This is a genomic window from Pedobacter sp. AK013 (genome assembly GCF_014205835.1).
Classification (GTDB): Bacteria; Bacteroidota; Bacteroidia; order Sphingobacteriales; family Sphingobacteriaceae; genus Pedobacter.
Window position 1 is genome coordinate 1 of record NZ_JACHCQ010000030.1, and the last position, 57,671, is coordinate 57,671.

Consider the following 57,671-nt stretch of genomic DNA (forward strand, 5'->3'; position numbering starts at 1 on the left):
TCGGAGGGAAAGGAACTAGATACGCATCATCCGGTAATCAAATTGGTGGCCAGTTTGGCCCGAAACAGAGGGGTCACTTTCATTGAAATACACACATTGAATTGCCAATTCATCTGTTGCCGTACTTACATCAACATCTTCAATGCCTTCAACAATAATCGTGTCTGTATCTAGGTCTAATTCCAATAATTTAGAAATGGCATAATCGAACTGATAGAAATATCCCTTTATTGTGTCTATAGCAGTTCTATCTGTCATTTTATTGTAAGGTTGAATTTTCACTAATTATTCGGAAATCAATTGTGAACAAAAGAGGTTTTTAATATAGATTAGGCGGGGTAAGTTAAGATTGAGCATAACGATTTATTTAGTTTTACTAATGTATAAAGAAAAAAATAATTGCAAATACGGGAAGCCGTAAATACTCATAGTTAAGTATGCATACTGAAATGCGTATGGAATACTGGTTGTTTCAGTAAAGCTGGCACAACAATGAACAATATGTTTACTAATGATACCTACCCACCATTCTTTTCAACCTATTTCCTAATCCATTCACTTTTCTTAGTTTTGAGCTTAAATAATCGAAATAAATACAAAGCAGCATGAATCATTGGTTAGTCAAATCAGAGCCTTTTAAATACAGTTGGGAAAGATTTAATGCAGATGGCCGTACCTTTTGGGATGGCGTGCGTAATTACCAGGCCCGTAATAACCTCAAAGCGATGAAAGAGGGCGATTTGGTGCTTTTTTACCACAGCAACGAAGGTAAAAATGTAGTGGGTATTGCCAAAGTAGTAAAAGAATTTTACCAGGACCCCACTACTGATGATGCGAATTGGGTGGTGGTTGATCTGGCTCCTGTAGAAACGTTGAAGAACCCGGTTTCATTAGAGCAGATTAAAGCTGAGCCGAGTTTGGCCGATATTTCATTGGTGAGGCAGGGGCGTTTATCGGTAATGCCGCTTAAAGCTGCTGAGTTTGATAAGATTTTGGAAATGGGGGCTTAGTCCGAAGTCTTTAGTCGATTTACGAATTTGAATTCAGTTAACCGATTTAAACAATTAATTAATTGTTTAAAAACATTAGTAACGTACAATTAATGTCTTTTGCCATACGCCACGATCTTGCCTCGGCTCACCGCCGCCGAAGGGCTCTTTCTTTTTGGTGTCAAAAAGAACAAAACCGAGGCATTGCCGAGCTCATTAATACAAATGAAAATAATAGAAAACCATTAATAAAACACCGGCTGAAAATTTTTCTTTTGAAGCCAGTTGTTAGGCCAGAACAGTGCAGCCCGAAAAATTTGTTAGGCCGGATTTAAGTAGAACGTAGATACAGTGCTTTGGCCTAGCTGGGTGGAAGTTCAAACGGTACACAAAGCTGATTCATAGCACAAGCCTCCATTTGAAATGTATTAAAAGCATTTCGACTCTGCTCGGTGTGATGGAAATGTTAAATATTAAAATATTGTAGTAAATTTAACTGTCTCTTAATACCTCAACATGAAAACCATCTGTTTTACGCTCCTCTTTTTTCTTTCCTTTACTTTGGCAAATGCTCAGGGTATAAAACCTTACATGGCCATTCTTAAAACCGTAAATGGTAAATACAAAGGGATTTTATACAAAGTAGATTCGGTAAATGCGATCCTGAATCATGACGGCGAATTTATTAAGGTTCCCATCAATGAAATTAAAACCGTACAGATTAGGACGATTAAAAAAGGTTATAAAGGGATAGACCTGGTTAAGATAGGTACAGCGCATCCCGAGCAATACAAAGTAGACGCCCGTGGCAAATTGGTCGATAAATGGGGTAAAGAAGCACCCAGTTTGGAAGAGGAAGCCGGAACTGCGTTTTATTCTGTCATTTTTACTGCACTTGCCAATGCCGTTGCCTTGCCCATCCATGCCATTAATCCGAATCTGGCACGTTTTAACTTTAATAAAATAGATCAAAATAAGTTAAACGAACTCAGTTATTATTCTATTTACTACCAGGCTAATCCAAATGTGCTCGCCGAACTGCAGCAGCTAAAAAGTATTTCAGCTACATTTAAACCTTAGGTGTTTAGAGTAGGCTTGGGAGTAGATTAACCGATTTATAAAATCGTGCTGATTTTAAAGATTGCTTTTTCATAAAGTTCTATCATGTGGCTACAAATATTTTTTTTCGCTCTCTGCCGCGGGGCATGGTCGTTTTTCGCAAATCATGTTGTTTTTATTTGTGCTCAAGAATGCTGGCGCATTTTGGAGCGCCAAAGTACCCAAAGCGCTCTGTCAATCCAACAAGGTGGCTTCTCACTAGCCCACGCACATCAAAAAAACAGCAGCACTTTGTTTAATCAGGTATTGTTATGTTTTATTTGGTCTGATTGAGCCCTGCGGGGTTTGTGTTCAATTCATTTATAGCTTTGAATTATCTTCTATGAACACAAAACCACTGCGTTTCAGGTTTGGTGGTGCTATTTGTCCTGTATTACACCTGTTTTTTGATCCTTCTGCCACTTGGGATTGACGGCGTCCTTCGGGGAGGACCGTGTTTTATTAAAGTCAGTTAGCAAAATGCCTAAAATATTCTTAAAAAAGATTTGTCCACACAATAGATTCTAATCGGGTTGATGTACAAAGTTTTGTGCCTTGAAAACAAACCGTTGTTCAATAAACCTGACAGCAGCGGGCATTCCGATTCTTCATCGGAATAAAGCGAATGGCAGGGCTACAGTACCTATGAAATACTGACATTCATTTCCAAAAAAAAAACTTCTCAATTAACCGGTTAACCAGTTTATACAATTAACCAAATAAACTACTCAATCACACTAATTCTCTTGCTCAAGGTTATTCCAAGCGTCATTACAATACTCGATCCCAGTACAACCAGAAACAGGAACGGCGTACCCACTTCGGGTATTTTTAAGGAAGCTGGCAGGTTAAAATAAAGTAAAATACTGATCAGTCCGCGGGGGGCGATGTATAAAATCGGGCCTAGGTTATCCTTTTTAAATATTTTAAGGAAGAGCATCCTGATGAGGTATATCGTGATCAGGATGAAAAAGCCATTGGCCAATACAATCTTGTTGTTCAGTTCGCCGATGTTCATCGTAAAACCGAAAATAACAAAAAAGAATGTCCGCAAAATAAAAGCACTTTCTGCCGATAATTGGTAAAGCTGCGATAAATCGGCCGTTAAATTCTTGTATAAAAAAATACTCCTGAACCAAACGTTCTGGATGGTATCTGCATTGTTCAGGAATAAACCTGTACTCAGGATCAGTACGAGCGAAGAGAGGTGGTAAGATTGACCAATGGCATAAACCAGGATGAGTATGGCTATAATCAGGAAAAATTTAATGTGGTGTACCAGCCTGCCCATAATGTACAACAGTACCACACAGGCAATGGCCGATAGTAAAAGAATGAGGAAGGTGCTTAGCCCCAAACCGATAAAGGCAGATGTAGTGATCGAGTGATTGGTAATAGCAAAATTGAAAATGATGATCCCCAGGATATCAGAGAAAGACGATTCGTAGATGACAAACTCTTTATCTTTATCATTTAAAGCTGCTGCCGATGGAATAGCAATGGCCGAACTAATTACACTAAATGGAATGGCATTGGCAATACAGGTATATAAATCGTGGTGCGAAATCTGGTAAATGATGGTGGTAATTACGCTGATGGTACCCAGTAAAATGGTTAAGGCCGATAAAAAAGCACCTTTAATGACCCTGTTTTTATGTTGATCATATTTAAGTTCGAGCGAGCCCTCAAAAACAATCAAAATTAAACCCACTGTACCTAAAGTAGGGAGTATGGATAGAAAATTAAAAGTCTGTATTTTAAGATAATCGACCAGGAAACGTAAACCGATACCTAAAAGCAATAGCAATAAAACCGACGGTACTTTGGTTTTACTGGCCACTAAATCAAACAGATAAGAGAAAATTACTAATCCGCTTAAAATAATAAGAATGGTATAAGTTGTCATATTTTTCAGCGTAAGGTAAACACTAAAGTAAAACAATCAAACCAAGCTGAAAGGAAATTGTTGAAAAAAAATTACGCTTTAAAGAAAAGTGCCTTGAGTTCGCTGGCCTCATCAGGGTTCATTTTTCCGCCTAAAACCAGGCGTAATTGCCTACGGCGTAAGGCCCCCTCAAACAAATCGATTTCTTCTGGCGTTTCTGGGATAAGTTCGGGCACGGGAATGGTGCGTGCGCTCTGATCAACCGCAACAAAGGTATAATAGGCCTCATTACTTTTTTGGCGTGCACCGCTAGGGATATTCTCTGCCCATACATCTAAACGGACTTCTACAGAGGTATTAAAAGCCCGGGTAACTTTGGCTTCGATGGTAATTACATCACCTAATTTAATGGGTTGTTTAAAGGAAACATTATCAACCGAAGCGGTAACCACAATACGGTTGCAGTGTTTCTGAGCCGAAATTGCCGCTGCAATATCCATCCAATGAAGCAGGCGTCCGCCCATCAGGTTATTTAAGGTATTGGTATCGTTGGGTAATACCAATTCGTTCATGATGGTAAAACTTTCTTTGGCAAATTTCTTTTTTAAACTCATTTGATGGCAAAAGTAAGTAAAATGTAGTTAAAATGGTATTACAAATAGATGCTGGCGGATGGAAAGGATGTTTTTTCTGCGGTGATCAGCGAAATCAACGGGGAAAAGCATGTTAACCTAAACTCGATAATTATTTAATGAAAAACAGTTTCTAAACACCTCGGGCTAGGCCAATTCTTCATGCTGAATTCATTTTACAAGTAGAAATAGTGTTTTCAATTGCCTTGTAGCTACTACGTGGTCAGCATCTTACATAGCAGGAAAGACCCTGAAATAAATTTACTTCGTAGCTTTCCGCTTCGCTACAGGTCAGGGTGACGACCGCTTTAAAATTAATATAGAACTCAGTTTGTTAAGGTTGTTCCCGCAGATCATACAGATTTTCGCAGATTGATGATTTGCTTTTCGACGGAGATCAGCGGGAAATAGATTTGGGAGCGTGTTATTAAAAACAATTCATCTTTTATCATGTTATCCATACAAAAAAATCGAATTTAATGCAGAACCAGACCCTGATCCAATTTTTCCATTGGTATTATAACGAAGAACAAAATTTGTGGACCAAAGTAGCTGCCGAAGCGAGTCATTTAAAAGAAATTGGAATAACTGCTGTCTGGCTGCCTCCAGCCTATAAATCTAACAATGCCGCCTATGATGTCGGTTATGCCGTTTACGACCTTTTTGATCTGGGCGAATTCGACCAGAAAGGAAGTGTAAATACTAAACACGGATCTAAAGATGAATATATCAAAGCCATTGAAGCACTGCACGAGAATGGAATTGGAGCCTTGGCCGATGCCGTTTTTAACCATAAAGCTGGGGGCGATGAACTGGAGAAAATAGCCGTGAGAACGGTAAACCCTGATGATAGAACTGAATTTACCAGTGATGTTTTCGAAATAGAAGCCTGGACCAAGTTTACCTTTCCTGGCCGAAAGGGTAAATATTCTGAATTTATATGGAACCATGAGTGCTTTAGTGGGGTAGATTGGGCGGAAGACCTTAAAAAAACAGCCATTTATTCCATTCAAAACTACCTGGGCGAAGGTTTTGAAGAGGTTCCATCTACTGAATTGGGCAATTACGATTACCTGATGTTTAACGATATCGATTACCGCAATAGGGCTGTAATTGAAGAGTTAAAATATTGGGGCGAATGGATAGTCGAAACCACCAAGGTAGACGGTTTTCGGTTAGATGCCGTTAAACACATCAATCCCGATTTTATTGTAGAATGGATTGATCACCTGAACCAAAAATTTAACCGCGAATTTTTTATCGTGGCAGAAGACTGGAATGTGGTGGATAGAGAGGGACAATTGAAATACATTGAAATTACCGGCGGCAGGACGCAAATATTCGATTCGCTTTTGCACCATAATTTTTTCCTGGCCAGTAAAAACGAGGATTTTGATATGCGGACGATTTTTGATGGAACATTGGTACAGGTGAAGCCCGATCTGGCGGTAACTTTCGTTGATAATCATGATTCGCAACCTTTGCAGGCATTGGAATCTTATGTTGATTTTTGGTTCAGACCTTTAGCCTATGCTATGATCTTGTTGCGCGTACAGGGCATTCCATGTTTGTTCTTTCCTGATCTGTATGGAGGGATTTATGATGATAAAGACAAAGAAGGCGATGAGGTACATGTTGAGCTGGTGGCCATCCCAGTAGTAGAAACCATAAGTAAAATCCGTACAGCCTTAGCCTATGGCGAGCAACGCGATTATTTTGACCATGGCATTTGCGTAGGATGGACCCGCGCTGGTGACGAGGAACATGAAAACAGCGGTTTGGCGGTGTTGTTAAGTACAGGAGAAGAGGGTTATAAAGAAATGGAAATCGGTAAACACTTTGCCGGAAAAACTTTTGTTGATGCTTTAGGCTATCGTCAGCAGGAAGTTGTGATTGATGAAAATGGCTGGGCGGAGTTTCATTGCAATGCCGGAAGTGTATCGGTTTGGGTGTTGAAGGTAGAATAGGATTGGCACGTAGAATCGTCATTTCGACCGTAGTGGAGAAATCTTTGAGCCTTATTAGCAAATTAAAAGATCTCTCCATTTCGCTGTGCTTCAGTCGAGATGACGGAGCTTTATTTGAATATTACTACAAAAAGTTATCCTCCGCCCGATAAGCAGAAATAACAGCCAGTTCGCCTTCTTTGCCACCTTTCGAATTGCCGTGCTCCATACCCATAACACCTTTATAGCCTTTAGTATACAAGTGTTTGAACAGGTTTTTATAATTGATTTCTCCGGTTGTAGGTTCTTTCCTGCCCGGATTATCGCCAATCTGGATGTAGGCGATTTCGTCCCAACAGCGGTCGATGGTTTTGATTAAATCTCCTTCTGTACGTTGCATGTGGTAAATATCATAAAGAATTTTACACGAAGGACTTTTAACCGCTTTGCAAACAGCGTAGGTTTCATTTGTTTTTTGCAGGAAGAGTTCAGGCGTATCGCTCAGGGTTTCCAAAACCATAATCAAACCGTGGGGTTCAAAAATTTCGGCACCCGCACGCATGGCATCAATTACATTGGCAAACTGGTTGCCATAAGGCAGGTTACGTTCATAAAACCCGGGCACTACGGTAAGCCATTTGGCGTTACAGCGCTTTGCAGCTTCGACTGATTTTTTGCAGGTTTCGATAAATTTATCTTTAAATTCCTTTTTGCCCGTAGTTAAAGAAGTTTTCCAGTTATCGCCACCATCTACTACAAAAACGCCCATGCGCATACCCAGTTTTGCCAACAGGTTTCCGATTTTTTCCTGCTCTTCAACAGGGCGGCCCAGGTAGCCGTTATCTTCTATTGAACGGAAACCTTTATCGTATATAAACTGGATCTGATCTAAAAAACTTTTGCCTGCATGATTTTGGAACATGCCCTGGTGCGGGGCATAATCGAGGTTAAAAGTTTTATCGCTTAATGCGGTATTGGTTTTTTCGGTAGCAAGAACATGGGTAAAACCTCCCCCTGCGGTTACAGCACCAGCAGTAAGGAGACTATTTCTTATAAATTCACTTCTTTTCATTGGTGAGGTTCTAGATTATTGGTGTGTAATTAATTTTTTAAATCCGGTGGTTAAGGTATCGGCTATTTTGCCATCTTTTTGGTGGTACACAAAATAAGCTTCGAGGTTTTTTCTGCTTTCTACAAAGGCAATAGCATCTTTAAGATGCATGGCCATTAAAGCATTGTCGTAACCATCGGCGGTAATGGCATCGTTCGCATAAACCGTAACGCTGATCATCTCATTATCTAAAGGATAGCCCGTTTTAGGATCAATCAGGTGTGAAATCTTTTTCTTTCCGCTCTGGTGAAATTTCCGGTAATTGCCTGAAGTGGTGATGGCGCCTGAATTTATGGCGGCGATATGCCTGATTACCGGAATTCCATCTTTATCGGGGCCTTCAATGCCAATCTTCATGGCTTCTCCATTGGGTTTTGGCCCTGATATCCGAATTTCACCTCCCAGTTCGGCAACATACTGCTTAATCCCTTTTTTCTCAAGATAAGCGGCAATTAAATCGACACTGTAACCTTGTGCAATACCATTTAAATCGATTTGCACACAAGGTTTTTGTTTGCTCAATACACCATTCTTAAGTTTTAGGTTTTTCATGCCTACACAGGCCAATATTGATTTAATAACCGCCGGACTGGGTTCTTTTTTTGCCTCTTTTGGTCCAAAACCCCAGGCCTGTACCAATGGGGCAACGGTAATATCAAAAATACCTTTGGTATCCTGGTTGATCTCGAAACTCCTTTTAAGTACGTCGTTTATGAAACGATCGGTTTTAATTTCTTTTCCGGCAGCATTAAATTGATTTATCAATGATCCCTTCTTGTAAAGCGACATCGATAAATCAATTTCGTTTAAAAGACTATCTATGCCTGCCTTAGTTGCTAAACTATCAGTGGCATAGTACATGATGGCATAATCGGTTCCCTGTGCAAGACCATTGATTTTATATTGCCTCACTTCTTTTTTTAAGGAAAAAGCAAAAATCAGCGGTAAAATGAAAAGCAAAAACCTATAACGCATCCATTTAGTTTAAATCACCTTTGTTTGTCCGGGCCTGGCTACAGGGTATAATCCATTTTCGTCAGGCATTAATTTTGGGTTAGCATCCCATGCAAAACGTTCGGGCATTAAGCTAATGTTGGAAGCCAAGGCCTCGTCCCATTTAATGGTTTGACCGGAATAAGTAGCAAAACGGCCAATAATTGACGAAAATGTACTTGTTGCGGCATAATCTACATTACTGAATCTATATTCTCCCTTAGAAACCGCATCGAACAGCTCGTCGTGTTCTGTCTGGTACGGGTTTGCATTTCCTTTGGTATTGTGGTTATATAATTCTTTGCCGCTGTAATCTTTCATGATGGCCTGGTTGCCGGCTGAAAGATAAATCTTGCCTTTTGTACCTTGAAAAGATTCATCCACACGGTTACTGATACCTTCAAAATGCCTGCACTGGCTATGGATTACCGCACCATCGGCATAAGTGAGTTCGATAGAGTGGTTATCATAAATCTCGCCATAATCTTTTCCTGTTCTCCAGGCGCGGCTGCCCGTTCCCTGTACCGAAACCGGATGCCCGTTTTTGATCCAGTTAGCAATATCGATATTGTGTACATGCTGCTCTACAATATGATCGCCGCATAACCAGTTGAAATAATACCAGTTTCTCATCTGGTACTCCATTTCAGTCTGGTTTGGTTTACGCGGACGTACCCAAACGCCACCGCTGTTCCAGTATACCTGGCCTGCCATGATATCGCCAATGGCACCATCGTTAATGCGTTTCATCGCTTCGCGATAGTTGGCCTGGTAGCGGCGCTGTAAACCTACTACCACGTTTAATTTTTTCTTTTTAGCTTCTTCGGCTGCGGCCAATACCTTTCTAATACCCGGTGCATCTACAGCAACAGGTTTTTCCATGAAAATTTGTTTATTCTGTTTAACCGCTTCTTCGAAATGAATAGGACGGAAGCCCGGAGGCGTGGTTAACAGCACTACATCGGCTAATGGAATGGCTTTTAAATAAGCATCGAAGCCTACAAACTGACGTTCTTTCGGAACATCCATCTTTGCAGCAAATTTTGAACTTAAGGACTGGTAACTGCTATCTAAACGGTCTTGAAAAGCATCGGCCATAGCAACCAGTTTGATATTAAATTTAGTGCTGAGTGCCTGAAAAGCTGCTCCTGTACCACGATCGCCACAGCCTATTAAGGCTATTTTAATGGTATCCGATCCTGATGCATATGCTCCGGCCAACGGAATACTGCTTAACATGGCCCCGCCGGCCAGCATGGCTGTTGCTTTTAAAAAATCGCGACGATCTTGTTGGTTAATTGGTTTTCTCATGTGTTTAAGTTTTATTTTGGTTAGGGTTGTGTTTTTTAAAAGTCTTTTATGGGCTGCTTATCGTAATACGCATCTATTTCTGCTTTTGAAGGTGTTTTTACAGGACGTACCAGCCGCATGCCTACAAAAGGAGCTTCAGGGAACCACCAGTTACTTTTCGGAATCTGTGGATCCAGTTGTTTCCAGGATGGATCAGAAGCTAATCTAGCCGTCGAGGTTAAATTATTTGCTGTTTCATCGTAAGAACCTCCACGAACAACATTTGGGTAAAGCTTTTCGGGTTTGGCAACAGGGTTTTCAGTGATTTTATCTTTGCCCTGGCTGTAAAAATCAGCAATGTACTGGTCGTAAGTCCATTCGCTAACATTCCCGTGCATATCGTACAAACCCCAGGCATTCGGTTTTTTTAATCCTACCTGATGGGTTTTATTATCGCTGTTATCTTTATACCAGGCGTAATCGCCTAATTTAGCGGCATCGTCACCGAAAGAATAATTGCTTTCGGTACCTGCTTTACAGGCGTACTCCCATTCTGCCTCTGTTGGTAAGCGATAAAAAACACCTGTACGTACATAAAGCCATTTGCAAAACTGGATGGCATTATATTGGGTCATGGCTATGGCGGGCTGGTGCTCTTTGTCCATGCCAAAAGTCATATCGAGATAGGGTTTTGTGGGTCTGGTAACGGCATCTACTTCAGCCGGAATGGCACCTGTACTGGCTTGTTTTTCATAATCGCGATAGAGGAAGGGTTCAAAAATATCCCAGGTTACCTCATGTTTTCCCATCCAGAAAGCATCGAGTTTAACCTCATGAACAGGTTGCTCATCTGGTTTTCCGTTTTTACTTCCCATTTTGAATTTGCCTGCCGGTATTGCCTGCATATCGAATTTTAATTTGGTCCCGTTAATGGATTGTGTGTACGAATCGCTGGGTTTTTGTGCTAAAATCTGTGCACTTGGATAGGCTATTAATGCTACGGCAATTAACTTTTTAAACATAATTTTTGGTTAGATACACCTAATTCTCTAGTGTGTTTATTTGGTTGCTTTCTGAAGCACTAAAGTAAATAACCACATTTAAAACAAAGAAAACTTATGTAACAATAAAGGTAAGAAATGTAACATTAAAAGTCAAATTGACAATTAAAGCTATCGTCATCCTGAACTTGTTTCAGGATCTAATTGGCGAAGATCTTTTAAATCGATCTTACTTATAAATAATTGTCTAAGCGTATTATAGCTAAAAGGTCCTTTGCCACATAAGGAATATAAGGTCATTTAAGCTTATATTCCTTATGCATCTTATATCGTTTGTTTTGTATTTTGACGCATCATCATTGCAAGCTGACTTACCTTCTGTCTAAAACTTTATTGCTTAAATTGGTATAACCAATTAAGGTATCCCAGCGCGCACCCGGACGGCGGTAATAAACGAAAATCTGATAGCTGTTTTCGGTCTGGAAGAATGCACCCTCGAAAGGTTTGGTTTCCATTAGCTTGGTATCTTTGTTAAACCAGGCAAACTCATAGTCGTAGAGGCCTTGTTTAAGGATCACATTGCCGTAAAACTGTTTCCTGTTGGCGTCGTAAATCAGCTTGTTTTCATTGCCCATGGTGTAATTGTTAAACCGGCCAACCACATAAGCATCGCCGTTAGCGCTGGGAGCAGGAGCATTTAAGGTAAACAAAACGCTCATGTACTCTGCCTCTGTCTTGTCGTCCCGTCCGTCGGTATTGCGGATAAAAAAGTTTCCGTTTTCATCAAACTGGTTGGCAAACGCACCTGAAGTTCTGGGGGCATCCTGAAAAAGTATCACATTTACCGATTCGTTATCGCGGTATATGCCTTTAACATTATCGGCTTTGTACCTTAAACTCCGGGTATCGAATTTTCTGAATTCATTATCTCCCCAGAAATCATTCGTATTCAGATCGTTATAAACCAGTTGGTTTGGTCTTACAAATGCTGGTTTAGTATTTACCTGGATTGTATTGGCATTGAAATTTTGCATCACCACTGCTTTTATATCCTGGTAGGGGTTTGGGATGGGAAATGTATGGTTAATGGTAAAGTTGATTTTTTGTTTGTAGTTCCTGTTCTCAACCTGCATGGAATTGGTAATTTCTGCAGCAATGGCCACCTGATTGTCGAGCACGTAAAAACGCTGTGAAATAACAGGCCTGTTTTTATCACCATCCAGATATACTTTTAACACATAATTGCCACCGATTTTGGGTTGGATCTGCGTATTGGGCAGCGTGATTTCGTAATGTGTATATTTTCGGGTAGTATTGGATGAATACCGATAGTTGAGGATACGGTCGTCGTTAAAACTACCCAAATAATCAATGCTCGAAATTTTAGAAGTTTCCCATTCTGCAGTACAATGTTCAATGGTATACCAGTAGTTTTGGGTGCCCGCAAGTAAATCATCAAAAGAAAAAGTAATGGTTTCAGGCGAATTGAGCATCATTACCGGTATACTTTGCTCTTTATTGCTGTTATAACAAAGTACAGTTTTAATATTTGGAAGATAAATTTTATTCTCGTTAGTAAACGTTTTGTCGTTTTGCGCAAAGGCCAGGGTTGAGATGAAAAATAAAAACGGAATTAATATTTTCTGCATGGCTAAAAGTAAAGTTTTATTGGGAAGGGACAAAACCGAATTATTTGTGGTGTCAGATATTACTATCTGACACAAAAATATTTTTGTTTGAAAATAAGCCACGGAAACACGGATTAACACGGAAGATTTTTCGATGCATCGTTATTTCTGTGCATGCGGGAATCTTAAAACGCTTGCATTAAGGTTCGTTCCCAATCAAGTTGGGAATGACGATCTCTCTCAGAATATGTAGGTGTGTCTGATACCTATCTGGCAGCTAGGTTACCGTCATTTCGAGGGGTAATTTATCTTATAAAAATCAATATGAGTGACGTACAATTGTTTCTTTTCCATACACCAGGGGCTTGCCTCGGCTCGCCGCCGCCGAAGGGCTCTTTCTTTTTGGCATCAAAAAGAAACAAAAAATGCCGGCTGAAAATTTTTCTTTTGAAGGTAGTTGTGCGGACAGAACAGTGCAGCCCGAAAAATTTGTTAGGCCGGATTTAAGTAGAACGGGGATATAGTGCTATGGCCCAACTGGATGGAAATCCTAAAGTCGTTAAAATGTTGATTAATAATGATTTGAAAGATAACGTCAATGGTGGCGGACTGCAACGAAGTCGAGAACCTGAAGGCTCAGCGAAGCTAAATCTAACTCGAGATAGGTCTCTCCATTCCACTGCGTTCCAGCGGAGATGACGGGACGAAGAATTTAACTACTTCCGTGCTAATCCGTGTTTCTGCGCTTCCGTGGCAACAAAAAAAGCCACAGATTTCTGTGGCTTTAATGTGCTTTAATAGGGGGCAAAATTAGCCCTCCAATTCCATAATTTCGGCAGCTAAACTTTCCCATTTATTTTGGTTATTGTCTAACTCCTGTTTTGCAGCTAAATAACGTTTATTGGCTTCGGCCAGTTTATCGGCTTTAGCGTAAACATGCTCATCAGCCAGTTCTGCTTCTATAGATTTAACGTTCTGCTCTAGCTCTGTAATCAGCTTTTCTGTTTTTTGCAGTTCATCGTTCAGCTTTTTTAACTGGCTAGCTGTATTGGGCGTAACTACTTTTGGCTGTTCCTTTTGTTTTTCTGGCATTTTAACCGGAATAGGTTTAGCCACAGGAATTATCCTTTTGCTGTTCCATTCTTCATATTCTGCATAGGTGCCAGGGTATTCTTTAATTTTTCCACTTTCGATAAACCAGATTTTGTTGGCCACATTATCTAAGAAATACCTATCGTGAGATACGGCAATAAAAGTACCTTCAAATTGCTGCAATGCTTGAATCAGGATGTTTACCGATTGGATATCCAAGTGGTTGGTAGGCTCATCCAGGATCAAGAAATTTGAATCTGTTGTTAAAGATTTAGCCAGGGCCACACGTGATTTTTCTCCTCCCGAAAGCACTTTGATCTTTTTGAAAACATCATCACCGGTAAAAAGGAAGCAACCTAAAATACTCCTTAATTCCGTGTCGCTATGTTTTGGTGCAAATGCCTGTAATTCTTCTAAAATTGAGTTTTCTAAATGCAGTGATTCCAATTGGTGCTGCGCAAAGAAAGTGGTGGTAACATTATGACCAGTTTCGCAGAAACCTTCAAATTTTTCGGCTCCGGCAATCATTCTCAATAAAGTAGATTTACCTTTACCATTTGCCCCGATCAAGGCAATTTTATCGCCTTTTTCGATCACAGCCTCGGCATCATCCAAAATATGCACATTTGGATAACTCTTATTGGCATGTTCTATACGCACCACATGCCTGCCTGATGGTTTAGAGAATTTGAAAGCAAAATTTACAGTTGGGTTATCATCATCAACATCATCAATCCGTTCCATCTTGTCTAAAGCTTTCATCCGCGATTGGGCCATTTTAGCCTTGCTCGCCTTCGCTTTAAAACGCTCAATTAAACGTTCTTCCTGCTTAATTTTGGCTTGTTGGTTTTTAAATTCACCCTTTTGGATTTCGCCACGTAAAGCTTTTTCTTCAACATAGAAGCTATAGTTACCTGCATATACGGTTAACTTGCCCTTGCGCGATTCTACCGTACGGTTTACAATTTTATCTAAGAAATACCTATCATGAGATACAATTACAATGGCACCTTCAAAACTCATTAAATAGTTTTCTAACCATTTAATGGAAGGTAAATCCATGTGGTTGGTCGGCTCATCCAGTAATAAGATATCTGGTGTTTGTAATAAAATCTTCGCCAGCATTACACGCATCCGCCAACCCCCTGAGAAGGTATTTAACGGGCGCAGTTGGTCTGCTGTACTGAAACCTAAACCAGCTAAAATTTCGTTTGCTCTATATTCGATGTTATAGCCATCTAAAGCTTCAAATTCTTGCTGTTTATCACTTAATTTGAATAAAACCTCTTCGCTATAATCTGTTTCGATTTTTTTTAGCAGCTCTTCAATCTCATCGTGCAATTGGTTTTGGCGTTCGAAAGCCTCCATGGCCACATGCAAAATGCTATGGTGCGAATCGTAAGAAAGTAAATCCTGGTTTAAGTAACCGATTTTAAGGTCTTTTGACATGGAAACGGTACCCGAAGTTGGGGCATACTCTCCTACAATTATCTTTAAAAGTGTTGATTTTCCTGTTCCGTTGGCGCCAATTAAACCAGCTCTGTCACCAGGTTTAATGTGCCAGTTTGCGTCATCGTATAAGGCCCTTGAGCCAATCAGGAAAGTTAAATTATTTATTGAAATCATTTCGGCTGCAAAAGTACGAAATTTAAAGGCTTTTTTTAGGTCGAAAATCAAATAGGATAAGCCAGTGGTTTTGCTTTAGCTTTTTGGAAAAGCAATACTGCAACCTTTTAATGCTTATCTTTTATTAATGGAGCTATTTATTTTCTCCTGTTTCTTCCAGTTTACCTTCTTTATTCCTTTTCAGTTTCACAATTGGTTTTTCCTGTGTACCTGTTATGCTCAGCGGGATGCCAAATAAACCAAATGGAGGGAGGCCTAAGCGGCCGCTTAAGTTTAACCTGCCATCGAAGCTTACCTGACCTTCGAAACGTGGCCTGAAACCCGCTACTTTCATTTTGGTTTGTTCGATGGTAATGATATTGTTTTTAATGGTCGATTTTATTTGAACATCGGATAAATCTGGATTGGTTAAACTGTCTCTTTTTGTTGCTTTACTCACAGCGTTCATCATTTTGAAGCCCATTAAGCTTACTTTTTTCAAGCTAAGTATACCTCCTCCTTTCAGCGATGGATATACCGGAAACATTTCAGCATTCAATTTACCTGAGAGTTGATAATCTAAACCAACAACACCTTTTACTTTTGATGCCGAGCTGGCCATTTCTCTAAATAGTTTAATTTCTTTGTAAGCGCGTGCAATATCAAATTCTTTAGCAGTAAGATGGAAATCGAATAAGCCAGTTTTGGTACTGGTGCTCTTGTAATTCGCATCCATAGCTACCTGTGCACCCGCAATATTGAAACCGGTTTGTTGTAAGGTTAAAGCCCCATTGTTGATGCGCATGGTGCCTTTCGCGTTTTTGATATGGAGGCCATTATATTTTACTTCGGCAGCATTGGCCGAAAAAATAACGTTCAGGTTATCGGGAATTAAGATTACACCACTTGAAGGGGCTGAAGTTGCTGTGCCACCATCTGCATAAACCATAAATTCGTCAGCCAAAATTTGCTTACTGCTAAGTTTAAAATTCCCTTCCAGTTTAGCTTTATCATTTAAAGCATAATTAATTACATTGTTCAGACTTCCGTTCAGTTTAAAGTCAGACTGCCCATAGGTGGCGTTAAATTCATCAAAATTCATCTTGTCCTGACGGAAAGAAAATACACCGTTTTTGATTAAAAAGCTTTTGGGGAATAAATCAGACCGGATATTAAGGTTTTTAATACTAATGGTGCCATTGTTTTGCAGTTTGTTATATCTGCCAGCCAATGCATCGCTCTGTGCACCTTTAAATAAAACATCTGCTAAGATAACTCCATTAACCTGGTAGCCTTTTACTGCAAACAGTTTATACATTTTACCAATATCTATTGTGCCCTTTGATGAAACACTATAAGCAATATTTTCGAAATTATGCACATCGGCCTTCAGCATAAAAGGCTGCCCCGCCATTTGGAATGAAATGGGTTTAATATTCAGTTTAGTGTTTTTTAAAGTCCCGTTGTTGTTAATCAGGTCGGCATCAATTTTAATCTGCTCTAAAGGTTGATCGAAATTTGGAGTTTTAATCCTGCCGTTATTTAGCTTAATGCTGGCAGTGGTAACTGGGAAAAGTTTTTTTATTTTATTGTAGGGACCTTTACTTTGCAGGTCGATATTCATGATGCCGCTTAACTCGTAACCTTTAACCGGATAAATGTTTTTGATATCGGCAAAGTTAATCAACGATTTCAACTGAATATCTAGCGGCATATTCTCTGCCGTTTGAATTTTGGCAAAGCCCCTGATGTAGTTATTCAACGCCTGGATATCGATATTTTCGATAGCCAGTTTAGTGCTTTTATAATCGCCATCGGTATTGGAACCGTTAATGTTAAAGTTAATTTTATCAATAGCGGCAGGTAGGGCAGGGTACTTAAAATAACCATCCGCCAGACTAGCTTTTAACGAAAATTTAGGGACAGTGGCAATAACAGTATCTACCTGCCTAATGCCCGAGTATTGTACCTTTTTGGTGTATTTGCCATGGGCCTTGAGGTTAATGTTTAAGCGGCCTTTCAGTTTCAGATTGTCCATATTTACCACTTTGGCCCATTTGGCTAAATCGATATTGGAACGGGTATCGGTGTAAATTTCGGGTGCCGATAAACCTTTTATTTTGGTAACAGAGGCTACATAGTCTTTTCCGATGTTGAAGTAAAGGCTGTCCATATTAATCAGTAGACTATCCTTATTCAAGCCCGGAAGTTTTGTTTTTAAGTTTAAAAACAGGTTGCTGATCGGCTCTGGAGCGTTTGGATTAGAAATTGATCCATCCCTTACTTTCATGTTAAAGGAGAGTGTAGGCATACTGTGTGTGGCAGCAATGTATTTTCCTATTAACGAAGCATCAATCTCTGCATAACCTTTTACCTTTGTTTTTTCCAGTTTATCAGCAATTTCTGAAGGTAGCGCAGTAAAAATATTCTGTAGATCTGTCTCTTTTGCCTTGGTTCTGAAATCGATATCGTAACCATCCTTTAAAAAGGAAAAATGCCCTACAAAACGGATTGGGAGCGAATTGATCTTTAAATTGTTCTCATCGAAAATTAGATTAAGTGAGTTGGTATTTACTTTTGTGATCAGATTGGCATTTATTTTTTTCTTGATTAAATAGGGTGTATTGGCATAATAAACATCCATTTCATTGATAGAAAGATTGCTTTTTAAGTCAAATATTGCGTTGCTGAGGTCGCCTTTTCCGCTATAGTTAAGCCCCTTGGTCCTGATGAGCATAGGAATTGAATGGTCGCTATAAGTAAGGTTGCTGTTGTTGATGAAAATCCCTTCAATCTTTATGGCAGTATTACTTTTGCTTGTATTCTGCGTATTTTCCTTTTTGCTTTCGTAAACATTATAATTTGCATGACCTTTTTCATCGCTAAGGATATTAATGCGGGCATCGTCTAAGTAGAACTGATCAATTTTAACCTGTTTAGAGAATAAAGAGAGCAGGTTTATGCCCAACGCTAATTTTTTGGTATAAATAAGCGTATCCTGTTGAAAAGGAGCCGAGCCTTTTAGTAAAAACTCGTTTAAATTTAAAGTTAGTGAAGGGAAATGATTGAAAAAGGAAATGTTGGTGCTTTCAAACTTTACTTCGCCTTTTATGTTTTTATTAATAAGCTGTGTAATTTCCTTGGTAATGGTCTGCGGAATTACATATGGAATAACAATTAGGAGGGCTATTAAGGAAACGATCGTAATCGCGGATATTTTTAAGAACTTTTTCAATATTTTAGTTTAAGTGCAGAATTTGGCGCAAAGATAATCTTTAGATGAATTAGGAATAAAAATTTAACATTTTTGTATTATAAAACATATTTATATCTTTGTTCTGTAATTAAAATTGTTACAGTATGAATAATAGTCATTTTTCCATTTCGCTTCACATTCTTACACTCCTCGATCAGGTGAAAGGGCAGCTATTGAATTCAGAATATATTGCTGGAAGTATTAACTGCAATCCTGTTCTGGTGAGAAAGGAATTGGCCAACCTGCATAAGCATGGTTTTGTACAAAGTAAGGAAGGAAAGGGGGGCGGCTCTACATTGGCGAAAAACGCTGCCGATATTAATTTGGGCGATGTATATAGGGCCGTTAAACAAAAAAGCCTTTTAGGCGAAAGTAGAAATGAGCCTAATCCTGATTGTCCTGTAGGGAAACAGATCACTAAACACTTAACTGATTTATATCATGAAGCCGAAGCCGCTTTGGTTAAAAATCTATCATCCAAAACATTGAAAGATTTTAGCGCAGGTTTTAAATAAAAAAATTTAAATATAACTGTAATTAAAAATATTACAATTTAAACAAATAAATACATTTAAAAATTAAATAACATGAAAGTAGCATTAATAGGAGCCTCTGGATTTGTAGGCAAAGCCATTTTAAACGAATTAGTAAGTCGTGGAAATGAAGTCATCGCCATTGCGCGCGATATCACTAAAATTGAAAATAACAGTGATCGGGTAGCTGTAGATGTTTTAGATACTGAAAAATTAGCAGCGGCTTTAGCAGGTGCCGATGCCGTAGTAAGCGCTTTTAATGCAGGTTGGACCAACCCAAATTTATATAACGATACAGTAGTGGGAGCAAAAGCCATTCAGGCTGCGGTAAAAGCATCGGGCGTTAAACGTTATATTTTTATTGGTGGAGCAGGTACTTTGCAGATTGATGGTCACCAAATTGTAGATGGACCGAACTTCCCTGCCGAATACAAGCCAGGTGCAACTGCAGTAAGAGATTATTTTAATACGCTAAAACAAGAGAAGGAACTAGACTGGTTGTTTTTTAGTCCGGCTATTGAGATGCATCAAGGCATCACCACTGGCCGTACCGGGAAATACCGTTTGGGCAAAACAAGTCCGGTTTTTAACGAAGAAGGCCGTTCTATTTTATCAGTTGAGGATTTAGCGATTGTAATTGCCGATGAGCTGGAAAATAACGTACATCATCAGGAGCAGTTTACAGCGGCTTATTAGGGAAGTAGAATGGAGCAGTTAGATGCTCATTAGTGCATTGGCCATCGGTCGGTAGTAACTGATAACTGATAACTGCTCCATTTTCCTTTTTCCTATTAAGTTCTTATCTTCGTGGCATGTATCGCATTATTAAACCAATATTCTTCAAATTTGACCCTGAGAACGTACATTATTTTGTAGTAAAGCGGTTAAAGTGGTTTAATGATAAGTTTCCGCTGGGTAAAACCATTATCCGTAGCAGCTTTGATGTGCATATTAAAGGTTTAGAACGTGAGGTTTTTGGTGTAAAATTCAGAAATCCTGTTGGTTTGGCCGCCGGATTTGATAAAAACGGTGAATATGTAGAGCCACTTAGTAATTTAGGCTTCGGCTTTATTGAAGTGGGTACGGTAACGCCAATGCCACAGCCGGGAAATGATAAACCCCGGATGTTCCGCTTACCTAATGACGAAGCCTTAATCAACCGAATGGGCTTTAACAATAAAGGGGTGGATGTAATGGCCGAACGTTTGCGCCTGTTAAAAGATAAACATCCAGATATTGTGGTGGGTGGAAATATCGGTAAAAACAAGGCTACGCCAAATGAAGATGCAGTACGCGACTATATTAAATGTTTTGACCGTCTTTTTGATGTGGTAGATTATTTTGTGGTAAATGTAAGTTCCCCAAATACGCCAGGCTTACGCGAGCTACAAGAAAAAGAACCCCTAAAGAAAATTCTGAATACCTTGCAGCAGCGCAATCTTAAAAATGATATTTCACGGCCGATTTTGTTAAAAATTGCCCCTGATTTAACTGATGCGCAATTAGATGATATTATTGAAATTGTGGCAGAAACAAAAATTGCAGGCATTATTGCTACCAATACTACCATCAGCAGGGAAAACCTGGCTGCAGAGCAGAATTTAAAGGCAGAAACCGGTGGATTGAGCGGAAAACCTGTAAAAGAACGTTCAACCGAGGTAATCCGTTATCTTTCAGAAAAATCAAATAAAGCTTTCCCGATCATTGGGGTAGGAGGTATTCATTCGGCTAAAGATGCACAAGAGAAACTGGATGCTGGCGCCAGTCTGGTTCAGTTGTATACGGGTTTTATTTACGAAGGACCAGGCTTGATCAAAAATATCTGCAAAGCATTAGTTAACGTTAAAGAATTAAGCTAAGGCGCTTGCAAGCATAATCTTAAGATTCAATACAGCCTTAAGGAAGCCATTATTTTTGTCTGCTTACCATTTCATTAATCCATATTGGTGCAAATGGAGAAGTACAGCCTTTAGAAACGGGATAATTGCGGTAAATGCCAAGTTTTTCGCCGATGGCCAGGGCGCTTTCCCTATAATCAGGATGGTTAATGCCAATCTGGGCCAATGCAGTGTTCATTGTCCATTGAATTTCTGGTGCTGCTTTAGGCATTTCTTTTTCAATCCGATCAAGTATTGCCGGGATGTCTATTCCTTCAGGTGCTCTGGTTATACGTCCGCTGGTTAAGCTCCAGCCTGCGCGGGCCAGCATGATATTTTCCGAATTCATCCACTTTTCCCGGAATTGTTCATTATCAGGGTATTCTTTAACGATGTAATTGTAAAACCAATCAGCAGCCCAGGTAAAATTTTCTGAAGCTACCATGTTTTCAATCTGTGCTGCAGATAGTGCTTTTGGTTTAAGGATTAAGATAGCTAGCAGTCGGGCATCTATATTTTCGGTTTCCCAAAGTTGAAGTGCAAGTTCATGATCGGTTTTGATCTTTTTGGCTATCGCCCTGATGTCGCCCATTTTAACACCAAAAATGTTTGCTCTTGCACCATTTTTAATGTGCATGGCACGGACTTTCTCTTCGCCGAGCGATTCTAGTTTTGAAAGGGTTTCTGTAAGATTCATGGTTTATACCGTTCACTGTTTTCAAATTTAAAGATTATCCGGATTTTTTCGGCCATAAAAAAAGCATCCTTTGATCAGAAGGATGCTTTAAATCTTTAAGAAGAATTTCTAAAAACTATTTTGCCAAAGTAGCTAAAACAGCATTGTTTTTAGCTAATTGATCGTTTTTCGGTTGTGCAGAGCGGCTTCCCAACTCGATGTTAGTTGCTCTCTTTAAAAATGCTACCTCTTGGTGAGCTGTATTTTTATTTCTTCTGTCTTTTCTTTTTAATCTGGTAACTGCCATGGTAATAACCTTTTAATTATTTTATTTGTACAAATGGAGGTCGAGAGCGGATTCGAACCGCTGTAGAAGGTTTTGCAGACCTCTGCCTAGCCACTCGGCCACTCGACCCTTAAATTCAAGGCTGCAAAAATAGCAATTATTAGTTAGCCCGCAAATAATATCTCAATTTAATTTCGAACTCGCACTAACTCAGCACAAAAGATTGCGGCACTTACGGCCACGTTTAACGATTCGGCTTCCCCAATTCTCGGAATGGTTACCGGTTTATTTATTTTTTTGATTACTTCTGCCGATATTCCCTTCCCTTCATTCCCTAAAATCACTAATCCTTCAGCTCCCCATTGCGTTTTGTAAATCGATTCGCCATCTAACAAGGCTCCAAATACAGGGATGGTATTTTTTTCTAATAACGCTGGTAAATCTGTTTCATAAATATTTACCCGTGCTAAAGAGCCCATTGTGGCCTGTACGGTTTTTGGATTGAATACTTCTACACAGTCGGTAGAGCAAATAATGTTTTTAAAACCAAACCAATCTGCTGTTCTAATGATGGTGCCCATATTACCAGGATCCTGAACGCCATCTAAAACCAAAGTGAACTGATTTTTTAGCTCTTTTAAAGTTAATTCTTTATTTTTTGGGATATGAATGAGCGCTAAAAAGCCTTGTGGTGTTTGTAGCGTACTAATCTTGTCTAATTCAGCGTTCTTTACTTCAAATAAGTTTATATTTGCAGGCAATTTGGGTAACAAATTGTATTGTTCGCTGTTGTAAAATATAGTATGGATCTGGTAGCTTGATTGGAAAAATTCTTTTATGGATTTTATACCTTCAACAATAAATAAACCATGTTCTTTACGGTATTTTTTTTGATGTAACGATTTTATAAAACTAATCTGTGATTTTGAAAGCATACCAAAACTCAATAAATATTAAACTGAAAAGCACTGCAATATTACTATTTATTATTGTTTTAATTCAGGCCTGCTCATCAACCAAGTATATTCCAGACTATCAATCGATAGTGAAAAAGGTAACTATTGATAGTATAGATGCTAAATTTGAAGAACAGGCTTATAATTATGTTCAGAAAGATATCAGGCCGGCTTCTAAATTGAGTATTCAGGTGCCATTATATAATTTGTTCAATACCAAAGATGGCAGGTATAAAACCAGCGATATTAAGCCGTTTGGTACGCCACCGGCCATTTTAGATAGCACACTGGTCGAAATTTCCAGAACACAGATACAGAAGTTTTTAAAAAGTAAGGGTTACCGCCAGGCCGAAGTAACTTCTGCCATAAAGATTGCAGATAAAAAGGCCGAAATTGTATTTAGTGCAAAACCTGGGCCCGCTTATTTTATTGAGAAACTTTCAGAATCGATACCAAATGTAAATATTAAAAACCTTTACGAATCGAATAAGGCTAAAATAACCCATTTACATAAAGGAATGCAGTACGATGAAGACTCATTAACGTATGAAAGGGAGCAGATTTACCGCATTATGAAAGAAAACGGATATTTTTATTTCTTAAGGCCATATGTAAATTTCGACGTTTATGGTGCAGAACCTACTTCTAAAACCAATAAAATTGATCTTAACCTAAATGTAACCGACCCTAACGATGGCGAACATAAGCAGTTCAATATTGGATATACCCATATGATTATTGCGCCTAACCCTGATGGTTTTCCTGATTCGGTGCGTTATAAGCTCAGTAAAGACACGGTTAATGGCGTCATATTCACCGATTTTTCCAAACGTTACCGCCGAAACCCAATTCTAAGATATGATTTTCTGAAGCAAGGCGAACTTTATGATATCCGGAATGAAAACCTCACTTACGATCGATTATATGAACTCAATATTTTTAAGAATGTAAAGATCGATTACTTTAGAAGAGACAGTACCTCAAATAAAATAAATGCGGTAATACAGCTTATTCCGCAAAAGGTAATGACTAACCGCGTGGAAGGAGAGGTGCCGTTTAATGGGGGTACAGTAGGGTTTACTATCGGAAATACCTATACCAACAACAATATTTTCAGAGGAGCAGAACGATTTGAACTTCAGGTAAAAGGTGGTTTGCAATCAAGAATAGGCAATGGGGCTAAACCTTTTAGTGATATTTATCAGCGCGATTTTTCAATCAGTACAAGCATTACAGTACCTAGGTTGATGATTCCTTTCTACAATCCGGTTTTGGGGGGGAATGGAATGCCGCATACTACTTTTTCAAGCAGTTATATTTATGCTTTGCAGAAAGATGTATCAGTAAGAAGGATTTTTATCAATTCCATTACTTACGATTGGTTTGAAACCAAATCTAAGCTACACTCCTTTACACCATTGAATTTCGAATACCGTTTTGGTAATTTAGATCCTAATGTTGATGCTCAAACCGTATTGAATAACCTTTATTACTCCACATTATTAGGTCGTAAAGATTTAACCCTGGGGATGAAATATACTTATACTTTAAATGCAAATAAGCTAAATGAATACCGATCTTTTGTTTACTTAAGGGCGGGAATGGATATTGCGGGTAATATGTTGCAGGGCATCTCTAAATTAACAGGTGCCAAAAAAGATACTATAAACAATGCAGCAAAGATATTGGGTTTACCTTTTAACCAATATATGCGCCCCGAGGTTGATATCAGATGGTACAAACACTTAGGTGGGGAGCGGCAGTTTGTTGCGCGTTTAAACGCAGGTGTGGCCTACGCCTATGGAAATTCGGTAGTAACGGGTATACCTTTCGAGAAGCAATTTTTTGCTGGGGGATCAAGCGGCGTAAGAGCCTGGCAGGCCAGAACCATTGGGCCTGGCAATTATGATAGGGGGCTTTTAAGGAGCGATACCCTGAGGAAAGCATTTTACGGACTTGATCAGCTTGGAACCATGCGTATCGAAACCAACTTCGAATACCGTTTTACAGTAGCCAAAAAGTTTTTTGGGGCAACATTGAAAGGAGCCGCCTTTGTTGATGCTGGTAATGTATGGAATCTCCGTAAAGGCGAATCAATTCTGCTTGCCACTCCTACACTTGATGAGCAAACCGTGTTTAAGTTAAACAGATTTGTACAACAGCTGGCTATTGGTACGGGTGTAGGCCTTAGATATGACGTACAATACTTTGTATTTCGGTTCGATGTGGGTTTAAAGCTTAAAGACCCTCAGTTTACAGGCTCAAATCAATGGGTTATCGGTAAGTTTTTATCAGGGGCAAGAGATTTTAAAAATAGTTATAACGCCACACATGGACCTGATACCTATCGCTTCCTTCAATATAACTTTGGCATAGGTATGCCATTTTAATTAACCAAAAAGACTTAAAACTTTAGGCTTTGTACCGGGATCTTTAAAATGGAATTCTTTAAAGGGCTGCCATCTTTTATCCGTATGCTTGTAAACGGAAAAGGATGAAACCTGAAACTCCCGCTTAAATTTCCTGTCTTTAAATTCAGCAGAAATCTGTTTGAAAACGGGCGGTTTTACATCCCGGAACGCCAAGGTTAAATGTGGATTGAATTTTTCTTTTTTTTCTATCAATTTCAAAGGTTGTAATGCTTTGGTTATCTGTTTTTCTAGGCGCATTAGTCCCTCATTTTGTTCAACATCAAGATAAAAGGTATGCTCTGGAAATGAATTAAAATTTCTGAGCACCTGTGTAAAGGGCAGACTGAAAGATGCATCTGCTAAAGCTTTAAAAAAACTTTTTTCTATATCGAATGCAGCTAGTTTTACTGGAGGGTATAGGGTGATGTGCGCCGGGCGTTTTAATGATTCGTACACCTTAAATTTATCCGAAATGTATGTTCTGATCTCGTCTATATCTTCTACAATAGAAATAGGAGGCACTAAGCACACTAAAAATAGATTTTCCATAAAGTAAATTTACTAAAAATATTAGTAATTTAAAAATGAATTATAGGAATTGTTGATGTTGCTGTCAGTTGAAGCCCAGATTTCCTTTTTGGAAAGCAGTTGCAGAAGCTATTAGCTGGCAGCTGTCCCGCTCCCGCTTCTGCCAATGAAATATCGGCATCTCGCTTTGATCGAGTTTAAGGGGGTAGACAGTACTGTTATCAGTGATGAAATAAACCGACCGCTGTGGTTCGCGTCTACACGAAACAATTTATTTTTGCCACGGAGGCTCGGAAAATACAGAGAAATTTGTTAATTAACTATATTAAAGATTTCTCCACTGCGGTCGAAATGACGGACCTATGTAAAATAAACCCGACCGACAGTGTTACCCCGATTTAAATGTAATTTGACTTATTGAATATTTATCGGGGTTAAGCAAAGGGCGGGACTGGTATAACCGAAGCACCACAGGAATTGCTTTTCTAAAAAAAAAATAATAAAATGCTGTCATTGCGCGGAACGAAGTATCTTAAAGCAATCGCCAGGATTTTCTTATTTATGTTGCGAAGCGCAATCCATTGTAGTAAGATTGCTTGGTTGTCCCTCTTCGTAATAACGATTTTAATTAGGAAAATCAGACAAGGTTTTTCAAGCCATCAAAAATACTTTCGAAAAATGTAGATAGGTTTAAGCCATTGCTGTGATTAAAATATACAAATACCAGAAAAACAATTACCACAAATATGATCAGTTTTCGGAAGGCAAAAGCAATAATAATCAGTATGATCGGAATGATGAAAAGCCATAAACTATTTATTGCATATGGGCTTAAATCGGTATCTTTTTTGTACACATACACGAGTTTGCTATGGGTACCAGAGTCGTTTTGATGTTTAATATAAACGAAGGTAGATTTATCTATCGGTAGAGGTAGCACGGCTATACCATCATTAAACTTTAGTACCTGTGTAAAACCACTTACACTAAAGGTATAAGTTCCATTTATATTCTCGTTAGGATTGTTTAGCGAATCGGCTGCAATAATGGCCAGTTTATTGTTTTTAAGCAAATTCTCTTTTACCAGAAAATTATTGATTGCTGCGGTTTGTGCAGTGCTGAATAGCCCGATTAAACACAGCGAAAGCAAGAGTAAGATTCTTTTCATTCGATAGAACGTTTATTGTAAATTAAATAACCGATATGCAATAATACACCATTTCTTTTAACAGCATCATTATATAAATTATAGCTCAGGCTAACAGGCCCTAGAGGTGAGTGATAAACCAGACCAGCGGTACCTGCATAACGTAACTTGGTAATGGCCTTTGCATAATTTATATCCTGAAAATTATTCAGCTCAAATTCTTTATGGGGTAAAAATAAATAACCCTCTAATCTAAAGTCTAGATTTTTTTTGACATTATAAATGTTTTTTATTCCACCAGCGGCATAGGTAGTTGCCCTAAATTTATCGAGAAATAGCGAACGGCTATCTTGCAGGGGATAAAAAGCTGGAGCAGTTAAAAGTGTTGCGTAATAGTTGCTAAATAGGGGCTGGTTAGAAATTACACCTTCAACAATATAACCCAAAGTATATTTTTTAAGGTGTAAAAAATAGTTTTCCTGAGTGAGCTTAATACTGCCCCACTGGTGTAGCCGGCTACTACCCGGAATTTTCACAAAACCTGGGGTGTTGCGGAAAATATTACCCGGATTGTAATTTTCGCGACCTGTAGTGTAATTAAAACTTAACGAAAAACTTTGGCCATTGGTGGCGTATTGTTTTCTGTTCAGCGAGTTTTTTTCGAAGTTTAGCGAGCTTCTGAAACCATTAAATATGGTTTGGTCTAACAAATCGCCTATGGCAAAAGTATTATTCGGGCTGTAACGGTCATTGTTGTTAATGAATGTTGCATGGAGAACAATTTTGGTGTTGTAATTTAAAGGCATTCCCATCATGAGATCAATCTTCCGGTCTGATTGTTCGATGTAAATTGGTCGTGGGTTTTCGATAAATATCTGGCTGGTATTATAGAAATTCCAGTGGTTATAAGTTAACTCGGCGGCGAGAAACAAGGGCAGCCTGGTTGGGTAATCTACCCTGCCATTTACCTGTACGGATTCGTAAAAACGGCCGGAGTAAAAACTGGTTCCAAAAGTATAAGATTTTCTGTTGAGGTAATTGTACTGGGCACCCAAAAACACATTACTGATCGGCCTTGTGGAGATATTACCACCTAATTCGAGTTTAAAGCTCTTTTTTGGCTGTGCCACTACCTCAAAAGTATAACTATCTGTTGCAGCTTGATAAGAAATTTTAGGATACACCGTTTCGAAGGTTTGATCGGCCACGAGCTTATAATACCCACGTTTAATATCTTGCAGGTTAAAAGTAGTTTTATCGCTCTTGAAAAGCCTTTCTACATATTTTTTCTGTTGACTGTTTACACCTGTTACGATAATGTTGCTGAACTTTAGATCTGGTTTTTTTGCATTAAATTTTTCCCTTCTTTCTGCCAGTTCTTTATCGCTCACTCTTTTGCTGATCAAAGCTTTAATTCTTGGCATATCGGCCATTGTTGCATCGTATCCTTTTTTGATCAGCTCTTCTACAGGTGCAAAATTAGTTACACTATAAGTAGTTAAATCGGGTTGGATGTATACGCCGTTTTTACCGATCATGGTAGAGTCTGATTTAGATAGAAACATATATACCAAAAAGCGGTTCATTAAACGATCGTCGATATTTTTAGGATACTCGTTATAAGTTTTAGAAGAAACATTGGCACCTATTACATAATCGGGCTTAAAATCCCTTTCCATTACATCGGCAGGGAAATTATTATAGAGCCCACCGTCAAAAACATACTTTCCGTCTAATTTAATCGGCCGGTAGATAATAGGCACAGTCATGGTTGCCCTTACCGCTTCTGCTAAACTTCCTTTGCTTACTGTGATGCTTTTTTGCGAAAGTACATCTGCAACCATACAGCGATAGGGAACAAAAAGATTGTCGAAATTATCTTTAGAAACGGCAGAAGCTTGCGAAAAAAGCTCAAGGAAAGCAAAGTTTAATGGAATATCATTAATGAGGTTAGAGCGGAAACTAAAATGAAAACCGGTATCAATAGCCACTTTTGCAGTAAGCATAGAGGCATTGGGTGCATTTTTCTGGAAATAATAGGTATAGTCGCTGGTGTATCGCCCGTTTACCCAATTTTGGAAGTCGTTGCTCAGTGCAATTTTTTCTATCTCCGCAGGGCTATAACCTGCAGCATACATGGCACCAACAATGCCGCCCATCGAGGTGCCGGTAATGTAATCGATAGGAATGTGGTTTTCTTCCAAAGCCTTTAATGTGCCAATGTGCGCCAATCCTTTTGCACCGCCGCCACTAAACACAAGACCTACCTTTTGCGCCTGCAATTGGTTACAGCACAGAACGAAGAGTATCAGTAAGGATCTTTTAATAGCTACCACTCCCTAAAAATAGGGTTTTCTTTTAAAATTAGTTCAATATGAAAATGTTGTAGGTTAAAAATGATGCAAAAGTTACCCAAAGAATGTAGGGGATAAATATTAAACCCGCCCATTTGTTTATTTTATAGAATATGGATGCATTGATGATAATGATAACCAACAATAAAATAATTTCGGCAAGGGCAAAACCTACCTCTCGCAGATAAAAGAAAATGAACGACCAGCCTAAATTTAAAATTAACTGGATTAAATAAATGGCAACTGTTCGCGGGAAATGAACAATTTTATCACGTCTAACCCACACCAAATAAGCCGCAATACCAATAAGTATATAAAGTGTAGTCCAAACAGGTGCAAAAAGCCAGTTTGGCGGGTTAAAGGAGGGTTTGTTTAGTGTTGTATACCAGGTTTTAACAGATTGTGCAGTTGCCCATCCGCCTAAAGCACCAACACCCAGAGTAATGGCTATATTAATAACAAAAGCCAGAGGTTTTAATTTCATGCGCTAAATTTGAGTTTAAACAACGGCAAATCTTAAATGTTTTTATTATCTGCCAATACCTGGTACTACTGGCAGGCTTTCAGTGTCGTCATTCCCGATGCTTTGTACCGCAAATAAATAATTGTCTTTACTATAGGGTAATCTTAATTCGGTGGCAGAAGTGAAAAATTTCTTTTCCCAAACTGCGCTGCTGGTTTCGCGCATTAAAACATAATAGCCTTTTACCAGACCATTAGCAGGTGCTTTCCAGTATAAAAAGGTAGTGTTGCTCAGGTTTTTTACATCAACCTTTACTTCGGTAGGGCTTGAGGGTGCTTTGGCCATATTGGCCAAAACAGCAATATTTACACCTGTATTTTTACGTAAATATTCGAAATCCATAAATTCCTGAAGGTCGCCATACCTAACACCTTTCTCCGTTCTAAGGTCCTGGTGCTGGTGATCGAAGTTTTCGTTCATTTCGGTTATGCGCACCGCTGTAAAGCCATTTTCTACGAATGGAGTATGGTCTCCACCACGGAGAAACCTATCGTTTCTGTAAATTAACTTAACTTCTAACTGATCTACATAACGCTCGCCAATTTCTTTAACATACCGGGCCAGCTGACGGCTTTTGCCATCGTTCTCCAAACCAAACTGACGGATACTTTTTGCATTTTTATCCAGATCGAAGCTCGGTAAACCTTCGCTAAATACACGTAGCCTGGTATTATCGATGATCTGTGTTTCGCTGCTGTTGTTACTGCCAATCATATCATTGTTTAACATGGCATCTACATTCCAGTTCTCTTTTTTTGCTTTTGCGGCCATAAAACCAGAGCCCAATAAAGATTGCTCTTCGCCGCTCACGGCTACAAAAATTATGGTTGCAGAGAATTTATATTGACTCATAATCCTTGCAGCCTCAATTACACCAGCAACACCACTGCCATCATCATTGGCGCCGGGTGCATCACTGGTTCTGTTCATTACATCAGTAACCCGGCTATCGAGGTGCCCGCTTACCACATAAACACGTTTGTCGTTTGTATCCGTGCCTTTAAGTATGGCTACAGCGTTACCCAAAAGCGTAGGTTGGTCTACTCTTTTGCCATCAGGCTTAAATGTAATGGTATCCAGGTATGCCGTAAGCCTGCCATCGCTTTGCTTTGCAAATTGATTAAATTTATTCACCACCCAATTTCTGGCTGCTCCAATTCCTTTCGTTTTACTTTTAATATCGCTAAGTGTATTTCTTGTTCCAAAAGAAACCATTTTACTGATATACGATTTGAGTGAATCCTGGTTCACTGCTTTAACCATTTTATCTATATCCTGATTTCGGTTAACAACAACTTGAGCGCGTAGAGATAAACTTATAATAACAAAAAGTAGGGAGGTATAGATTTTTTTCATCTGTTGGTTTTTTCGAAAAATGATGATTTTATTTAAAACGAATATATTGAATGATTCGTTGAATACAGATAGTTAAAATCTAGTGCCATGTAACATTTTGGGCATAAAAAAAGCCCTCTGAAACTAATCAAAGGGCCTAGATTTAATTTTAATATTACCTTGCCACAGTTGATGCAAGTTCTTGAGTTCGGTTCCAATTGCCAAAAGCTTTTTTAACTGAAGCTTTGGCCGTATTTAATTCAACATCTCCTGCAATGGTTAAAAATGTTTTGTCAGGAGAAATCTGACTATAAAAATTTTTAACATCGGCCAAGGTTAATGCGCTAATCGAATTTTCATTTACCGTTTGGTCATAATCGTAATCTTGTAGTTTTATACTGGCCATTAATTTAGCTTTCGCTGTATTAAAAGTTTTTTGATCGAAGCTTGCATTTTGAATTACAGAAGCCATTGTTGACAGGTCTTTTTCAAGATCAGCATTTAATGTAGCCAACTTACCGCTGTTATCTTTAAAGCTAATATTTGAATTTTTATTTAAGTTTTCGTTTAAAACTGCATTCAACAACTCCACAATGCCATCTTTTTTGCCCTCAAAGGCCTTAGTATCTAATGTAAAGCTAGAATATGCCTTTGGCGAACGGTCATTTTCAGAAATAATGATATTCATGCCGTTTTTAAGTTTATAGCTAACAGGTTCCTTAAAATTTTGAGCTTTTGCACTGTAAATTGATAAAATACTTAATGCTGCAAGTGCAATTGTTTTAATTTTGTTCATTTTATTTTTTTTAATTTTTTACGATTGTGATTTTTGTTTAATACTATAAAATCTACTTATTTGTGTTTATTTCGACTATATCTAGTCTTTAGGGAGGTGAAAAACCTAGACGAATAGGGAATACGCGCTTTGAAAAATGGAAAATATTTTTTGCAAATATAAGATTTATTCATTTTGTTCATTATTTATTTGTGAAAATATTTCTATAGTTATGCTTGGTTTTATTTGTAATGATATCTGATAATGAATTGTTTAATGGTTTGATGATCGTGTAATTGCCAGGTGTATAGTTAGCCACCATTAAAGGTCGATCCAACTTTGAAATTGATCAATGAACGCGAAAGTGCAGACGAAGCGCATCGAAATTTAGCTTTTCGGAGATTATGAAAAACTAAAACGTATGGCGCAAAATGCTTTCAGCCATTTCTGTAATGGCTAAAGTGCCTAAACTAAATGTGAATCTGTAATCTATTGATGATGAGGGTAATGCTAGATTAATATGGGTATCGGTTAGAATTGATTACCATGACATGCAAAATTGTTAAAGAAAAAGCATTGGTGTTTTTAGAGTAATAACCTGCACTTTTTCTTTATCAAAGGGTTCACCATTGATGGGCAAATTTTCAGGAGGCATACAGATGATCTGATGCTGATTTTAAACTGATATCTTCAATAAAATCTTTTATTTCTCTTATTGTTTCTTCTGGTTCGCTAATGTGCGGAAAATGCCCCGTAGCTTTCATGACAACCAAAAAATTCTCAGGTGTATTTTTATGGATAAATTCGCCCGCTGATAAGGGAGCCATAATATCGTTCGAACTTTGCAGGGTAAGGCTTGGCACTTCAAGGTTTTTTAATTTGTCTCTATAATCGGCCTTAAAGGTGGCCATTGCAAAGGCCAGGGCCACGCTTGGGTCGGTAGCCTCAAAACATTCCTGTAAAAAATCAGCCAATTCGGGTTTTAAAGGGCTATTCATCACCACTGGTGCCAATTGTTTGCTCCAGGCTACATAATCATCTGCTATATGCTCAAATATAGTTTCAATGTCTCCTATATTAAATCCACCGATATAATCACGATCATTTAAATATCTTGGCGAAGGACCAATAAAAACTAGTTTTTTAAATACTTCTGGCATCTGTAATGCGGCAATCATGCCAATCATGCTGCTTACCGAGTGTCCAACAAATATAATGTTGTTCAAATCAAGCGCTTCTACGATATCGATTATATCGCAGGCATATCCTTCCAGTGTAGCATATTTTCGCTGGTCGTATTGGCTTAGGTCTGAATCACCCGAGCCCACATAATCAAATAGTATCACCTTATAATCTTTAAGAAAAGCGTCAGTAATAAATTTCCAAGAACTTTGCGCACAGCCGAAGCCGTGGGCAAATACGATTACCTGACTACCTTCGCCAAGGATTTTTACGTTATTTCTAAGGAGTATAGGGTGCAAAATGTTTGATTTTAATTTTATATCAAATTAAGCAATGTTATTTATTTTTTTAAAATAAAATAAGTAATGAACAAAATGCATTACTACCTGCATGCTGTTTTATACTTAATTATTATCTTGCATTACATCTTACTAAAACGATTAAGTTTAATGAAAAATAGTATTTCTATATTATTGATAATATGCTTTTCAGCATTTTACGCGCAAAGCCAGGTAAGCCTAAAAGCATTTAAAACCAACGGTACTACTGTTTTTTTCAATCAAAAAGAACTCGTGCTTACCTGGCCTGTTGGTAAAGGAGCCTTTGGTAAAGCAATTTTAGACCTCGATCGTAGCAAACCATTGTTTAAAAGTTTGTTGTTAGGAAAGCCAGGAGCCTTAAAAGAAGTTGCTGCCTATCTCGACCCTGCATTTGTGCTGAGAATAGGTAAACGCACCTTAAGTTCAAACAGTGGAGGCTGGGATGTCTTTTTTGATCGGGTTCCAACAAGGCCATATACCACAGATGTTGTAAAGTTCGTAAAGGGTGCAACCAGTGTTTCTACGAGAGGCTCACAAACCGTGGTACGGATAAGTGGCGTTCAATGCGAAACATTTAGTGGTGCTTTGGAAATAACATTTTACAATGGAAGCCCTTTGTTTAATGTAGCTGCTGTGGTAGCTACTCCAAAAGATTCAACTGCTATTTTATACGATGCCGGATTGATAAGCAAAAAAGAGACCTGGGCTAGTGTGGCCTGGTCTGATGTAAAAGGAAATCTTCAGCGAGAAAAGGCAGCTAAATCAGATCCGGCTAGAAATTTGGAAGTAAAATACCGCACCGTTATCGGTGAAAATACAGGCGGAAGTTTGGCCGTTTTTCCTGCTCCACACCAATATTTTTACCCCTTAGATGAGGCTTTTAACCTTAAATTTACCTGGAAAGGGAACAACTACTTAAATCTGATCCGCGGTTTTGGTATCGGTATCCGTCAAGATCCTTTGGGAGATAAACGTTATGTGCCTTGGTTTAATGCACCCCCAAATACCCAACAGCGCCTTAATTTTTTCTGTTTATTGAGTACTGGAAAAGCAGATACAGCCTTAGAAGAGGTTAAAAGGTTTACGCATAACGATACTTATGTGCCGTTGGCGGGTTATAAAACTATGGCCAGCCATTTCCATAATGAGTTTATTTCGGATGTGGTATTGAGCGGAAAACCTGTTCCGGAAAAGCCCGAATTTGTGGAGGTATTGAAAAAGGCAGGTCTGAATATTGTTAAGCTTGCCGAATTCCACGGACCTGGACATCCTAAAGGACCAGATTCTGTTCGTTTAAAAGAATTAGATGCCTTATTTAAACAGACCAAAAGGTTATCTGATCCTAATTTTTTATTGTTGCCGGGAGAAGAAGCGAATAATTTTTATGGCGGACATTGGCTGGCATTTTTTCCTAAACCAATTTATTGGATTATGTCGAGAAAAAGCGACCTGTCTTTCGAAACCAACGACCCGAAATATGGTAAAGTTTACCGCGTTAATGATAAAGCGGAAATGCTTAAATTATTGGAACAAGAACAAGGCTTGGCCTGGACAGCGCATGCCCGAACAAAAGCTTCAACCGGTTATCCGGATAAATATAAAGATGAAGACTTTTTTAAATCGGAAACCTTTTTGGGGGCAGCATGGAAAGCGATTCCAGGCGATCTTTCTTTACCAACTTTAAGTAAAAGAGTACTAAATCTGATGGACGATATGGCCAATTGGGGCTTGAAGAAGCACATTATTTCTGAGGCTGATATCTTTACCATTACGGAGCAAAATGAAATGTATGCGCATTTGAACGTGAATTATTTACAGCTGGATAAAGTACCTAACTATGGCGATGGCTGGCAGCCAGTTTTAGATGTTATGCGAAAGGGAAAGTTTTTTGTGTCTACTGGTGAGGTACTGATTCCGAGTTTTAATGTTAATGGAAAAGGCGCAGGAGAGACTTTGAAGATTGGTAATAGCGGAAAAGCAAAGATAAATATGCAGCTCAACTGGACATTCCCTTTAAGTTTTGTCGAAATTGTATCGGGTGATGGAGCAAAGGTTTACCGAAACCGTATTAATTTGAATGCCACTAAGGCCTTTGGTAAAAAGGATTTCAGTTGGCTAGTAAATTTAAAAGGCCGGCATTGGGTAAGGGTAGAAGCATGGGATATTGCCACTAATGGCGCTTTTACACAAATGGTTTGGCTGGAATAATGGTTATGCTGGAAATCGTCATTTCGAAAGGAGTGCAACGCAGACTAGAAATCTGTCTCTGTAGATCTCTTTCGAAAATTAGGGATTGCGCTTCAGTTGAGATGACGATATGATCAGATTCTTCACTGCGTTCAGAATGACAGCTGTTTTCAAAATAATACTATACCGCATCATCCTTAAACTTTCTAATAGCGAGATAAAAAAAGGTAATAGAATATAAACCCGCTAACAATCCTGCACATACAGCAGATGGGGTAATCCCGAAATCGTGGTTTTTAGGGAATGAGAAGTGTAGTGCAAGCATCAGGGCAAATACAGCCAAAATACTATACAAGCCATTTAATCCTGCTTTTTTCAATATAAAAGGGTAGCCTGTGATTTTTTCGTCTACCTTGTAATTTATAGCACCCGAATGCTGCAGTTCTTTTATTTTCTTTAAAATATCGAGTGTAATCATAAACGGTAGCAATAACGACATGGGCAATAAAAACCTGGCCAAATTTTGCTCACCACTAAATAAGTGTACCGAATTTTGTGCTTTAAAAGCAAAATAAGGCACTACAGTATTTAATACCGTATTTGGAATAAGGTGTAAAAGCAGGTTTTTGCGCACAAATTTCCGCCAATTCGAAATCTTTGTCTGCTCGTCATACTCCACGTAATCAGACATTGGCCAACTCATTTAAATTTTCCTTAATCAATTCTATCGCTCTGTCTTTTATCTGCCAGGCTTCAAATTCCCGAAGGAACGATTCGTTCGACATAAAAGAGAAATCCAGCTGGCTGTTAAAAGTGCTGCATACTAAAGTGTTGGCGTTTTTCCATGGGAAAGCAACCGTAGGACTATAAATAGTTTCGATAGAAAAATGCTGATAATCCTTCGGGATGTTTAAAAGCCCCATGTTGCTGAGTGTAACATCGTGTGTGCCTTTCGTTGTTTTCAAAAAGCCAATCATTTTATTTACCGATGAATGGAAATACTCGCTCATGTTTAACAAGTCGTGAACTTTCATTTCTGCTACTTTTGCTTCCAGGTCGGTTTTTAAGCTTCTGGTTTTTGTCCAGAAATCATTTTCGCCTTGCGTTAGTTTTAACTCTATAATAGGTGCAAAGGCAAACATGGTATCTTGTTTTATGGACTCTACAAACCGCCTGATATCAACCGGACAGATCACTTTGCCATGGGCTTTGCTGCCTAGTACGTGTTTAAAAGCCTCCATAAAGGCCACACAGATGGCGGCATGTACAGTTGTGTTTTCTTCCTTACATTTAATTAATAGGTTTTTGGTATCCTCTGCATTGATTTTCCAATGAACAGCATAATTGCTTCGGTTTACGTTACGATTGGAAGTAGCTTTAAAAAAGAAAAATAAACGACCAAGCGCTGCAAAAACTTTCCCTTTAAAATGGGTTGCTTTAGTGATCTTAAAATCGTCTGGTAACAGATCCTGAACGGAAAGAAATGAGCGGTAGGATGCTAATTCTTGTTCAGGATTATCAATCAAGGTCATTAGCTCACGCATTAAATTTAATATCGTAGTCCCATCACAGATACAGTGTGGAAGCACGAGTAAAAGATCTGATTCGGTTTCGCCTTTTAACCATACTAACCTTGCTAACGGTTCGTTCAGGGCATCGAAAAGTTTGTGCCACTCTATTTTTGATTGTGCTAACCAATCCTCATCAGTTAAACGATCAATAGTTCTAACAGGTATTTTACTGATGTTTTCATTCAGTACGAAATAGGGTGTTTTGCCTGTAGCATCAATGTTCATCTGTAATAACGGATGTTTCTGCTGGATTTTATGCAATGCTTTGTGCAAGTTATCCTCACTGATTTTACCTGAAATTTTAGCGCCGAAAACACAATTTAATGGTGTTTTGGCATCTACATGCATTATTCTTTCTCCTAAAATTAATCTTCTTTTCATGCAGTAGCTGTTAAAATTTCAATTGGTTTTTCAACTTGTTCTTTAAGGATAGCTATTACTTTTTCTTTTATGGCCTCTGCTTCTACAAAAGGAACATAACCTTCGCTGGCCACAAAAGTGAAGTCCATTTGACTGCGGTAAGTAGAGGCAATCATGGTGGTCGTATTACCCAATGGGCCCATTACCGAAGGACTGAATATGGTTTCTACCTCAAAGTTTTGATATTGGTACTCGATGTCTATTTTGCCTAAGTTTGAAAACATACAATCGTTACTTGATTTTCCATACTTTAAGAAATTGGTGAAGTTTTTTAAGGCCGGGTGGCATGCTTCCATCATCATCATTAAACTATATGGATTTAGCTTGGCCGATTTATCGTTTACGTCCTTTTGCAATGCTTTAACATTGTTTAAAAAATCCTTTTCTGGTAATAAAGAGAGCACAATCATTAATCCAAAAGCAAAAATGTGGTCTTTTTTAATAATAGGATTAAAGTTCCGGATATCGACCGGAAGTGATATCTTATTAAATGCTTTTTCTTTCCTTACCGCTTTAAACGCCGTTAAGACGGCTGCACTTAGGAGCGTATTTACTGTAAACTGATTGGCTTTGCAAAACTGGATGATCTGTTTAGTGAAATCCTGATCGAATTTCCAACGGAGCATAAAATCTTTCTTACGTTCAACAGCTATTTTTTTGATGGGGATAATCCAAAGCGCTAATGTGGCAATTTTGCCGATCAGTCCGTTTTTGGTCCGATTGCGGTAACTGTTCAATACTTTTTTAGGAATCACATCCTTTACACCCATAATTGGAATTTCTTTGCCAATATCGGTATCGGGGTTATCCAAAAGCTGAAGCAATTCTGTTAGAATAGAAAGTGCCGAAGTACCATCGCAAAGGCAATGATGGTATACCATCAAGAATTCTGATACCTCATTACCTTTAATCCATGTAATGCGGCAAAGTGGTGCCATTGAAGCATCAAAAACGGTTTTCCATTCATAGGTAGATTCTTCCTCCCAATGTTCATCACTTAACCTGTCTACAATACGGATGGGGATTCTAAAATTTTCGGTAAGATTGGTTACAAACCAAGGCCTTTTATCTTCGTCAAAACGTATTGCGGCGGTTAACCAGGGGTGTTTTTTTTGGATTTTGAATAAGGCAAACCTTAAATCATCTTCCTTAATTTCTCCTCTGATCTTGAAAGGTATAACAATGTTAAACGGGCTTTTCCCATCCCCGTATAACATCCTTTCGCCAAATAACAGTTTTCTTTTCATTTTTTAGTATTATTCTGAGTTGTCAATCTTTCTAGTAAACTGGCCATGAAAGTTGACAACTCTTAAAGTTAGGTTCATGCGTTCCGTCAAGCTTGCGATTAGTTTAGTCGATTCGTCATCCTGAATTTATTTCAGGATCTTAATAGCAGGAAAGATGAAACGAGTTCAGCATGACGACCGTCCTTCGTGACCTTATTGTGAAAGTTGACAACTCAACATTAAGCCGTTTCCACAGTTTGCGCTGTTTTTGCAAAATCTTCCAACAATTGTACAGCCTTATCGTTACCGCCAGCTGCGATGAATGTTTCTTTTATTTTTTGCGCGGCTTGGCGATATTTCGGATTTTCTAAAAGCTCAAAAACGGTATTTCTTAAATCGCTAATGCGTAAACGTTTGTAACGGATACTTACCCCACAACCTGCCTGTTCAATTAATTTTGCAGTGTGAAAATGGTCGTAAGCAATAGGGGTAATCAACATGGGTAAACCATTGGTGAAAGTATCGTTTACTGTATTGAAACCGCCGTGACAGATTACGGCATCCATATGCGGCATCAGTTCTGATTGTGGCACAAAACCATTTACAATAAAGTTATCAGGCCATTTTTCGAAAATATCAGGATTGGTTGCGGCTACAATGGTTACAGGTTCGTTTTCGAAGGCGGTAATCAGTTTCTGGAAAAATTCCTTACGGATATCAACCAATAAAGTACCCAGCGATACAAATATTTTAGGTGTGGTAACCTGACTTAACCTTTCCCAATCGAATGGGGCTAAATTTGGCCTGCCTTTTACCGGACCTACAAAATGCATATGCGGTGGTTTTTCTTCAAACCCTGCAAAGGCCTGTGAAGTGAAAACCATATTTAACTGGTGAGAATGGATGTGGATATCGTCACTATAGATGCCCACTTCTCTTTGTAAACCTTTAATCAGATTCTGCTGCCACTCGAATATTTTAGGCGCGCTATTTGCCGTATCGCCCATCACATCCGGCGGTACAGGAGTAGTGGTAACCGAGGGCATGTCTTTTAAATGTGCACTTAAAGCGCCTGCAAAGGTAATACAGTCGTTAATAATTACATTAGGTTTCCAGGCATCAACAAAATTGTTCAAGCCTTTCATCATCATTTTGGCAAAAGGCACATAGGTTTCTTCGAGCGCAAGTTTCATCACTTCTGGACCAGAACAGGCAGGGCCATCATCCTGGCGTTTTAAAATGCGTTGTATTTCATCAGCATATTCAGCCAAATCTTCTTCGGGATAAATAAATTCGCCACCTTCTGGCAAATGTACCTGTGCAAGAGGGGTAATACCTAACCATTTTACCTCATGGCCTCGGGCCAATAAACTGGCGCCAATGCTTAGTGTTGGACTAATATGACCGAAAAAGGGTGGGACAACGAAAAGGAATTTTGACATAATGTAGAATTTAACTGATGAATACGTTTGATGTTTTGTTGCTTAATGTTTCCAGTAAATCGGCGGCACTTTCTGTTCCACCGGCCTCGATAAAGGATTTTTTAATCTGTTCTGCGGCGATTTTATAACTATCGTTCTGCAACACTTTGTTTACCGCTTCTTTAAGATGGCTGGCTTTAAAACGGTTAAAATTTAAGCGTTCTCCAGCACCAACCCTAAAAACGCGTCCGGCAACATGGCTTTGATCGTAGGCAATCGGAATAACCACCATAGGCAGGCCATTCATTAGGGTTTCGCAAACGGTATTGTGCCCACCATGGCAAACTACGGCATCAAGGTGCGGTAAAAGTTCCAATTGCGGTACCTGGCGCTGTACTGTAAAATTAGCAGGCCATGCTTCAAATAAAGTGGGATCGGAAACCACCACCACATGGAGGTCTTCATTTGCAAAAGCTTCGATCACCTTGGCAAAAAAGGCCTTTTTATGTTCGTGATCGAAGGTGGTACCAATGCTCACCAATATTTTAGGTTGGCTGGTATGAAATGCTTCCCATCGAAAAGGAATAGCAGTTTTGCGGCGGTTAAAAACAGGGCCTACAAATTTAAAATGTTCCGGTAAATCCATTTCCCCGAAAAAATTGCGGGAGGTGAATACCAGCGTGGCCAGATCGGAGCAGGCAATAGAACTGCTTGCCGTAATGCCAAATTCTTTTTGCAGCTCCACAATCTGATTCACTTCCCATTCGTGTACTTTCGGTAATTCATCCATTACTTTTATAGCAGCTGGAGCAGTAACAGAAGTAACATAAGGGTAATTTTTGTTGGTTGCTGCAATGGCACCCGCAAACATCTGATGATCGGTAATCACCAGATCAGGCTTAAACTGACCGAGTAGATCGGCAATGCCTTCGTAACTGTGCCTGTTTAAGGGGATCAGTACCTCCTCGTACAGGAATTTGATACTATCAATGCCGTAAACAATCTTTTTGGTGATGATATCGAGGTATTTTTCTGAATCTTTTTTTTGCTGGTCGTTCTGGTCGTAACTGATTGCGAGTAACTCGCCGCCCTCAGGAAGTTTATCGCCCAGCGATTGATCTAAAGTAACCCATGCTACACGGTGGCCTCTATCCAGTAAAGCTGCACCCATGCTTAAAGTTGGGTTGATATGGCCGGTAAGGGGAGGAACTACAAATACGAATTTTGCCATCTGTGTTTAGTTTTATGTTTCCTGGAAAAAGTTTAATAATGATTCTGCAATAACTAGTGGTTGCTGGATGGGGATATTATGATTTCCGGGTATAGCAATTAACGAAGCATTTTCAATTAATCCGTCTAATTGTTTGCCTGCATTAAGGCAATTGGAATCGGTACCATAAAGCAATAGTGTGCTCTTTTTTATAGTTTCAATTGCCTGACTGCCAAAAAAATCTTTTTCAAGCACCATATCTGTTTTAATCGACGTTTGATAAAAGAGGTACTCGTACATACGGTGGTTACGTTCCATTTGTCTTTTACCCATTTTCACTTTGGTGGTATCGGTAAAATTTTCGACGTAATGCTCCAAAAACTCGCGGCTGTACTCATCAATAATGCCCCTTGTTTTATCATCGTTCGGATCCGGTGCTTCTATTACCGCAAGCTTGTTGATCTGCTCTGGAAAACGGATCGCCATTTTTAAGGCAATCAATCCACCGAAACTATAACCGCCTAAATGCACCTGCTGTAAGTTTAATGCCTCCATTAATGCCAAAAGATCGTTGGTCATGCTTTGCAGATCGTAACCTGTTAATGCCTTTTCGCTCATGCCATGGCTTTTTAGATCATATAGTACTACATGATATTTTGTGGCCAGAAGCGGTGCAATATTAAAATAATAGACAGACAGGTTACTGAACATCCCGTGAACCAGGATGATGGTTTCAGCAGCTTCTTTATTGAGCTCCTGAACGTGAACCGATTTGCCGTTTACTGTTATGATTGGCATTCTTCGATATAAGAGATGATCATACCTAAGTTTAAGTTGATCAGCTGATCTAAATCCATTGAAGATAACCAGCCAGTAAAATCAATCTGATCACCGAAGTGTGCTTTGATTTTTTCGGAAAAGGATACAATTTCGATGCTATCCATTTCCAGATCTTTGGTGAAAGAACTTTCTGGTGTGATATCCATTTCTTCAACAAATTCTTCGCCGATTACTTCGGTGATAAATTGTTTCATGAGGTCGAAAATTTCTTCGCTGCTTAATTTTGTAGTTATAGTGTCCATCCGATGATATAGTTTTTATGTTTGATTGTTTTGATTGTGATGTTGTTGATGCGTAATTCTTCGCCGTTAATTTCTTCAACGGTATAAGCTTTTGGGTTACCCTGTAAACCTTTGCCCAGGTATTTTCCGTAAGCTTCTTTGGCCACCCAAAAACGGGTTGCCCATTCTATTTTATCTCTATTTTGGAGCAGGGCTATTTCATGGTCGTTAAAAACAAGATCAAAGAAACCCGCGCTCCGTTCTTCAATATGTTCGATATCGATGCCAACCGATTCGTTAAAACGCGCTATACCAACGGCATCAGTTCCCTTATGTGCAATGGAGATATTGATATTATCTGTTAAACCACCTTTAACATAAGGTTTGCGGTATTCATCCGAATAAATTTCAAAAGTGATGGGATAACAGGCCTGGTTTTTCTGTGTATTTAATAAATTCCGTACAGCATCTTTTGCGGCTACTCGGCTGATCATCCAGGTTCTTCTTTTATTCGGTAGTAAGTTATTGTGGTGTTTTTTCTCGGTCTGGTTAAAATATCTTTTCAGAATAAAATCCCATGATACCACACGCGAATATGCGTTGCCAAAAAGAAAAACACCAGGTGCAACTTCTTCTGATAAACGGTTATGGAGCGGCGACATTGAAACGTTCCAGAGCGGTTCATCAATCTCAAGTCTGCGGTTTTGCCAACCGGTGATGATGAGCCAGGTAATGCCATCTCTTTTCATCACGATATCTGCAGTGGCAAATTCATCGTTAATTTCAGTGAGTACACAGGTACATTCGAATTGTCCTTTCTGATCGGCCATATCGCCAAAGAATTCTATTTCCTGAATTTTAACCGGGAAAGCAATCCTATCTTTTTCTAAAGTGAGCTGTAGCCATAAACCAAACAGTTGACCTGCATTATCGAGTAATGAGCCCTTTCCACCTGCTGCTTCAATGATGCCTGTAATTCCTTTTTGGCCAACGGCTATCAGTTTTTTAATGCCTTGGTAATCTGGTCCGTGGAACATGTGCGCATCGTAAATCTGTGCAGAAGTACGGTCGATATCCAATAATTTCCCAATGTCGAAAGTTCTGTTTGGAGCAGCATTTAGCTGTGTTGCCAACTGTACTTCTGCATTGGCAAAACGCTCCAGATTGAGGTAAACCTTTTGCTCGTCTTTCCATTCGCCAGTTACAATTTCCTGGAATGGTTTAACCACGTTCATCCATTGTAATACGCGCATGTTTAAGATTTTCTGTACCTTTTCTTCTGGCGATTGTGCATTAGCTATTTCGGCAAATACTTCAAAAATCATGGTCATCGGGATTACTGGATCCATATCTTCAACCGTTGGCCATCCTTTTGGTTGCCTTAATAGCGAGTGATCGATAAGGTAAGGACAGTTATCCAGGCTTACATCAAGTTTTTGGCTAAAAGGTTGTCTGATCGGTTTTATTGGTTTAGCAGGTGCCCAATTGCTTGGCCGGTCAATCTGAAATGCAGCATTTTCGAACAAATCGATCATTTCACTCTGCATGTTGATCATTTCCATTACATTCTCATTAAAAGCCTGTAAAACCGGATGTTTTGCCTCAACCAAAGTTTTGGGTTGTACAGGCTGAGCTTGTTTAATGGTTAAGCCCTTAAGCGTTTGCAGGTTATGGATAATCGGTGAACCCAATTCGAGCTTGATCCCTTTGTTTTTTTGTGGAGGATTTGATTTGATATTGCCCAAATAACTTAGGCCGATTTCTTTTCCTTCGATAAAAAGCGCAGCCAAAACCCTTTGTAACTGCGTAATACCCGAACGGATCGGCACATTGGCACTAATGGTACTAAAATCTTTCCCTTTCAGTGTATCGTCAATAAAACCAACTAAGCCGCCCGAACCCACCTGGATAAATACGCGTGCACCCTCAGCATATAGTTTTTCGGTAAGCTCACGGAAACGCACTGGTTTAATCAGGTGTTCGGCACTTAACTGGCGGATGGCTTCAAAGCCTTCAGGGTAAGTTTCTAAAGTAGTTGCCGACCAAAGCGGAGTAGTGGTTTTCCGGAACTGCATATCCTGCATGCCTTCGAGGATCAAGCCCAGTTTATCGGCCACAAATGGAGAGTGGAAACCCGATTGGAATGGCAGAATCTGATGAAAAATCTGTTTTACCTTCAATATGGGAACCAATTCATCCAATGCAGTTTTACTGCCACAGAGGATTACCTGTTGCGGGCAGTTATCGTTTGAAAGGTATAAATCGGGAATGCTTTCTAAAATTGGCTGAAGCGTATCTAAACCACAACCCACAGCAATAAAGCGCGAGTCTTTCAATTCAAAAGTTTTGGGATTGAGTACACTCAGTAAATTCATTACGGAACTTTCTTCTGCTAATTCCGAAGATCTTGCCGCAAGCCATTCGCCAAGGCTGTGGCCCGCGTTCATATCAGATTTAATGCCCAATTGTTTTAAAGCCTGATCTAAAACACTGCTTTTGTTCAGTATGTTGAGTGCTTCGCTTAAAAGGCCATCCTGTTTTTCGTTTTCGTCGATACTAATGTTGAAATAATCGGCTACTGATTTAATTTCGCCGCCAGCAAGTCCGTCTAAACCCGGAAAAACAAAGGCTATTTTACCATCATTTGCCAATAATGGCGCATTGGTGTACCAGATGTCCTGTTTATTTCTCCAAGGAGAATTTTTAGCTACAATTTTTAAAGCTTTTTTGATTCTTTCAGGACTAGGGTTAAACAATACCAAACGGAAATTTCCATTCCCAATGCTATAATCGCCGTTTTCGAGCGATTGGATCAAAGCCTTCTGACTTGGTCTCGCAATCACCAATACCTCATCTTTTTTTGGAGCATCGTAAGCAGTTAACACCACATGTGCGTTGATGCCACCAAAGCCAAATGCATTTACAGCAGCCAGTTTAGGCAAACCCGATTGGTTCCAGTCTATCGCTTTTTGTACGGCAGAAAAACGGGTTTCGGCAAGTTGTGCTACAGGCTCTTCGCAATGTAAGGTAGGAGGGATAATGCCGTGATATAAAGCCAGACTAGATTTTATTAAACCGGCAATACCTGCTGCTGGCATAGCATGGCCGATATTCGATTTTACAGAACCAATACCTGCTTTTGGCAGATCGGCATCCTGACCGAAAAATTGCTTTAAGGTTTCTACCTCTGTTTTATCGCCTAGTGGTGTACCGGTACCGTGGGCTTCTAAATAGCCAATATTTTTGCTTTCTAGTTCTGCATTTTTCCAGGCTTCGGAAATGGCTTTCAACTGGCCTTTGACCGATGGACTCATTACGCTGGTTCCACTGCCATCGCTGCTAATACCTACACCTTTAATTACGGAATAGATTTTATCCTGATCCCTGATGGCATCTTCGAGGCGTTTAAGTACCACAAAACCACAACCCTCGCCAATAATCAATCCATCAGCGTTTTGATCGAAGGGTTTTATTTTTTCCTGTTTGGATAAAGCACCAAGTTGGGAGAATATACTCCAAAAAGCAACATTCTGACCTAAATGTACACCGCCAGCAATAATCATATCACAGCGGCCACTATTTAGCTCCTGCACGCCATGATCTACCGCAATAAGTGAACTGGCACAGGCTGCATCTAAAGTAAAAGCGAGTCCGCCCAAATTAAGTCGATTAGCGACTAACGATGCCACTAAATTAGGAATCAGCCCCATTGCCGTATCGGCACTAAAGCGGCCTTTACGCAATTGGAATTCGTGTTTTACCTTTTCAATTTCAGCTTCGGTAAGTTGTGGCATCAAATCTTTCAATACACTCGAAATCTGTTCGCCTGTACGTACAATTTCAATCGCACGGGTTGCACCCGGACCTACATAATTGCCTTTTCCGATAATGATCCCTGTTTTATCGAGTGAATATTTTTTTTCAAATACAGCTGCATCTTCCAGTGCCTGATGAACCAGATCTAAGGTTAACAGATGATCTGGTTCTGTACCTTCAACTGCCAAAGGCAAAATCCCAAACCGCTGTGGATCGAATTGATGATCGGGGATAAAGCCACCACGGTTGCAATAAAAACGATCAACACCACCCAAATTTTTGTCGAAATGCACGGGATCAATCCGATCGGCCGGAACCTGCTGTGTAGCATCTACCCGGTTTATAATATTTTCCCAAAAGGTCTGCATATCTTTCGCGCCCGGAAAAATGCATGACATTCCAATAATTGCTACATCGCTTTTCTTCATTCTGTTCGCTTAGGGGATCTTTATAATCTTTAGTTCTAGTAATAAAAGGTTCGTCATTGCGAGGCACTAAGCAATCCTAAAGCGTTCTCTAGTAGCGATAGTTGTAAGATTGCTTCGTCGGCTGAAAAAGCCTTCTCGCAATGACGACCATTGGTTAAAAATATCGACATCGATCTTTCTATGTCCAGGTATTTCCAGCCATAATCAATACCTGGCTTTCTTTACCATATTTAAGTTCGTTCAGGAAAGTTTCCATTCCATCCTGTAAAGGGATCAAGGCAATTCCCCTGCGTTGGTACTCTTTTTCTAATGTTGGCGAAACCATGCCAGCACCTTTCCAAGGTCCCCAGTTAATCGCCATTACCTTACCTTGAATCTTCTGTTTTAAGGCCCAGGCATATTTGTCCATCACGCTGTTTGCTGCAGCATAATCAGTTTGTCCGCGGTTCCCATAAACAGAAGCAATGCTCGAGAAAAGGATTACAAACTGGGTTTCAGGCCTTAATTGTTCAGCCAATACCCTTAATGGGGTTACTTTGGTATCGAAAACACGCCCAAATGATTCGGAGGTTTTACTGCTGAATAGTTTATCTTCTAATAAGCCTGCACCATGTACTACACCATCAATCCGGCCATAGTCTTCGTAAACCTGGTTGATTAAACGGGTTAAGGCACCTTCATCTTTAAGGTCTAATGATTCATAAACCACAGTAGAACCACCTTCTTCTAAAGTTGCAATGCAACGTAAAATCTGATTGTTTTTATAAATTCTGTTGGTTTCCTGTTCTATTTCTGCAGGTTTTTTAATCTCACTATGTTTAATTAGGTATTGTCTGATCTCATCTTTGGTTTTCAATGCAGCGCTTGCTTCGTTTGCAGAAGCAATTGGATTTGCAGAGCGGCCAACCAAAATATACCTGCAAGGGTAATCTTTTGCAAAATGGATCATCAGTTCGGCGGTAATGCCTTGTGCACCACCTAAAACCATTACTACTGCATCTTTATCCAAATGGATGTGTGCATCCGTTTCGGTACTTAAAGGTTGCGGTACCAGTTCCATAATATGCCTTTTATGGTCATTGTAAATAATCTCTGAAGGTTTATCCGGATTCAGGATTTCGTTTAAGGTAATGTTAGTGATTTCATCCGGCGACATCTTCGTTTCGAGACTGATGAAACGGCATTTGGTATGTTCGTATTCGCGGTCTAAACTTTTAAAGAAACCAGAGTAACCTTGATAATTTCTCAAGAAAGAAATATCAGATTGATCGTTAAAATATTGTTTGGTATCCGCAATCAGGTACACCCATTTTACAGTATCAAAATTTAGTTTTTTAATGGTAGCGAAATGATCAAGGATACCCACTTTTTGCTGTGCTTCGAACATATTCAAAATAATAAGGCCCTGGTAACCATCCAGTGAATCTTCAAAACTCACCAGATCGGCAATGGCACCATGTTTTTCCAACACTTTCTTTATTTTGATCGCCTGTCCGCCACCATCATCGGTTAAGGCAAAACGCTGTCCTTTTAGAATGGCTGCTTCGGTAATGGTAAGTGCAGCAGGAGTTAGCTCAAATCTTAAACGGGATAATTTTTCTTTAACCGTTTGATCATCGATGCTCTCCTCAATAAGCTTTTTTGCTTCGGTAAGCACCTCCGAGCTCTCTGCTTCAACATCTGCAATCCAGTTAACCAGTGCATTTAAGGTTTTGATCGCCGCCAATTTTTCCATTAAATCATCAGCTTGGTCGCTTTGTGTACCGAAACCGATCTTTTCTTTAAGTGAGGCAATAATTTCCATTCTTTTGATCGAATCGATACTTAAATCAGCTTCAAGATCCAAATCCATGCCCAACATTTCTTTAGGATAACCTGTTTTTTCGCTCACTACATCAAGAATAGCCGATTTTAACTGGTCGATAGAAAATTTAGTCTGTTCAGGTTGGCCTGTTGGCGTTGCTACCGGAGCAGGGGCACTAACAGTTTTTGGCTGTTCGGTATTTTCAGTAATCCAGTTTACCAGGCTGCTTAATGTTTTTAGCCCTGCAAGCTGCTCCATAATTTTATCTTCTGGAAGATTCAGTTGAGAAAAACCACCCAGTTCGGTACGTAGAGCACCAATAATTTCGACACGTTTGATCGAATCGATACTTAAGTCGGCCTCCAGATCCATTTCCATGCCCAACATTTCCTGTGGATAGCCGGTTTTATCGCTCACGATCTGCAACAACACCAATTTTAAATCTTTTTGTGCAGCTATTGGTGTTATTACCTCAATCTGTGGTATTTCCTGTTTTACTGTGATCTGATTTTCGGTACGAAGCGGTTGAGGCGTCTGATATGATGTTAAAGGCTGATTAATGATTTGTGTAGATATCGCAGGCGCCTGTCCTAAAAAGGAAAGCATTACATCACGTTGTGCCTGGATCAGCATTTTCATGCTGTGCAGGTACTCCTGCATCATCAAGTCTTTGGCTGAGCTGTTAACCTGTTGATTTTCATTTAGTGTAGAGGTGTTATTCATAAGGATAATCGGTTTAGTAATAGGGGATGCACCATTTGCCGGAAGTTTACCCGTTGATGGAACAGCATGCTGACCATTTACGTACCAAATGGCCGGACTTTTTTTGTAAATTGAGGGTTCGTTGAGATTGATGATTTTAACGGAACGACCTTCGAATAATTTTTCGAGTTTGATTTCGCGGCCTGTAGCCATGTAACCAGCTAGTGTACCCAGCAAATTGCTGAGTTTGTTCTGACCTTGATCTTCTGTGTGTAAAATCACTTCGTCTTTGCCGATGCATGATTTGGTTAAACCACTTAGTACCTTGCCAGGGCCAACTTCTACGAAAACCCTGGCTCCGGTAGCATACATATCCCTTAGCTCATCGACAAAAAGGACAGGTTTTATCAAATGGTCGGTCAAACGTTCTTTAACTGCGGCCGCTTCAGTTGGATACTCTTTTGCAGTGGTGTTAGACCATACCGGAATTTTTAGATCGTTAAAGGTTACACCTGAAAGCACTTGTTGGTAAAGCTGTTTCGATTTGGCCACTAATGGACTATGGAAAGCACAGGCTACTTCAAGTGGTCGGAAAGATACTTTGGCTTCTTTTAAAACTGCAGCCAACTGGCCGATAGCTGCTGTACTGCCCGCAATAACACATTGCGTTGGTGCATTAAAGTTTACCGGATAAATGTCGGCAATATTGTCAAGGTATTGTGCAAGGTCTTCTTGTTTTGCACTTACGGCAATCATAGTACCCGGATCGCCATTTTCTACGGCATTCAAAATAGATTGTGCCCGTTCTGCGCTCAGGTGAACCAAAGCTTCTTCTTCAAAAGCACCAGCAAAACAAAGTGCGGGCAATTCGCCGTAACTATGGCCAGCAACCATATCGGGCACAATGCCCAATGATTTTAAGAAGTTAGCAATAGCCAGATCAACAATACCCAATAATGGTTGTGCCATGCGGGTATCTTTTATGCGTTCCTTTTGTGCTTTTGCATCCGCTTCGTTAAACACGGTATTGGGGAAAAGGATTTTTTCGTATTCTGGGTAAGCTTTCAATAGTTTTCTCATTTCTGGAAAAACCACGAAAAGATCTCTAGCCATGTTTATGCGCTGGCTGCCTTGACCAGGAAACATAAAGGCAACTTTACCCTCCTGTTTTTGGGTAAGGTAAGTATCTTTACTTTCTACGCCAGATAAAACAAGGTCGATTTTCATCACCAGATCCTCCGCGTGGTTGGCAACGATGCTCAATTGAACAGGTTTGGTATCTGCAGTTGCTAAACTATAAGCAATATCTTTCAATTCGATCTGATCGTTCAGTTCTAACAGGTTTTTTACAGCGATTACACGTGTTTTAGCCTCCTCATAGGTGTTGCCCCTAAAAACGAAAAGTTCAGATGGCCACGATTTTAAGATCGAATTTTTGTTTTCTACATTTTGGGCACTTTCTAATACCGCATGGAAGTTTGTTCCGCCAAAGCCAAAGGCACTTACGCCAGCATAACGTTTTTCTTCCATCCATAAACCAGCTTCGGTATGGAAAGCGAAAGGGCTGGTTTGTGCATTATAAAAGCTGTTAGGGGTTTTTAAGTTAATTGTAGGTGGTTTAATGCCATGGTAAACCGATAATGATGCTTTGATTAATCCTGCAATACCTGCGGCACATTTGGTATGGCCTATCTGTGTTTTTACAGAGCCTAAATGTGTTTGTCCGACGGTTGCACCCGATTGGTTGAGCATATCGGTTAATGCACTGATTTCTGTTTTATCGCCCACTACAGTACCTGTACCATGTGCTTCTACCAAACCGATCAAAGAAGGTGTTATCCCAGCCTGACTATAAGCTCTTTCTAATGCATTTACCTGTCCGTTTTTGCGAGGCGCAGTTAAACCAAGGCTTTTGCCGTCGCTCGATCCGCCAACACCTTTAATAATAGAATAAATGGTGTCACCATCGCGTAAAGCATCGTCATATCTTTTTAATACGATCATGGCTATACCTTCGCCAAGTGCAATTCCATCTGCCTCGGTATCAAAAGTGGCGCATCTTCCTTTTTTAGAGAGAGCGTGTGTACTCGAGAACATGAGGTAATCGTTAATGCCATTGTGCAAATCTGCTCCTCCGGCCAAAACCATATCCGATTTCTCTAAAAATAACTCTTGGCAGGCCAGATCGATTGCAGCAAGTGAAGAAGCACAAGCCGCATCAACGGTGTAATTTCTACCGCCCAGGTTTAGCCTGTTGGTAATCCTACCCGAAATTACATTAGCCAAAATACCGGGGAAAGAATCTTCGGTTGTTTTTGGTAAGGCAGCATCTACTTCAGCTGGCATATCGCCAAATATCTGTTTGTAATAGCCCCTAAAACTGTAACTGTTGGCGAGGTCATTTCCACCTTCGGCACCAATAATTACCGAAACATTTTCATTGTCTACGCCACCATCAGCATAACCTGCATGCTGCATGGCCTGCTTGGCCACCATTAAGGTTAGCAGTTGGGTGGGCTCTATAGCCGCAAGCGATTGCGGTGGAATACCAAATTCTAAAGGATCAAAATCTATTCTTGGTATAAAACCGCCCCATTTAGAGTGCGACATATCGCCATCAGTAGAATCAGGATTATAATATAGTTCTTTGTTCCATCTTTCATCCGGTACCTCAGTTACCGAATCCTTACCTAATATAATGTTGCGCCAGTATTCTTCAAGGTTTTTAGCACCAGGGAAGATACAAGCCATACCCACAATGGCCACATCAAGGGCTTTTGCTTTGTTAACGGGAGGTGTAGGAAGTGCGGCGTTTAAAATATGCGAATAATTATTGTTAGCTACATCCTGGTGAAGATCGAGCAAAGACATTACTTCTTTATGCATAGGTGCAATCTGACCGATCATATACATGCCCAGATCAGTTTGTTCAGTTTCGTCGATTTTTACCAGTTCGTCGCCACGTCTTTCTATTCCTTTTGCAGCAATACGCAGGCGACCAACATTTAATGTTTCCAGTTTGGCCCAGATTTCTTTTTTATCCATTCCCTCAGCCTGTAATTTCTTTTTTTCTTCGTTAAAGAAAGTGGCAAATGAAGAGTTTAAACACCTGGTTTCATGCCCGGGAGCAGTTTCGAGCAGAACGGTTTCGTTTGCCTGCATAGCTTCCTGTTGGAATTTATCTAAAATAGCACCTGTACTAACAGCTTCTTTGGTGTATAAATAGGCTGTGCCCATTAAAACACCGATTTTCATTCCTTTAGCGGCCAAAGGAGCAGCCATTACAGAGATAAAGGCCGTAGAAAAAGCATCGTGGATTCCGCCTGCAAAGAAAACACTAATGCTTTCCGGATTTTCTTCCTTTAACAAACGTTCGATCTGTTTTTCCCACAATACCATGCTAGATAGTGGGCCAACGTGACCGCCACATTCCCTTCCTTCGAATACAAATCGTTTGGCACCTTCTTTTAAAAACATATCTAAAAGAGAAGCAGAAGGTACATGCAGAAAGGTTTTGATGCCTGCTTTTTCAAAAGGTTTAGCCTGAGAAGGCCTTCCACCAGCAATTAACAGAACAGGAGGTTTTGCATTTAAGATATATTCCTGTTGTTCATCCCTAAGCTCTTGTGGTGCAAAACCTAAAATACCTACGCCCCAGGTTTTTTCACCTGCCAATTTTTTGGTTTCATCAATCAGGCTTTTTGCCGATGCTCCTTTTAATAAGGATAAGGCTATAAATGATAAGGCCCCAGCTTCCGAAACGGCATCAGCAAATGGAGCAACATCGCTTACCCTGGTCATAGGCCCCTGCGCAATAGGATAGGTGATATTTAAATCTTTGGCCAGCGAATTGTTTGCCTTTATTACATTGATGGCCTTGGCTTGTTTTAAATGTCCATATATGGCCTCTTTTATTCCAAAAACCAGCTTGTCGAGCTTTTTGTATTTAGTTACCAGATCAATAGATAAGGTAATATCCTGGCCCATTGGAAGATAGTTTGTTTCCAGGTCGTAACCGCTAAAGTATTTTTGAAGACCATTATAATCTATATCTTCTGCCAATACCGGCGAATTAGGACGGGCCAGTATGCGGTAGTTATCAATCAGTTTGGTTTCTGTTCCACTTAGCTTGCCACAAACAGTTTTTAAATCTTCAGGAGCCGAACATTCTGGAAATAAGGTGAGTTGGCTATCTAAAATGATTCCCGCTGCGCCTTGTGCCATTAAAGAGGCTGCGGTGTGAATACCCACACCCCCCTGAACCCAAACCGGAATGGTAGTAATTTCTTTAATAATCCGCTGAAAAAGAACAAAAGACGATTCGTATGCTACGCGGCCAGCACCTTCATTTCCTTTTACTACTATCCCGTCAGCCCCATTTTTTTGTGCTACCAATGCTGACTGAAGGTCGTAAACCTGATAGATAATTTTTGCGGTTGTTTTACGTTTTAGCACGAAATCATAAGGTGCAATAACTAAACTTACCTGTGCTGGAAGATCAATATTTGCTAATTCTGCTGAATTGATGCTTACACCGAAATCTGATATGCCTACTTCTATGAGGGCTTGAAGGGCTTTTTCAGCTTCATTTTTACTATGTCCAAGACTGAGAACCGGAAAGCAATCTGCTTTTTGTAAATTGGAAACCAATCTACTGTCTGGGATTTCGAAGGGAGTTGCTCCAATAATGGCGTATTTGTTCATGGCTTTAGATTTTGATTCTAATCTTCTGTTTGGTGGATGATTTAAGTGAGGCATAATGGTTCTTTATGCTCACCGTAATACGCAATAACACAGGTTTTTAGCGCTGCAATTAATGTGTATGATTAATTAGACTAATATACGACTTGATTAAGTCAAATTGTTTCAAAAATTTATAAATGAATGAACTGAACAGGCGATTGAAAAGTACCTTATCTTTTCATTAAAAAATGAATTTTATGAACAAAATTCTTATTAATTTTTTCAATTATGCTTCTTAATATGGGTTATTTTAATTTCATATACAAAAGAAGCGGACTTACATTGGATTAATATTAATAATGGGTTAATTTATGAATTATTTTTTGTAATTGATTGATTTATTATGTTTTGTGTTGATTTTTTTTTATTTTTTTATTAAAAAAGCACCAGATTTTTATTTGTTTTAATCTGAAGAATAGTGTTTTTAATATTGTTTGATTGTATTTGTTTGTGTCGATGGTTTTTAATTTAAAATTGTTAAAATTTTATTAGTATTCTAAATTACTTTATTGTGTATGTTTAATTAGTATTAAATATTGTGTGCTTGTTATTTTTGTATTTCAGAAGAAAGCATTTTAAAATAGAAAAGGCTTAAATTTTAAATCAACTGTTCGTTGTCCGTTTAAATGGAAATTGTTTTTATATATTTGTATTATAAACGTCTATTTGACGTTTAATTAACCAGATTTCAAATTTTATGAGAAAATGGTCTGAATGAATAAGACTGTTGAAACAGACCGTGCAGCAAATCCAAACCATATGAGTATTAAAAAGTTTATTAAACCATTTATTTTCCTTGGTTTAATAGTCAATCTATCGCAGGCACAGGAAAGAAATAACTACAAATTCGATTTCGGACCAGGACAGATTACCAAAGGCTATACACAGATTTTACCTAAAGATGCTTACAGTAAAGAAAAAGGCTATGGCTTTGATTTTGATTCGAAAGTTGAAGGTGTAAATTATGAAGCGAAGAATCTTTTAACCTCAGGTCTGGTTAAAAGTAATAAACCATTTTATTTTTCGGTTGTAGTTCCTGAAGGTAATTATAAAGTTGTGGTAACACTTGGCGATCCGAAGGGGGCAACCTTAACTACGGTAAAAGCCGAATCGAGAAGGTTGATGCTCGAAGATGTGAAAACCAGTGCAGGGCAGTCGCTAACAAAAACGTTTATTGTAAATGTTAAAGATAAACACATTGCTGGTGGCCAACTGGTTTCGTTAAAACCACGAGAGCTTACCAAGCTCGATTGGGATGACAAACTGACTTTGGAATTTGACCACCAAACGGCGCTACAGGCACTCGAAATTACGAAGGTTGAAGATCAGGTTACTGTTTTCTTAGCCGGAAACTCAACTGTTGTGAACCAGGATGATGAGCCTTGGGCATCGTGGGGGCAAATGATCCCGCGGTTTTTTAAGCCAGGGGTTGCCATTGCCAATCATGCCGAATCGGGCCTAACATTAGGCTCGTTTTTGGGGAGCAAGCGATTAGCGAAGATTTTGAGTGTAATGAAGCCTGGTGATTATCTGTTTATCGAATTTGGACACAACGATCAAAAAGATAAAGGACCAGACGATGGCGCTTATAAATCTTATACCGAAAGATTAAAAACATTCATTTCGGAAGTGAAGAAAAAAGGTGGAATCCCTGTTGTGGTTACCTCAACCAGTAGAAGGTCTTTTGGCCCGGATGGAAAAATTGTAAACACTCTTGGCGATTTTCCGGATGCTGCACGTAAGGTTGCTGCCGAAGAAAAAGTGGCTTTAATTGATTTAAATGCTACGACATCAATTTTATTTAATGCGCTGGGTGAAGAACCATCGAAAAAAGCCTTTGTTCATTATCCAGCAAACAGTTATCCTGGTCAGGATAAAGCTTTGGCCGATAATACGCACTTTAATCCTTATGGCGCCTATGAAATTGCGCAATGTGTTATTCTGGGCATTAAAGAGCAGCAATTGGGAATTGCCAAATATTTGGTAAATGATCTACCAAAATTTGATCCTGCAAAACCAGATAACCCGTCAAATTGGCATTGGCCTGAAAGTCCGAAAAGTAGTGTAGTTAAACCAGATGGTAATTAAAGAGATAGAAATGAAAAAAATAGTTATTGTTGTATTATTTGCAACGGTTTGCGCAATCGCATTTGGGCAAACTGCCTTACAGCCATTTAGTTTAACAGAAGTTCGGTTGCTCGAAGGGCCTTTTAAAAAGGCCCAGGAAACCGATAAAAAGTATATGCTATCGCTGGATGCGGATAGACTTCTGGCGCCATATTTAAGAGAAGCGGGGCTAAAGCCTAAGGCAGCATCTTATGGGAACTGGGAAAATACAGGTTTAGATGGGCATATCGGCGGACATTATTTATCGGCCCTTGCTTTAATGTATGCTTCTACCGGAGATATAAAGGTAAAAGAGCGGCTGGAATATATAATTGCTGAACTGGATAAATGTCAGCTTAAAAATGGTGATGGGTATTTGGCGGGGATCCCGGGTGGCAAGGAAGTCTGGAAAGAGATTAAAGCCGGAAATATAAAATCATCCAGTTTTTCGCTTAATGGAAAATGGGTACCCCTGTACAATATCCATAAAATTTATGCCGGGCTTTACGATGCTTACGCAGTTGCAGGAAATGCAAAAGCCAAGCAAATGCTTATTAAACTAACGGATTGGTTTGTAGATCTGGTCTCCAATTTATCCGATCAGCAAATACAGGAATTATTAAAGAGCGAGCATGGTGGATTAAATGAAACTTTCGCCCATGTTTACGCGATAACGGGCAACCAGAAATACCTTCAGTTGGCCAAACGGTTTTCAGATCAATCTATTTTAAATCCACTATTAAAAAATACAGATGCGCTGAATGGCTTGCACGCAAACACGCAGATTCCTAAAGTAATTGGTTTTGAACAGATTGCCTTGCTGGATAAAGACCCTTCCTGGGCAAATGCAGCCGCTTTCTTTTGGAAAACTGTGGTGGAACATAGAACCGTAGCCATTGGTGGAAATAGCGTTAGAGAACATTTTCACCCCGCCAATGATTTTTCTTCAATGACAGAATCGCGCGAAGGGCCTGAAACCTGCAATTCTTACAATATGCTAAAGCTTACTAAACAGTTATTTTTAGCAGCTCCTTCAAACACTTACCTTGATTACTACGAACGTACACTTTATAATCACATCCTTTCTTCGCAAAGGCCAGAAGGTGGTTTTGTATATTTTACACCAATGCGGCCAGGACATTACCGTACCTATTCAAGTCCGCAGGAAAGTTTCTGGTGTTGTGTAGGCTCTGGATTGGAGAACCATGGTAAATATGGCGAATTAATTTATGCACATAGTGGAAATGATCTTTATGTAAATCTTTTTATCCCTTCTACTTTAAATTGGAAAGAAAAAGGCATTCAGCTTACACAGCAAACACTTTTTCCGGATGCGGAAAATACGACACTCAAGCTTCAATTAAAAAACAAACAGCGTTTTGCTTTGCATTTCCGTCAGCCGGCCTGGATAGAAAAGGGAAAAATGACCGTGTTGGTTAATGGAAAAAAGGTAGCGGCAAAAAGTGAGGAAAACGGTTATGCCAGTATCGACCGTGTTTGGGCTGCTGGTGATGTGCTTAATATTTCATTACCGATGCATACCACTA

At 39.4% G+C, this 57,671-nt stretch carries 39 protein-coding genes and 1 tRNA gene (1 of these 40 running past the window's edge); 10 read left to right on the forward strand and 30 right to left on the reverse strand.

From position 1 onward, the window contains the following. Positions 1-15: 15 nt before the first annotated feature. Positions 16-258 carry a hypothetical protein gene (locus HDC90_RS18625; protein WP_184469070.1) on the reverse strand — a complete coding sequence of 81 codons (243 nt, stop codon included), beginning with the start codon at positions 256-258 and terminating at the stop codon, positions 16-18. Positions 259-605: 347 nt separating this feature from the next. On the opposite strand from HDC90_RS18625, the gene HDC90_RS18630 reads away from it, so the two are divergent. Together HDC90_RS18630 and HDC90_RS18635 are read left to right on the forward strand one after the other, a co-directional pair. After that, positions 606-1,010: an EVE domain-containing protein gene (locus HDC90_RS18630; protein WP_184469072.1), complete on the forward strand. Its 405-nt coding sequence runs from the start codon at positions 606-608 to the stop codon at positions 1,008-1,010. Positions 1,011-1,505: 495 nt separating this feature from the next. After that, on the forward strand, positions 1,506-2,069 hold the full coding sequence (locus HDC90_RS18635) for a hypothetical protein (protein WP_184469074.1): 564 nt from the start codon (positions 1,506-1,508) through the stop codon (positions 2,067-2,069). A gap of 742 nt (positions 2,070-2,811) precedes the next feature. Here the strand turns inward: HDC90_RS18635 and HDC90_RS18640 are convergent. Together HDC90_RS18640 and HDC90_RS18645 are read right to left on the reverse strand one after the other, a co-directional pair. Next, a complete protein-coding gene (locus HDC90_RS18640) occupies positions 2,812-3,993 on the reverse strand; it encodes a sodium:proton antiporter (protein WP_184469076.1) in 1,182 nt (393 codons plus the stop codon). Between the two features lie 71 nt (positions 3,994-4,064). Then, positions 4,065-4,586 carry an acyl-CoA thioesterase gene (locus tag HDC90_RS18645; protein WP_184469078.1) on the reverse strand — a complete coding sequence of 174 codons (522 nt, stop codon included), beginning with the start codon at positions 4,584-4,586 and terminating at the stop codon, positions 4,065-4,067. Positions 4,587-5,083: 497 nt separating this feature from the next. Here HDC90_RS18645 and HDC90_RS18650 point away from each other — a divergent pair, with 497 nt between their 5' ends. Then, on the forward strand, positions 5,084-6,571 hold the full coding sequence (locus tag HDC90_RS18650; protein ID WP_184469080.1) for an alpha-amylase: 1,488 nt from the start codon (positions 5,084-5,086) through the stop codon (positions 6,569-6,571). 124 nt (positions 6,572-6,695) lie between these two features. Here HDC90_RS18650 and HDC90_RS18655 read toward each other — a convergent pair whose 3' ends face one another. The 7 genes from HDC90_RS18655 to HDC90_RS18685 form a co-directional block, all read right to left on the reverse strand. Then, the gene (locus HDC90_RS18655) at positions 6,696-7,622 is read right to left on the reverse strand and encodes a hydroxypyruvate isomerase family protein (RefSeq protein WP_184469082.1); all 927 of its coding nucleotides are present in this window, start codon (positions 7,620-7,622) and stop codon (positions 6,696-6,698) included. Between the two features lie 15 nt (positions 7,623-7,637). Then, the gene (locus HDC90_RS18660) at positions 7,638-8,636 is read right to left on the reverse strand and encodes an FAD:protein FMN transferase (protein ID WP_184469084.1); all 999 of its coding nucleotides are present in this window, start codon (positions 8,634-8,636) and stop codon (positions 7,638-7,640) included. 9 nt (positions 8,637-8,645) lie between these two features. Further along, positions 8,646-9,965 carry a Gfo/Idh/MocA family oxidoreductase gene (locus HDC90_RS18665; protein WP_184469086.1) on the reverse strand — a complete coding sequence of 440 codons (1,320 nt, stop codon included), beginning with the start codon at positions 9,963-9,965 and terminating at the stop codon, positions 8,646-8,648. 35 nt (positions 9,966-10,000) lie between these two features. Continuing rightward, positions 10,001-10,966, reverse strand: a complete 966-nt coding sequence (locus HDC90_RS18670; protein ID WP_184469088.1) for an SUMF1/EgtB/PvdO family nonheme iron enzyme — start codon at positions 10,964-10,966, stop codon at positions 10,001-10,003. A 350-nt stretch (positions 10,967-11,316) separates the two neighbouring features. Next, positions 11,317-12,594: a DUF5103 domain-containing protein gene (locus HDC90_RS18675; protein ID WP_184469090.1), complete on the reverse strand. Its 1,278-nt coding sequence runs from the start codon at positions 12,592-12,594 to the stop codon at positions 11,317-11,319. 789 nt (positions 12,595-13,383) lie between these two features. Then, entirely contained in the window at positions 13,384-15,291 is a 1,908-nt protein-coding gene (locus HDC90_RS18680) for an ABC-F family ATP-binding cassette domain-containing protein (RefSeq protein WP_184469091.1), read from the reverse strand. A 133-nt stretch (positions 15,292-15,424) separates the two neighbouring features. After that, complete coding sequence (locus tag HDC90_RS18685; protein WP_184469093.1) at positions 15,425-18,505, reverse strand: AsmA family protein; 3,081 nt, start codon at positions 18,503-18,505, stop codon at positions 15,425-15,427. 125 nt (positions 18,506-18,630) lie between these two features. Here HDC90_RS18685 and HDC90_RS18690 point away from each other — a divergent pair, with 125 nt between their 5' ends. The 3 genes from HDC90_RS18690 (at position 18,631) to HDC90_RS18700 (ending at position 20,918) form a co-directional block, all read left to right on the forward strand. Continuing rightward, complete coding sequence (locus HDC90_RS18690; protein ID WP_184469095.1) at positions 18,631-19,041, forward strand: Rrf2 family transcriptional regulator; 411 nt, start codon at positions 18,631-18,633, stop codon at positions 19,039-19,041. 72 nt (positions 19,042-19,113) lie between these two features. After that, the gene (locus tag HDC90_RS18695) at positions 19,114-19,755 is read left to right on the forward strand and encodes an NAD(P)-dependent oxidoreductase (protein ID WP_184469097.1); all 642 of its coding nucleotides are present in this window, start codon (positions 19,114-19,116) and stop codon (positions 19,753-19,755) included. Between the two features lie 116 nt (positions 19,756-19,871). After that, positions 19,872-20,918 carry a quinone-dependent dihydroorotate dehydrogenase gene (locus tag HDC90_RS18700; RefSeq protein ID WP_184469099.1) on the forward strand — a complete coding sequence of 349 codons (1,047 nt, stop codon included), beginning with the start codon at positions 19,872-19,874 and terminating at the stop codon, positions 20,916-20,918. Between the two features lie 49 nt (positions 20,919-20,967). Here HDC90_RS18700 and HDC90_RS18705 read toward each other — a convergent pair whose 3' ends face one another. From HDC90_RS18705 to HDC90_RS18720, 4 genes are all read right to left on the reverse strand, one after another. After that, positions 20,968-21,633 (reverse strand): DNA alkylation repair protein, encoded by a 666-nt coding sequence (locus HDC90_RS18705; protein WP_184469101.1) that lies wholly within the window; start codon positions 21,631-21,633, stop codon positions 20,968-20,970. Between the two features lie 115 nt (positions 21,634-21,748). Then, positions 21,749-21,919: a hypothetical protein gene (locus HDC90_RS18710; RefSeq protein ID WP_057933572.1), complete on the reverse strand. Its 171-nt coding sequence runs from the start codon at positions 21,917-21,919 to the stop codon at positions 21,749-21,751. A 34-nt stretch (positions 21,920-21,953) separates the two neighbouring features. Then, positions 21,954-22,027, reverse strand: a tRNA-Cys gene (locus HDC90_RS18715). Between the two features lie 59 nt (positions 22,028-22,086). Further along, entirely contained in the window at positions 22,087-22,833 is a 747-nt protein-coding gene (locus HDC90_RS18720) for an RNA methyltransferase (RefSeq protein ID WP_184469103.1), read from the reverse strand. Between HDC90_RS18720 and HDC90_RS18725 the strand changes: the two genes are divergently transcribed. Beyond that, positions 22,818-25,244 (forward strand): BamA/TamA family outer membrane protein, encoded by a 2,427-nt coding sequence (locus tag HDC90_RS18725; RefSeq protein ID WP_370576650.1) that lies wholly within the window; start codon positions 22,818-22,820, stop codon positions 25,242-25,244. The two genes, HDC90_RS18720 and HDC90_RS18725, sit on opposite strands and share 16 nt — an antisense overlap. On the opposite strand, the gene HDC90_RS18730 is transcribed toward HDC90_RS18725, so the two are convergent. From HDC90_RS18730 to HDC90_RS18760, 7 genes are all read right to left on the reverse strand, one after another. After that, on the reverse strand, positions 25,245-25,814 hold the full coding sequence (locus tag HDC90_RS18730) for a 2'-5' RNA ligase family protein (RefSeq protein WP_184469107.1): 570 nt from the start codon (positions 25,812-25,814) through the stop codon (positions 25,245-25,247). Between the two features lie 616 nt (positions 25,815-26,430). Beyond that, a complete protein-coding gene (locus HDC90_RS18735) occupies positions 26,431-26,961 on the reverse strand; it encodes a hypothetical protein (RefSeq protein WP_184469108.1) in 531 nt (176 codons plus the stop codon). Then, positions 26,958-29,222 carry a patatin-like phospholipase family protein gene (locus tag HDC90_RS18740; RefSeq protein WP_255497749.1) on the reverse strand — a complete coding sequence of 755 codons (2,265 nt, stop codon included), beginning with the start codon at positions 29,220-29,222 and terminating at the stop codon, positions 26,958-26,960. Before HDC90_RS18740 ends, HDC90_RS18735 begins: the two co-directional genes overlap by 4 nt. A gap of 82 nt (positions 29,223-29,304) precedes the next feature. Continuing rightward, on the reverse strand, positions 29,305-29,778 hold the full coding sequence (locus HDC90_RS18745; RefSeq protein ID WP_184469110.1) for a TspO/MBR family protein: 474 nt from the start codon (positions 29,776-29,778) through the stop codon (positions 29,305-29,307). Positions 29,779-29,823: 45 nt separating this feature from the next. Next, positions 29,824-31,173, reverse strand: coding sequence for a M28 family metallopeptidase (locus HDC90_RS18750; protein WP_184469112.1), 1,350 nt, complete (start codon positions 31,171-31,173; stop codon positions 29,824-29,826). A 154-nt stretch (positions 31,174-31,327) separates the two neighbouring features. After that, positions 31,328-31,948, reverse strand: coding sequence for an insulinase family protein (locus tag HDC90_RS18755; protein WP_184469114.1), 621 nt, complete (start codon positions 31,946-31,948; stop codon positions 31,328-31,330). A 623-nt stretch (positions 31,949-32,571) separates the two neighbouring features. Further along, positions 32,572-33,408, reverse strand: coding sequence for an alpha/beta fold hydrolase (locus HDC90_RS18760; protein ID WP_184469116.1), 837 nt, complete (start codon positions 33,406-33,408; stop codon positions 32,572-32,574). A 150-nt stretch (positions 33,409-33,558) separates the two neighbouring features. Here HDC90_RS18760 and HDC90_RS18765 point away from each other — a divergent pair, with 150 nt between their 5' ends. Continuing rightward, a complete protein-coding gene (locus tag HDC90_RS18765; RefSeq protein WP_184469118.1) occupies positions 33,559-35,637 on the forward strand; it encodes a hypothetical protein in 2,079 nt (692 codons plus the stop codon). Between the two features lie 160 nt (positions 35,638-35,797). Here HDC90_RS18765 and HDC90_RS18770 read toward each other — a convergent pair whose 3' ends face one another. The 9 genes from HDC90_RS18770 to HDC90_RS18810 form a co-directional block, all read right to left on the reverse strand. Continuing rightward, a complete protein-coding gene (locus HDC90_RS18770) occupies positions 35,798-36,307 on the reverse strand; it encodes a hypothetical protein (RefSeq protein ID WP_184469120.1) in 510 nt (169 codons plus the stop codon). Next, complete coding sequence (locus HDC90_RS18775; RefSeq protein ID WP_184469122.1) at positions 36,300-37,568, reverse strand: condensation domain-containing protein; 1,269 nt, start codon at positions 37,566-37,568, stop codon at positions 36,300-36,302. Before HDC90_RS18775 ends, HDC90_RS18770 begins: the two co-directional genes overlap by 8 nt. After that, positions 37,565-38,854 carry a condensation domain-containing protein gene (locus HDC90_RS18780; RefSeq protein WP_184469124.1) on the reverse strand — a complete coding sequence of 430 codons (1,290 nt, stop codon included), beginning with the start codon at positions 38,852-38,854 and terminating at the stop codon, positions 37,565-37,567. Before HDC90_RS18780 ends, HDC90_RS18775 begins: the two co-directional genes overlap by 4 nt. A 218-nt stretch (positions 38,855-39,072) precedes the next feature. Beyond that, positions 39,073-40,275 carry a glycosyltransferase gene (locus tag HDC90_RS18785; RefSeq protein ID WP_184469126.1) on the reverse strand — a complete coding sequence of 401 codons (1,203 nt, stop codon included), beginning with the start codon at positions 40,273-40,275 and terminating at the stop codon, positions 39,073-39,075. Positions 40,276-40,285: 10 nt separating this feature from the next. Beyond that, entirely contained in the window at positions 40,286-41,485 is a 1,200-nt protein-coding gene (locus HDC90_RS18790) for a glycosyltransferase (RefSeq protein ID WP_184469128.1), read from the reverse strand. Positions 41,486-41,497: 12 nt separating this feature from the next. Continuing rightward, positions 41,498-42,262 (reverse strand): alpha/beta fold hydrolase, encoded by a 765-nt coding sequence (locus tag HDC90_RS18795; RefSeq protein ID WP_184469130.1) that lies wholly within the window; start codon positions 42,260-42,262, stop codon positions 41,498-41,500. After that, the gene (locus HDC90_RS18800; protein WP_184469132.1) at positions 42,250-42,546 is read right to left on the reverse strand and encodes an acyl carrier protein; all 297 of its coding nucleotides are present in this window, start codon (positions 42,544-42,546) and stop codon (positions 42,250-42,252) included. The genes HDC90_RS18795 and HDC90_RS18800 overlap by 13 nt, the downstream gene beginning before the upstream one ends. After that, positions 42,534-46,769, reverse strand: a complete 4,236-nt coding sequence (locus HDC90_RS18805) for a type I polyketide synthase (protein ID WP_184469134.1) — start codon at positions 46,767-46,769, stop codon at positions 42,534-42,536. Before HDC90_RS18805 ends, HDC90_RS18800 begins: the two co-directional genes overlap by 13 nt. Before the next feature lie 178 nt (positions 46,770-46,947). Continuing rightward, a complete protein-coding gene (locus HDC90_RS18810; RefSeq protein WP_184469136.1) occupies positions 46,948-53,979 on the reverse strand; it encodes a type I polyketide synthase in 7,032 nt (2,343 codons plus the stop codon). A 753-nt stretch (positions 53,980-54,732) separates the two neighbouring features. Here HDC90_RS18810 and HDC90_RS18815 point away from each other — a divergent pair. Both HDC90_RS18815 and HDC90_RS18820 read left to right on the forward strand, forming a co-directional pair. Continuing rightward, entirely contained in the window at positions 54,733-56,106 is a 1,374-nt protein-coding gene (locus HDC90_RS18815) for a rhamnogalacturonan acetylesterase (protein ID WP_255497751.1), read from the forward strand. Between the two features lie 10 nt (positions 56,107-56,116). After that, positions 56,117-57,671, forward strand: partial view of a glycoside hydrolase family 127 protein gene (locus tag HDC90_RS18820; protein WP_184469138.1) — the 5' portion only. It continues 791 nt past the right edge of the window; only the first 1,555 of its 2,346 coding nucleotides appear in the window; the start codon lies at positions 56,117-56,119; its stop codon lies beyond the right edge, outside the window.

Excerpts from the sequence above, each read along its gene's own strand:
- HDC90_RS18625 (WP_184469070.1), bottom strand. The coding sequence starts at position 258 with ATGACAGATAGAACTGCTATAGACACAATAAAGGGATATTTCTATCAG.
- HDC90_RS18630 (WP_184469072.1), top strand. The coding sequence starts at position 606 with ATGAATCATTGGTTAGTCAAATCAGAGCCTTTTAAATACAGTTGGGAA.
- HDC90_RS18635 (WP_184469074.1), top strand. The coding sequence starts at position 1,506 with ATGAAAACCATCTGTTTTACGCTCCTCTTTTTTCTTTCCTTTACTTTG.
- HDC90_RS18640 (WP_184469076.1), bottom strand. The coding sequence starts at position 3,993 with ATGACAACTTATACCATTCTTATTATTTTAAGCGGATTAGTAATTTTC.
- HDC90_RS18645 (WP_184469078.1), bottom strand. The coding sequence starts at position 4,586 with ATGAGTTTAAAAAAGAAATTTGCCAAAGAAAGTTTTACCATCATGAAC.
- HDC90_RS18650 (WP_184469080.1), top strand. The coding sequence starts at position 5,084 with ATGCAGAACCAGACCCTGATCCAATTTTTCCATTGGTATTATAACGAA.
- HDC90_RS18655 (WP_184469082.1), bottom strand. The coding sequence starts at position 7,622 with ATGAAAAGAAGTGAATTTATAAGAAATAGTCTCCTTACTGCTGGTGCT.
- HDC90_RS18660 (WP_184469084.1), bottom strand. The coding sequence starts at position 8,636 with ATGCGTTATAGGTTTTTGCTTTTCATTTTACCGCTGATTTTTGCTTTT.
- HDC90_RS18665 (WP_184469086.1), bottom strand. The coding sequence starts at position 9,965 with ATGAGAAAACCAATTAACCAACAAGATCGTCGCGATTTTTTAAAAGCA.
- HDC90_RS18670 (WP_184469088.1), bottom strand. The coding sequence starts at position 10,966 with ATGTTTAAAAAGTTAATTGCCGTAGCATTAATAGCCTATCCAAGTGCA.
- HDC90_RS18675 (WP_184469090.1), bottom strand. The coding sequence starts at position 12,594 with ATGCAGAAAATATTAATTCCGTTTTTATTTTTCATCTCAACCCTGGCC.
- HDC90_RS18680 (WP_184469091.1), bottom strand. The coding sequence starts at position 15,291 with ATGATTTCAATAAATAATTTAACTTTCCTGATTGGCTCAAGGGCCTTA.
- HDC90_RS18690 (WP_184469095.1), top strand. The coding sequence starts at position 18,631 with ATGAATAATAGTCATTTTTCCATTTCGCTTCACATTCTTACACTCCTC.
- HDC90_RS18695 (WP_184469097.1), top strand. The coding sequence starts at position 19,114 with ATGAAAGTAGCATTAATAGGAGCCTCTGGATTTGTAGGCAAAGCCATT.
- HDC90_RS18700 (WP_184469099.1), top strand. The coding sequence starts at position 19,872 with ATGTATCGCATTATTAAACCAATATTCTTCAAATTTGACCCTGAGAAC.
- HDC90_RS18705 (WP_184469101.1), bottom strand. The coding sequence starts at position 21,633 with ATGAATCTTACAGAAACCCTTTCAAAACTAGAATCGCTCGGCGAAGAG.
- HDC90_RS18710 (WP_057933572.1), bottom strand. The coding sequence starts at position 21,919 with ATGGCAGTTACCAGATTAAAAAGAAAAGACAGAAGAAATAAAAATACA.
- HDC90_RS18720 (WP_184469103.1), bottom strand. The coding sequence starts at position 22,833 with ATGCTTTCAAAATCACAGATTAGTTTTATAAAATCGTTACATCAAAAA.
- HDC90_RS18730 (WP_184469107.1), bottom strand. The coding sequence starts at position 25,814 with ATGGAAAATCTATTTTTAGTGTGCTTAGTGCCTCCTATTTCTATTGTA.
- HDC90_RS18735 (WP_184469108.1), bottom strand. The coding sequence starts at position 26,961 with ATGAAAAGAATCTTACTCTTGCTTTCGCTGTGTTTAATCGGGCTATTC.
- HDC90_RS18745 (WP_184469110.1), bottom strand. The coding sequence starts at position 29,778 with ATGAAATTAAAACCTCTGGCTTTTGTTATTAATATAGCCATTACTCTG.
- HDC90_RS18750 (WP_184469112.1), bottom strand. The coding sequence starts at position 31,173 with ATGAAAAAAATCTATACCTCCCTACTTTTTGTTATTATAAGTTTATCT.
- HDC90_RS18755 (WP_184469114.1), bottom strand. The coding sequence starts at position 31,948 with ATGAACAAAATTAAAACAATTGCACTTGCAGCATTAAGTATTTTATCA.
- HDC90_RS18765 (WP_184469118.1), top strand. The coding sequence starts at position 33,559 with ATGAAAAATAGTATTTCTATATTATTGATAATATGCTTTTCAGCATTT.
- HDC90_RS18770 (WP_184469120.1), bottom strand. The coding sequence starts at position 36,307 with ATGTCTGATTACGTGGAGTATGACGAGCAGACAAAGATTTCGAATTGG.
- HDC90_RS18775 (WP_184469122.1), bottom strand. The coding sequence starts at position 37,568 with ATGAAAAGAAGATTAATTTTAGGAGAAAGAATAATGCATGTAGATGCC.
- HDC90_RS18780 (WP_184469124.1), bottom strand. The coding sequence starts at position 38,854 with ATGAAAAGAAAACTGTTATTTGGCGAAAGGATGTTATACGGGGATGGG.
- HDC90_RS18785 (WP_184469126.1), bottom strand. The coding sequence starts at position 40,275 with ATGTCAAAATTCCTTTTCGTTGTCCCACCCTTTTTCGGTCATATTAGT.
- HDC90_RS18790 (WP_184469128.1), bottom strand. The coding sequence starts at position 41,485 with ATGGCAAAATTCGTATTTGTAGTTCCTCCCCTTACCGGCCATATCAAC.
- HDC90_RS18795 (WP_184469130.1), bottom strand. The coding sequence starts at position 42,262 with ATGCCAATCATAACAGTAAACGGCAAATCGGTTCACGTTCAGGAGCTC.
- HDC90_RS18800 (WP_184469132.1), bottom strand. The coding sequence starts at position 42,546 with ATGGACACTATAACTACAAAATTAAGCAGCGAAGAAATTTTCGACCTC.
- HDC90_RS18805 (WP_184469134.1), bottom strand. The coding sequence starts at position 46,769 with ATGAAGAAAAGCGATGTAGCAATTATTGGAATGTCATGCATTTTTCCG.
- HDC90_RS18810 (WP_184469136.1), bottom strand. The coding sequence starts at position 53,979 with ATGAACAAATACGCCATTATTGGAGCAACTCCCTTCGAAATCCCAGAC.
- HDC90_RS18815 (WP_255497751.1), top strand. The coding sequence starts at position 54,733 with ATGAATAAGACTGTTGAAACAGACCGTGCAGCAAATCCAAACCATATG.